The sequence below is a fragment of the Ensifer sp. YR511 genome (assembly GCF_900103045.1).
Taxonomy (GTDB): domain Bacteria; phylum Pseudomonadota; class Alphaproteobacteria; order Rhizobiales; family Rhizobiaceae; genus Ensifer; species Ensifer adhaerens.
The window spans coordinates 1-55895 of record NZ_FNGR01000023.1 but is presented as its reverse complement, the minus strand read 5'-3'; the positions used below and the strand labels follow the sequence as shown (position 1 = coordinate 55895).

At 62.9% G+C, this 55895-nt stretch carries 53 protein-coding genes and 1 tRNA gene (1 of these 54 running past the window's edge); 29 read left to right on the top strand and 25 right to left on the bottom strand.

Features of this window, described 5'->3' with window-relative positions:
• Positions 1-283 carry the 5' end (the start) of a cell division ATP-binding protein FtsE gene (gene ftsE / locus BLU15_RS28165; RefSeq protein WP_034806610.1) on the bottom strand. It extends 377 nt beyond the left edge of the window, so the window shows 283 of its 660 coding nt (coding positions 1-283); it begins with the start codon at positions 281-283; its stop codon lies beyond the left edge, outside the window.
• Positions 284-590: 307 nt separating this feature from the next.
• On the opposite strand from ftsE, the gene BLU15_RS28160 reads away from it, so the two are divergent.
• The 3 genes from BLU15_RS28160 to BLU15_RS28150 all read left to right on the top strand — a co-directional run bounded on the left by BLU15_RS28160 (position 591) and on the right by BLU15_RS28150 (position 2451).
• Positions 591-1259: a hypothetical protein gene (locus BLU15_RS28160; RefSeq protein WP_060518649.1), complete on the top strand. Its 669-nt coding sequence runs from the start codon at positions 591-593 to the stop codon at positions 1257-1259.
• 64 nt (positions 1260-1323) lie between these two features.
• On the top strand, positions 1324-1869 hold the full coding sequence (hpt, locus tag BLU15_RS28155) for a hypoxanthine phosphoribosyltransferase (protein ID WP_034806612.1): 546 nt from the start codon (positions 1324-1326) through the stop codon (positions 1867-1869).
• Positions 1870-2091: 222 nt separating this feature from the next.
• On the top strand, positions 2092-2451 hold the full coding sequence (locus BLU15_RS28150; protein ID WP_034806737.1) for a response regulator: 360 nt from the start codon (positions 2092-2094) through the stop codon (positions 2449-2451).
• Positions 2452-2569: 118 nt separating this feature from the next.
• Here the strand turns inward: BLU15_RS28150 and BLU15_RS28145 are convergent, their stop codons facing one another.
• The 4 genes from BLU15_RS28145 to argH all read right to left on the bottom strand — a co-directional run bounded on the left by BLU15_RS28145 (position 2570) and on the right by argH (position 8494).
• Positions 2570-5230, bottom strand: coding sequence for a TIGR02302 family protein (locus BLU15_RS28145; RefSeq protein ID WP_090299887.1), 2661 nt, complete (start codon positions 5228-5230; stop codon positions 2570-2572).
• 206 nt (positions 5231-5436) lie between these two features.
• Positions 5437-6705: a diaminopimelate decarboxylase gene (gene lysA, locus BLU15_RS28140; protein ID WP_090299921.1), complete on the bottom strand. Its 1269-nt coding sequence runs from the start codon at positions 6703-6705 to the stop codon at positions 5437-5439.
• 72 nt (positions 6706-6777) lie between these two features.
• Positions 6778-6972 carry an LPS translocon maturation chaperone LptM gene (locus tag BLU15_RS28135; protein WP_034806616.1) on the bottom strand — a complete coding sequence of 65 codons (195 nt, stop codon included), beginning with the start codon at positions 6970-6972 and terminating at the stop codon, positions 6778-6780.
• Between the two features lie 118 nt (positions 6973-7090).
• On the bottom strand, positions 7091-8494 hold the full coding sequence (argH, locus tag BLU15_RS28130) for an argininosuccinate lyase (protein WP_090299885.1): 1404 nt from the start codon (positions 8492-8494) through the stop codon (positions 7091-7093).
• A gap of 26 nt (positions 8495-8520) precedes the next feature.
• Here argH and BLU15_RS28125 point away from each other — a divergent pair, with 26 nt between their 5' ends.
• Positions 8521-9192: a thiol:disulfide interchange protein TlpA gene (locus BLU15_RS28125; RefSeq protein ID WP_090299883.1), complete on the top strand. Its 672-nt coding sequence runs from the start codon at positions 8521-8523 to the stop codon at positions 9190-9192.
• 69 nt (positions 9193-9261) lie between these two features.
• On the opposite strand, the gene BLU15_RS28120 is transcribed toward BLU15_RS28125, so the two are convergent.
• From BLU15_RS28120 to BLU15_RS28090, 7 genes are all read right to left on the bottom strand, one after another.
• Complete coding sequence (locus BLU15_RS28120) at positions 9262-10134, bottom strand: 3-hydroxybutyryl-CoA dehydrogenase (protein WP_034806743.1); 873 nt, start codon at positions 10132-10134, stop codon at positions 9262-9264.
• 151 nt (positions 10135-10285) lie between these two features.
• Positions 10286-11215, bottom strand: coding sequence for an electron transfer flavoprotein subunit alpha/FixB family protein (locus BLU15_RS28115; protein ID WP_090299881.1), 930 nt, complete (start codon positions 11213-11215; stop codon positions 10286-10288).
• A 23-nt stretch (positions 11216-11238) separates the two neighbouring features.
• Positions 11239-11988 carry an electron transfer flavoprotein subunit beta/FixA family protein gene (locus tag BLU15_RS28110; protein WP_060518495.1) on the bottom strand — a complete coding sequence of 250 codons (750 nt, stop codon included), beginning with the start codon at positions 11986-11988 and terminating at the stop codon, positions 11239-11241.
• Positions 11989-12273: 285 nt separating this feature from the next.
• A complete protein-coding gene (locus BLU15_RS28105) occupies positions 12274-13071 on the bottom strand; it encodes a rhomboid family intramembrane serine protease (protein ID WP_090299879.1) in 798 nt (265 codons plus the stop codon).
• Between the two features lie 77 nt (positions 13072-13148).
• Positions 13149-13727: a cob(I)yrinic acid a,c-diamide adenosyltransferase gene (locus BLU15_RS28100; RefSeq protein ID WP_034797864.1), complete on the bottom strand. Its 579-nt coding sequence runs from the start codon at positions 13725-13727 to the stop codon at positions 13149-13151.
• A 67-nt stretch (positions 13728-13794) separates the two neighbouring features.
• Positions 13795-13998: a twin transmembrane helix small protein gene (locus tag BLU15_RS28095; RefSeq protein WP_034797863.1), complete on the bottom strand. Its 204-nt coding sequence runs from the start codon at positions 13996-13998 to the stop codon at positions 13795-13797.
• A gap of 24 nt (positions 13999-14022) precedes the next feature.
• Complete coding sequence (locus BLU15_RS28090) at positions 14023-14856, bottom strand: SDR family oxidoreductase (RefSeq protein ID WP_060584426.1); 834 nt, start codon at positions 14854-14856, stop codon at positions 14023-14025.
• A gap of 181 nt (positions 14857-15037) precedes the next feature.
• On the opposite strand from BLU15_RS28090, the gene BLU15_RS28085 reads away from it, so the two are divergent.
• Positions 15038-15946 (top strand): YihY/virulence factor BrkB family protein, encoded by a 909-nt coding sequence (locus BLU15_RS28085; protein WP_034797861.1) that lies wholly within the window; start codon positions 15038-15040, stop codon positions 15944-15946.
• On the opposite strand, the gene gluQRS is transcribed toward BLU15_RS28085, so the two are convergent.
• Complete coding sequence (gluQRS, locus tag BLU15_RS28080) at positions 15935-16816, bottom strand: tRNA glutamyl-Q(34) synthetase GluQRS (RefSeq protein ID WP_060609800.1); 882 nt, start codon at positions 16814-16816, stop codon at positions 15935-15937. The two genes, BLU15_RS28085 and gluQRS, sit on opposite strands and share 12 nt — an antisense overlap.
• Positions 16817-16870: 54 nt before the next feature.
• On the opposite strand from gluQRS, the gene BLU15_RS28075 reads away from it, so the two are divergent.
• Positions 16871-17518 (top strand): DNA-3-methyladenine glycosylase family protein, encoded by a 648-nt coding sequence (locus tag BLU15_RS28075; RefSeq protein ID WP_034797859.1) that lies wholly within the window; start codon positions 16871-16873, stop codon positions 17516-17518.
• A 107-nt stretch (positions 17519-17625) separates the two neighbouring features.
• Entirely contained in the window at positions 17626-18183 is a 558-nt protein-coding gene (locus BLU15_RS28070; protein ID WP_034797858.1) for an HNH endonuclease, read from the top strand.
• Positions 18184-18291: 108 nt separating this feature from the next.
• On the opposite strand, the gene BLU15_RS28065 is transcribed toward BLU15_RS28070, so the two are convergent.
• Entirely contained in the window at positions 18292-18804 is a 513-nt protein-coding gene (locus BLU15_RS28065) for a disulfide bond formation protein B (protein WP_060584437.1), read from the bottom strand.
• A gap of 212 nt (positions 18805-19016) precedes the next feature.
• Here BLU15_RS28065 and BLU15_RS28060 point away from each other — a divergent pair.
• Together BLU15_RS28060 and BLU15_RS28055 are read left to right on the top strand one after the other, a co-directional pair.
• A tRNA-Leu gene (locus BLU15_RS28060) sits at positions 19017-19101 on the top strand.
• A gap of 118 nt (positions 19102-19219) precedes the next feature.
• Positions 19220-20881, top strand: coding sequence for an AMP-binding protein (locus tag BLU15_RS28055; protein WP_090299920.1), 1662 nt, complete (start codon positions 19220-19222; stop codon positions 20879-20881).
• 84 nt (positions 20882-20965) lie between these two features.
• Here BLU15_RS28055 and BLU15_RS28050 read toward each other — a convergent pair whose 3' ends face one another.
• Entirely contained in the window at positions 20966-22240 is a 1275-nt protein-coding gene (locus BLU15_RS28050) for a GNAT family N-acetyltransferase (RefSeq protein WP_034797746.1), read from the bottom strand.
• Positions 22237-23628, bottom strand: coding sequence for a lipopolysaccharide biosynthesis protein (locus BLU15_RS28045; protein ID WP_051659382.1), 1392 nt, complete (start codon positions 23626-23628; stop codon positions 22237-22239). The genes BLU15_RS28050 and BLU15_RS28045 overlap by 4 nt, the downstream gene beginning before the upstream one ends.
• A 186-nt stretch (positions 23629-23814) precedes the next feature.
• Between BLU15_RS28045 and BLU15_RS28040 the strand changes: the two genes are divergently transcribed.
• Positions 23815-24033 carry a hypothetical protein gene (locus BLU15_RS28040; protein ID WP_034797737.1) on the top strand — a complete coding sequence of 73 codons (219 nt, stop codon included), beginning with the start codon at positions 23815-23817 and terminating at the stop codon, positions 24031-24033.
• 41 nt (positions 24034-24074) lie between these two features.
• On the opposite strand, the gene secA is transcribed toward BLU15_RS28040, so the two are convergent.
• Complete coding sequence (gene secA, locus BLU15_RS28035) at positions 24075-26783, bottom strand: preprotein translocase subunit SecA (RefSeq protein WP_060518382.1); 2709 nt, start codon at positions 26781-26783, stop codon at positions 24075-24077.
• A gap of 243 nt (positions 26784-27026) precedes the next feature.
• Here secA and BLU15_RS28030 point away from each other — a divergent pair, with 243 nt between their 5' ends.
• The 6 genes from BLU15_RS28030 to BLU15_RS28005 all read left to right on the top strand — a co-directional run bounded on the left by BLU15_RS28030 (position 27027) and on the right by BLU15_RS28005 (position 31376).
• Complete coding sequence (locus BLU15_RS28030) at positions 27027-27893, top strand: peptidylprolyl isomerase (protein WP_034797733.1); 867 nt, start codon at positions 27027-27029, stop codon at positions 27891-27893.
• Positions 27894-28104: 211 nt separating this feature from the next.
• The gene (gene argJ, locus BLU15_RS28025) at positions 28105-29346 is read left to right on the top strand and encodes a bifunctional glutamate N-acetyltransferase/amino-acid acetyltransferase ArgJ (protein ID WP_060518380.1); all 1242 of its coding nucleotides are present in this window, start codon (positions 28105-28107) and stop codon (positions 29344-29346) included.
• Positions 29347-29402: 56 nt separating this feature from the next.
• On the top strand, positions 29403-30221 hold the full coding sequence (locus BLU15_RS28020; RefSeq protein ID WP_060518378.1) for a GNAT family N-acetyltransferase: 819 nt from the start codon (positions 29403-29405) through the stop codon (positions 30219-30221).
• Between the two features lie 4 nt (positions 30222-30225).
• Positions 30226-30639 (top strand): 8-oxo-dGTP diphosphatase MutT, encoded by a 414-nt coding sequence (mutT, locus tag BLU15_RS28015; protein WP_060518377.1) that lies wholly within the window; start codon positions 30226-30228, stop codon positions 30637-30639.
• Positions 30640-30818: 179 nt separating this feature from the next.
• On the top strand, positions 30819-31139 hold the full coding sequence (locus BLU15_RS28010; RefSeq protein WP_034797725.1) for a hypothetical protein: 321 nt from the start codon (positions 30819-30821) through the stop codon (positions 31137-31139).
• A 69-nt stretch (positions 31140-31208) separates the two neighbouring features.
• Positions 31209-31376, top strand: coding sequence for a Flp family type IVb pilin (locus tag BLU15_RS28005; RefSeq protein ID WP_082566310.1), 168 nt, complete (start codon positions 31209-31211; stop codon positions 31374-31376).
• A 32-nt stretch (positions 31377-31408) separates the two neighbouring features.
• Here BLU15_RS28005 and BLU15_RS28000 read toward each other — a convergent pair whose 3' ends face one another.
• Positions 31409-32287: a methyltransferase domain-containing protein gene (locus tag BLU15_RS28000; RefSeq protein ID WP_090299873.1), complete on the bottom strand. Its 879-nt coding sequence runs from the start codon at positions 32285-32287 to the stop codon at positions 31409-31411.
• Between the two features lie 101 nt (positions 32288-32388).
• On the opposite strand from BLU15_RS28000, the gene BLU15_RS27995 reads away from it, so the two are divergent.
• The 5 genes from BLU15_RS27995 to BLU15_RS27975 all read left to right on the top strand — a co-directional run bounded on the left by BLU15_RS27995 (position 32389) and on the right by BLU15_RS27975 (position 35444).
• Positions 32389-33120, top strand: coding sequence for a ComF family protein (locus BLU15_RS27995; RefSeq protein ID WP_234824480.1), 732 nt, complete (start codon positions 32389-32391; stop codon positions 33118-33120).
• Between the two features lie 47 nt (positions 33121-33167).
• Positions 33168-33425, top strand: a complete 258-nt coding sequence (gene grxC / locus BLU15_RS27990) for a glutaredoxin 3 (RefSeq protein ID WP_034797718.1) — start codon at positions 33168-33170, stop codon at positions 33423-33425.
• A gap of 66 nt (positions 33426-33491) precedes the next feature.
• Positions 33492-34349, top strand: a complete 858-nt coding sequence (locus BLU15_RS27985) for a carbon-nitrogen hydrolase family protein (RefSeq protein ID WP_090299866.1) — start codon at positions 33492-33494, stop codon at positions 34347-34349.
• On the top strand, positions 34346-34774 hold the full coding sequence (locus BLU15_RS27980; protein WP_034797716.1) for a DUF1178 family protein: 429 nt from the start codon (positions 34346-34348) through the stop codon (positions 34772-34774). The genes BLU15_RS27985 and BLU15_RS27980 overlap by 4 nt, the downstream gene beginning before the upstream one ends.
• Positions 34775-34877: 103 nt before the next feature.
• Positions 34878-35444, top strand: coding sequence for a GNAT family N-acetyltransferase (locus BLU15_RS27975; RefSeq protein ID WP_034797714.1), 567 nt, complete (start codon positions 34878-34880; stop codon positions 35442-35444).
• A 16-nt stretch (positions 35445-35460) separates the two neighbouring features.
• Here the strand turns inward: BLU15_RS27975 and ubiG are convergent, their stop codons facing one another.
• Positions 35461-36207: a bifunctional 2-polyprenyl-6-hydroxyphenol methylase/3-demethylubiquinol 3-O-methyltransferase UbiG gene (gene ubiG, locus BLU15_RS27970; protein WP_090299864.1), complete on the bottom strand. Its 747-nt coding sequence runs from the start codon at positions 36205-36207 to the stop codon at positions 35461-35463.
• Positions 36208-36418: 211 nt separating this feature from the next.
• Positions 36419-36967, bottom strand: a complete 549-nt coding sequence (locus BLU15_RS27965; protein ID WP_060518369.1) for a dihydrofolate reductase family protein — start codon at positions 36965-36967, stop codon at positions 36419-36421.
• 20 nt (positions 36968-36987) lie between these two features.
• Here BLU15_RS27965 and BLU15_RS27960 point away from each other — a divergent pair, with 20 nt between their 5' ends.
• Complete coding sequence (locus BLU15_RS27960; RefSeq protein WP_090299862.1) at positions 36988-37629, top strand: SAM-dependent methyltransferase; 642 nt, start codon at positions 36988-36990, stop codon at positions 37627-37629.
• A 63-nt stretch (positions 37630-37692) separates the two neighbouring features.
• Here the strand turns inward: BLU15_RS27960 and BLU15_RS27955 are convergent, their stop codons facing one another.
• The 3 genes from BLU15_RS27955 to BLU15_RS27945 all read right to left on the bottom strand — a co-directional run bounded on the left by BLU15_RS27955 (position 37693) and on the right by BLU15_RS27945 (position 41568).
• Positions 37693-39225: an ABC-F family ATP-binding cassette domain-containing protein gene (locus tag BLU15_RS27955; RefSeq protein WP_090299860.1), complete on the bottom strand. Its 1533-nt coding sequence runs from the start codon at positions 39223-39225 to the stop codon at positions 37693-37695.
• Positions 39226-39614: 389 nt separating this feature from the next.
• Complete coding sequence (locus BLU15_RS27950) at positions 39615-40631, bottom strand: linear amide C-N hydrolase (protein ID WP_371590114.1); 1017 nt, start codon at positions 40629-40631, stop codon at positions 39615-39617.
• Between the two features lie 136 nt (positions 40632-40767).
• A complete protein-coding gene (locus BLU15_RS27945) occupies positions 40768-41568 on the bottom strand; it encodes a hypothetical protein (RefSeq protein WP_060584467.1) in 801 nt (266 codons plus the stop codon).
• Positions 41569-41894: 326 nt separating this feature from the next.
• On the opposite strand from BLU15_RS27945, the gene BLU15_RS27940 reads away from it, so the two are divergent.
• From BLU15_RS27940 to BLU15_RS27915, 5 genes are all read left to right on the top strand, one after another.
• Positions 41895-43169 carry an aspartate kinase gene (locus BLU15_RS27940; protein ID WP_034797696.1) on the top strand — a complete coding sequence of 425 codons (1275 nt, stop codon included), beginning with the start codon at positions 41895-41897 and terminating at the stop codon, positions 43167-43169.
• Positions 43170-43256: 87 nt separating this feature from the next.
• On the top strand, positions 43257-45524 hold the full coding sequence (gene ptsP, locus BLU15_RS27935) for a phosphoenolpyruvate--protein phosphotransferase (protein ID WP_034797694.1): 2268 nt from the start codon (positions 43257-43259) through the stop codon (positions 45522-45524).
• A gap of 69 nt (positions 45525-45593) precedes the next feature.
• On the top strand, positions 45594-46676 hold the full coding sequence (gene prfA, locus BLU15_RS27930; RefSeq protein WP_060518361.1) for a peptide chain release factor 1: 1083 nt from the start codon (positions 45594-45596) through the stop codon (positions 46674-46676).
• 3 nt (positions 46677-46679) lie between these two features.
• Positions 46680-47549: a peptide chain release factor N(5)-glutamine methyltransferase gene (gene prmC / locus BLU15_RS27925; RefSeq protein WP_034797690.1), complete on the top strand. Its 870-nt coding sequence runs from the start codon at positions 46680-46682 to the stop codon at positions 47547-47549.
• Positions 47550-47876: 327 nt separating this feature from the next.
• A complete protein-coding gene (locus BLU15_RS27915) occupies positions 47877-48539 on the top strand; it encodes a DUF4167 domain-containing protein (protein WP_034797687.1) in 663 nt (220 codons plus the stop codon).
• A 105-nt stretch (positions 48540-48644) separates the two neighbouring features.
• Here BLU15_RS27915 and BLU15_RS27910 read toward each other — a convergent pair whose 3' ends face one another.
• A complete protein-coding gene (locus BLU15_RS27910; RefSeq protein ID WP_090299856.1) occupies positions 48645-49229 on the bottom strand; it encodes a TetR/AcrR family transcriptional regulator in 585 nt (194 codons plus the stop codon).
• 130 nt (positions 49230-49359) lie between these two features.
• Between BLU15_RS27910 and BLU15_RS27905 the strand changes: the two genes are divergently transcribed.
• Positions 49360-50379 (top strand): saccharopine dehydrogenase, encoded by a 1020-nt coding sequence (locus tag BLU15_RS27905; protein WP_090299854.1) that lies wholly within the window; start codon positions 49360-49362, stop codon positions 50377-50379.
• A gap of 240 nt (positions 50380-50619) precedes the next feature.
• Entirely contained in the window at positions 50620-53226 is a 2607-nt protein-coding gene (gene clpB / locus BLU15_RS27900) for an ATP-dependent chaperone ClpB (RefSeq protein ID WP_089044404.1), read from the top strand.
• 83 nt (positions 53227-53309) lie between these two features.
• On the opposite strand, the gene BLU15_RS27895 is transcribed toward clpB, so the two are convergent.
• Complete coding sequence (locus tag BLU15_RS27895) at positions 53310-55277, bottom strand: M23 family metallopeptidase (protein ID WP_034797679.1); 1968 nt, start codon at positions 55275-55277, stop codon at positions 53310-53312.
• Positions 55278-55895: the final 618 nt, after the last annotated feature.

The following is a 55895-nucleotide window of genomic DNA, read 5'->3' as shown; positions in this document are numbered from 1 at the left end:
TGAGATGATCGAGCAGGCGAAAGTCCTGGAAGACGATGCCGACGCGCCGGCGCAGCATCGGGAATTCTTCGCGCGGGATCGACGAAATGTTGCGGTCGAACATCCGGATCAGGCCGCGTGTCGGCTGCAGCGAGAGGAAAAGAAGCCGCAGCAACGTGGTCTTGCCGGCGCCCGACGGACCCGTCAGGAACTGGAATGAACGGCGTGGAATGTCGAAGGTCAGGTCCCGGAGGATTTCCGGTCCCATGCCATAGCGCAGTCCGACGTTCTCAAAGTGAATCAAGCGGCAGCCCAGTCTCTCTCACGGCCCTGCAACCGACGGCCGGTTCCGGTCCTCCGCGCATAGGACGACCAGCCAAGAAAGGCAAAACCGCCAGCGGAATCATGGTTAAGTGACGGTTAATTTTTCATGAAAAGGCGCCGCTTTCGCGACGTCTTTCCGAAACATTAACCATTCCGGTTTACGTGTCGGAGAGATTTGATGCAATGCCTAGTTCTTGCACCGCATGAGGCTTGGCATTGCCCGAGGGTTTCGCAGACAAACTGGCCGCCTGCGGCCGTGTTCTCTTGCGGGACAGGAGGAAATGATCATGCAGGCATTCCGGACCAAATCCGCCAGCAACAACGCCGATACAGATTTCCTGCCGCCCGAGCGCGGCGGACGCGACGGGGCTTCAGCGCCGAGGCGCGCCGACTATGTGGATGCGGAATTCGAGGTGATATCCGCTTCGTCGCGCCGCACGCCCTATCCTGTTTTCAACGACAATGCACAAACGGGCAGCCGCAGGCGGCCGACGCTGACGGTCGTGGAGCAGGAGCCGTCGCTCGGCGCTCGATTGTTGCGTCTTGCCGAGACGCGGCTGCGCGACATGCCGGCACGCCGCTTTGCCGGGATGGTCGCGGGCGTTGCGCTTGCTTCCTTCCTGGCGATCGTCGGCTTTGCCGGCGATGGACAGGCCGACGTCCAGCCGCTGACGATATCGGGGATCAAGAGTGGGCTCGACTACTCCGGCGGCATGCGTGTGCTGTCCGTCTATGGTTCGATCGACAATCGCTCCGATATCGAGCAGCGATTGCCGCTCGTCGTGGTGGAGATTGCCGCCAACGGGCGCAAGGTCACGACGACACGGGTGATGCCCGAGGGTGCTGCCGTCGCGCCCGGTGAGAGCCGTCATTTCATGACGAGACTGCCCTATGCGGGTGGAAAAATGCCGGATGTGACGGTTTCCTTCGCCGAAAACGGTGTTTCGGCCCGCTGATTGTGCTAAGCGGCGCCAAAGGGAAGGCTTAAGGTCTTCCGGATGAAACGCTGGAGAAGCCTTGATGCCCGTTGTTCGCGGTAAGAATATCGAACCTCTCTATACGGCCGAAACCATCGCTGCCCGCAACAGCGAGCTCGCCGGAATGATCGTCAACGGCCCGCACAAGGATCTGCTGGTGATCGCGGTGCTCAAGGGATCGTTCATCTTCGCGGCCGATCTGATCCGCTCGATGCATACGGCCGGTCTGGCACCGGAAGTCGAGTTCATCACGCTGTCGAGCTACGGCACCGGCACCGTTTCGCAGGGCGTCAAGATCACCAAGGATATCGACAGCGACGTGCATGGGCGCGACGTTCTGCTGATCGACGACATTCTCGAATCCGGCCGCACGCTGCGTTTCGCCAAGGAACTGATGTACGAGCGCGGCGCCCGCAACGTCACGATCGCCGTGCTGCTCGACAAGCGGGTCAAGCGCAAGGTCGAACTCGAGGCGGATTATGTCGGCTTCGAATGCCCCGATCACTTCGTCGTCGGCTACGGCATGGACGTCGCCTATGCCTTCCGCGAGCTGCCTTTTGTCGGTGTTGTCACCGGCGACGCCGAGTAAATGTCTCGATTTGGGGCATGCGCCCTGAAATCCAGTCGTTCAGCGTTTACGGAACACAAACGAAAAACTGGTTGTTTTGGTGCGTGCCGCAGTGATTCTCGACGGGGATCGGCGGCGCTGCAGCGCCAGTGTGTCTCCCGATGATCCACGCCCGCTGTACTTTTGGATCAGGTGCGGGTGCCGGCGTGAACGCCGGACTCGGAAGCGAACGCGGAGGCCATGATGGCGAAGATCCTGATTACCGAGGACGAGGATGCATTGCGTTCCTTCGTTGCGCGGGCCCTGAGGCTCGACGGCCACGAGACGGTCGAAGCGGGCGATGGGGCCGATGGCCTTGCCTGCCTGGAGGCCGAGGCGTTCGACCTTCTCCTCTCCGATATCCGTATGCCCGTGATGGACGGCATCGAGCTGACGCACCAGGCGTCGGCGGCCTTTCCGGCCATGAAGATCCTGCTGATGACCGGCTATGCCGAGCAGCGCGAGCGGGCTGACGATCTCACCGACAAGATCGTCGACGTCATCTCCAAGCCCTTCTCCCTTCCCGATATCCGCAAGGCAGTCGCGCTGGCGCTGGCCGCCTGACGGCCAGACCTGCCGGCCCACAGCAACAGGACTGCGACCCGGCGCATCGATTGGATGCGACGGGAGCCGTTGTCATGTTCTGCCGTGATGAGGCAAAGGGCTCAGCCGGGCGCTCGGCTCAGCGCATGTCGAGCAGGCGTTCGAGGTACTGGCGCTCCTGCTCCGGCGACAGGCTGTCGCCCAGCCTGCGGCGAATCTCGTCAAGGATTTGTCGGGCGCGCTGAGAATCGATCTCGTCTGGAACCTTGACCTGGTCGCCGAAATTCGGGCCGAGATTCTGTTGCCGCCTTCCCAAAGGATCGCGGCCGTTTTGACCGTATTGCGGAACACCCATGCCAGGGCCGCCCTGACCTTGGCCCTGCATCTGGTTCATCATATCCTGGGCGCCTTGGCGCAGGGCCTGTAGCGCGCGGCCCTGATTGCCGACGGCTTGTTCGCCCTGGCCCTTGCCGAGCGCGCCGGAAGCGCCGTCCATTTCGCGCTTGGCTTCGCCGAAGCCCTTGCCGGGCTTGATGCCCATGCTTTCCAGGCCCTTGTTCAGCTCACCGAGCTGTTTTCCGAGCGCGTCCTGCTGCTCTTTCAGCTGTTTCAGTGCATCCTTGAGCTGTTCGGCGGTCATGTTGTCGAGCGGGTTGGGCTGACCATTCGGATCGCCCTGCTGACCTGGGTCCTGCGGCATTTCCTGACCGAAGAGCTCGTTGTCTTCGCCCTGCAGCGGGTCGCCCCGCTGCATCCGGTCACGCAGGGCCTGGTCGAACTTGAAGGTCTCGTCCATCAACTGCTGCTGTTGCTGCATCAGCTTGCCGAGCTTGTCCATCTGCTGGCGCATGGCGTCGTTCTGTTCGCCCATCTGCTGCTGGCTGCGGCCAGCCTGCAGGTTGTTCATCATGCGCTGCAGTTCCGAGAGCATCTGCTGTGCCTGATCGCGCGCGCCCGAGCGCGCCAGATTCTCGATCTGGTTCATCATCTTCTCGAGGTCCTGCTGGCGCAGGATGTTGTTCGGGTCGAGCTTGCCGGTCATGCGTGGATTTTTCATCGCCTGCTCGGCGAGCGCCTGCATGTATTCCTGCATCGCCTGGCGCAGTTCCTGCATCAGCTTGGCGATTTCCTGGTCCGAAGCGTTGCGCTCCAAGGCGTCCGACAGCGCCTGCTGGGCTTCGCGCAGGCGGCGCTCGGCAAGCGACAGGTCGCCGTCCTCGATGCCGAGCGCGATCTCCCAGAGGTATCCGGCGGCATCGCGCAACATGTCGTCGTTATAGGCGAGCGCCATCCGGGTGCGCGCCGATTTCAACAGCAGGAAATGAGTGAGGTTCGGGATCCAGTCCTCGGCAAGCGAGGTGACGGCGTCGTTGAGGTCGATGGCGCGCGGCAGGTCGTTGGCATTGAGCGCGAAAACCTGACGCTGTTCGGCGACGGCGCCGGCGAGCGGCTGCGAGAACTGGCGGGCAGGCAGGATCATGTCGTGCGGCGGGCTGCGGCCTTCCTGTCCGGCAGCATCCCGGGCGACGAGCGTCACCGCTACCCGCTTGCCGGCGAGCGGATGCTCGCTGAGGTTTCGGCTGGTCGTGCCCTTTGCCTCGCGCGCGTTACGGCGCGGCAGATCGAGCCGGTATTCCGGTAGCGGATAGAGCGCGCGGGCCCCTTCTGCCGGTTCGTCGAGCGGCTTGATCTCCGCCCAGGCCTGGGCGATGCCGTAATCGTCGTTGGCCGTAAACGTGATTTCGAGCGCCGCGTTGATGGTCGGATGGGGGATTCCGTCAAAGGCGATCTGAGGCACGCCGTCCGGGGTGATCTTGAACGCCCAGCGCTGGCTGCCGACGATAAGTTCGCCATCCTTGACGACCTTGTAGACGTGGTTGCGCACGGCATTCGGACTGCGTGCCGGCTCCGTTGCAACCATTTCGGCGACCTTCGGGCCGGCATCGTCCACTTTCGGCTTGCTCTGCTTTTCCTCGGCCTTTTCGCCGGCCACCGGAATGGCGATCGGTTTGCTCCCGCCGGTTTCCGCGTAGCGCACTGGCGCGTCCGCACCGGCGCCGGTGATCCGTACGGTGATGTCGCTGAACTGCGGGATGGTGATCGCCGCGGCGTCTTCATTCACGGCAGCGGCGGCTTCCGGCTTGCCCGTCAGAAAGATTGGCGCCCGCCCGGTATAGGGCGGCGGCGTTACCCAGGCATCGACGCGGATATTGGCAGCTTCGATCGACGTCTGCGGCAGCCGGAACGCATCGCTCAGCAATCCGGCGCGGTTGGAATAGGAATAGGCAAAGGCGACGCAAGCGAGCAGCACAGGCACGGCCCTGAGCGCGAAGGGATCGTGCCTGGCGATATCGGGCCGCGGCAGGCCAGTCTCGAGGGTGCCGATCATGCGTGCCATGCGCGCCTGGTGTTCGCGCCAGAGCGCCTCGCCCAGAGGGGTGTCGGTCGCGGGGCGATCGTCCTGGACGCGGATGGCCTGATGCGGCAGCGCATTGCGCTCTTCGAGCATGCGATCGGCATCGGCATTACCGGGAAGCCGCAACCGGCTGAGCGGTACGAGAGAGGCGAGGAAGGTTAGCGCAAAGGCAAAGAGCGCCACCGCATGCAGCCAGAAAGGTGCAGCGCGAAAGAAGCCGAGCCAGGCGAAGGCAAGAAACAGAAGGGCGATCGCACCGGGCAGAAGGATACGCGGCAGGACCTGCTCGGCGACCAGCACCGCGCGCGCCAGCCATCTCTTCAGCGCCAGAGTTCTCGAAAACGGCTTCGGTTGTGGCGTTTCATCCTGCCGGAATTGCGTCATCCGCCCAAGTTTCCTTTCGGTCGCCCATCAACGCTTGTGGCTGACCCAATGTAGTGAGGCGACGGCCGAGCTCAAAAATGCACGCAACTTCGCCTATCCCGCTTGCGTTCAGGATACCATCGTTTGTGGCGAAGACGAGGGCGCAAACACAATCGTGATCGGCCGGGCGGCCGATCCACAGATTGTCGTTGTCATGCCCGGACGGGTCAGTCGAGCCAGTCCGGCACCGAATCGAGACCGATCAACGCGTCATAGTCCTGACGCGGGCGAACGACGTGGAAACGGTCGCCCTTGACCAGAACTTCCGGGATCAGGAGGCGTGAATTGTAGGTGCTGGCCTGCACGGCGCCGTAGGCGCCGGCCGAGCTGATGGCAAAGAGATCGCCAGGCTTCGGCATCGCCATCTCGCGGTCGAGCGCCAGATAGTCGCCGGTTTCGCAGACCGGGCCCACGACGTCGGCGCGGATGCGCGGCGCGTTGGCGGCGGAGATGCGGACCGGGCGGATCTCGTGATAGGCCTCATAGAGGGTCGGGCGGATGAGATCGTTCATCGCACCGTCGACGATGACGAAGGTCTTGTCGCCACCGTCCTTCACGTAGATGACTTCGGTCACCAGAATGCCGGCATTGCCGACGATCAGCCGGCCCGGTTCGGTGACGATCTTGCAGCCGAGCGACTGCAGCTGGTTCTTGACGATTTCCGCATAGGCGTCCGGCAGCGGGGGCGGATTGTTGTCGTCCTTGTAGGGAATGCCGAGGCCGCCGCCGATGTCGACATGATCGATCGAGTGGCCGTCGGAGCGCAGCGTATCGACCAGTTCGCGCAGCAGCTTGAAGGCGTCGTCGAAGGGCTGAAGTTCGGTGATCTGGCTGCCGATATGCATGTCGATGCCGGTCACCTCAATGCCGGGCAGCGTTGCGGCATGGGCGTAGACCGCGCGGGCGCGCTCCCAGGAAATGCCGAACTTGTTTTCCTTCTTGCCCGTGGAAATCTTGGAATGGGTCTTCGCGTCAACATCAGGGTTGATGCGGAAGGACACATGGGCGCGCTTGCCGGCGCGAACGGCGCGCTGGTTCAGGACCTCAAGTTCCGGCTCGGACTCGACGTTGAAGCAGTAGATGCCGGCTTCCAGTGCGAGATCCATTTCCAGCGGCGTCTTGCCGACGCCGGAGAACATGATGCGGTTTGCCGGGATGCCGGCCGCCAGCGCCCGGCGCAGCTCACCGCCGGAGACCACGTCGACGCCGGCGCCAAGGCGGCCGAGCGTCTTCAGTACCGCCTGGTTCGAGTTGGCCTTCATCGCATAGCAAACCATCGCATCCACATCGGCGAAAGCCTTGGAGAACACCGTATAGTGGCGCTCGAGTGTGGCGGTCGAGTAGCAGTAGAAGGGTGTGCCGACGGCGCGGGCGATATCGGTCACCGGCACATCTTCGGCGTAGAGAATTCCGTCGCGGTATTGAAAATGGTTCACGTCACGCAGCTCGACTTTGAGCAATTCCAGGAAAGTGCGAAGCGGCTTCCGTTCGGAATTGCGTAATTTCTACTAGAGGAGGGGATCGAGCAGGAACGAACGCTCGTCTGCTTTTTCCTTCTGCTCGACAGTTCCTGCCGGCGCCTTGGTGTTGATCGGCGCGGTCGAGCCGGGGCGATCGAGGTCGCCCTTGCGTCCACAACCGACAAGAACCAGCCCGGGGATCGCCAGCAGAAGTGCAAGCCGGGCCGCCTTCGTGAATGTCATCGTGATTTTCCTTCGCGGGAACTGATGCAGGTGCGATGTCTTACCGATTTTTCAGGCACTTGTGCACCCTGTTTCTGCGGGCGAAGAGCCGCCCGCAGCGGGCTTACCTGCGGATGCCTTAGTTGCGGGCGCGCCACCAGGCGATCTGCTTGCGAACCTCGTTGGGCGCCGTGCCGCCGAAGGAGGTACGGCTGGCCACGGAGGCTTCGACTGTCAGGACATCGAAGATCTTCTCGGTGATGTCGGCGTGGATCGACTGCAGGTCGGCAAGCGAAAGATCGGCGAGGTCGCAGCCCTTCTGTTCGGCAAGCGCCACGGCGCGGCCGGTCACATGGTGGGCGTCGCGGAAGGGCAGGCCCGCCTCACGCACCAACCAGTCGGCAAGATCGGTCGCGGTCGAATAGCCCGAGCCGGCGGCGGCCTTCATGCGATCGCTACGGATGGTCATGTCACGAACCATGCCGGTCATGGCGGCGATCGCCAGCTCGAGGCTTTCGGCTGAGTCGAAGACCTGTTCCTTGTCTTCCTGCATGTCCTTGGAATAGGCGAGCGGCAGACCCTTCATGACCGTGAGCAGCGCGATCAACGAACCGTTGATGCGGCCGGTCTTGGCGCGCACCAGTTCAGCGGCGTCGGGATTCTTCTTCTGCGGCATGATCGAGGAGCCGGTCGAAAATGCATCCGACAGGCGGATGAAGCCGAACTGCGGCGTCGACCAGATGACGATCTCTTCGGCCAGCCGCGACAGGTGCGTGGCAGTGATCGAGGCCATCGACAGGAATTCGAGCGCGAAGTCGCGGTCCGATACCGTGTCGATCGAGTTGCGGGTCGGGCCGGCAAAGCCGAGCGCCTTGGCGGTCATGTGACGGTCGATCGGGAAGCCGGTACCGGCAAGGGCGGCGGCGCCTATCGGGCTCTCGTCCATGTGCTCGATGGCGTGACGCACGCGCGAGCGGTCGCGGCCGAACATCTCGACATAGGCCATGCAGTGATGGCCGAAGGTGACGGGCTGCGCGGTCTGCAGATGGGTGAAGCCGGGCATGACGGTATCTGCATGTTCCTCGGCGCGGTCGAGGAAGGCGGCGATCAGCGCCGTCAGCGCTTTCTCGGTGCGCTGCAGCTCTTCCTTGACCCAGAGGCGGAAGTCGAGCGCCACCTGATCGTTGCGCGAGCGGGCGGTGTGGAGGCGGCCGGCAGCCGGACCGATCAGGGTCGCGAGCCGGGCCTCGATGTTCATGTGGATGTCTTCGAGGCGGCGCGAGAACTCGAACGCACCACTTTCGATCTCTGACAGGATCGTGTTCAGGCCGTGAACGATCTTGTCTTTGTCGTCGGCCGAAATGATGCCTTGATGCGCCAGCATCGTCGCATGCGCTATTGAGCCGCGGATGTCCTGGGCATAGAGCTTCTTGTCGAAGCCGATCGAGGCATTTATTTCCTCCATGATCGCGTCCGGACCCGAGGCAAAGCGACCGCCCCACATCTGGTTGGAGGATTTCGTCTCGGAATTGCCGTCAGCCATGAAGAATGCCCGCCTTGGAGAATGAAATGCCCGACCAGAAGAAATCCCCCCCGGCCGTGAAACTGTTCGCGCTCGCCGCCCTGTTCGGCGTGATCGTCGGTGCGGCAGCGGTATACGTGAAGGAGACCGGGTCTGGCAATGGTGAGGCAACCGAAACGGCCTCCGCCAGTTGCCCGCTGACCTCGGCCAAGGTCGCTGCGCTGACACCCTTCATGAAGGGGCAGGTTGCCGCGATGTCGCCGGCGGCGTCGCCGCGGCCGATCGCGCTCGACTTCAACGGTCCGGACGGCAAGTCGACCAATGTCTCGGCCTTTGCCGGCAAAACGCTGCTCGTCAATCTCTGGGCGACGTGGTGCGTTCCCTGCCGCGAGGAAATGCCGGCCTTGAACGCCCTGCAGAAGTCGCTCGGCAGCGACAAGTTCGAAGTGGTGGCGATCAACATCGACGTCGGCGACGACGAGAAGCCGAAGGCTTTCCTCGACGAGACGGCCGTGCACGAGCTTGGCTATTATCGCGACGCCTCGATGGGCGTGTTCAACAACATGAAGAAGGAAGGCCTGGCCTTCGGCCTGCCGGCAACCCTGCTGCTCGACGACAAGGGCTGCCTGATCGGCTCGATGAACGGCCCGGCCGCCTGGGACAGCGACGACGCCAAGGCGCTGATCAGCGCGGCGCTTGCTCCTGCTGCGGGAAGCTGAAGGAGACTAGATCTGGACAAAGAAAAACCCGGCGGATCGCCGGGTTTTTCTTGTCAAATGCTGACGGAATTAGCGGGTGGGAACCGGCACTTCGCCGCGATAATCGTAGAAGCCGCGTCCGGACTTGCGGCCGAGCCAGCCGGCTTCGACATATTTCACCAGCAGCGGGCAGGGGCGATACTTCGAGTCCGCAAGGCCGTCATAGAGCACCTGCATGATCGACAGGCAGGTGTCGAGGCCGATGAAGTCGGCAAGCTGCAGCGGGCCCATGGGATGGTTGGCGCCGAGCTTCATGGCGGTATCGATCGCCTCGACACTGCCGACGCCTTCATAAAGCGTATAGATCGCCTCGTTGATCATCGGCAGCAGAATGCGGTTGACGATGAAGGCCGGAAAATCTTCGGCGACCGTCACGGTCTTGTCGAGCGTCGCGACGAATTCCTTGGCGGTCTTGAAGGTCTGTTCGTCCGTGGCGATGCCGCGCACGAGCTCGACCAGCTTCATCACCGGAACCGGGTTCATGAAGTGGATGCCCATGAAGTGCTCAGGGCGATCGGTGGCGGAGGCCAGGCGCGTGATCGACAGGGACGAGGTATTCGTCGCGAGAATCGCTTCCGGCTTCAGGATCGGACAAACCTGACCGTAGATCTTGCGCTTGATCGTTTCGTCTTCGGTGACGGCTTCAATCACAAGATCGGCCTGGGACAGGTCGTTGATATCGGAAGAGCCCTTGATCAGGGCAAGGGCTGCCTTGCGGGCCTCGTCGGTCATCTTGCCGGAGGAGACCTGACGGGCAAGGTTGCCGTTGACGGTTGCAAGGCCCGCTTCGATCCGTTCGGCGGCCAGATCATAGATCTGCACCTTGTATCCGGCGATTGCCGAAACATGTGCGATGCCACAGCCCATTTGCCCGGCACCAATAATTCCGACCGTCTTGATCATCGCGGCGAACATCCATCTTCAAGGGTTGGCGGCAAGGCCGCCATCAGACACGCAAACCGGGCCGGTTTGGCCGGCCCGGTAGATTGTTAATGCCAAGTCCCCGCTTTTGCCAGCCCTTTTCATGGGTGCGGAGGGTGGCATCGATTTGGGCTTACAGCGCCTTCTGCAACTCCGGCAGAGCGTCGAAGAGATCGGCAACCAGGCCGTAGTCGGCGACCTGGAAGATCGGCGCCTCTTCGTCCTTGTTGATGGCGACGATGACCTTCGAGTCCTTCATGCCGGCGAGGTGCTGGATGGCACCGGAAATGCCGCAGGCGATGTAGAGATCGGGGGCAACGACCTTGCCGGTCTGGCCGACCTGCCAGTCGTTCGGCGCGTAACCGGCATCAACCGCAGCGCGCGAAGCGCCGACGGCAGCGCCGAGCTTGTCGGCCACCGGCAGGATCACTTCCTGGAACTTTTCCGACGAGCCGAGCGCACGACCGCCCGAGATGATGATCTTGGCAGACGTCAGCTCCGGGCGGTCGGACGACGACAGGGCGTCGGCGACGAAGGAGGAAACGCCGGGGTTGGCGGCAGCCGAAACGCTCTCGATCGCAGCCGAACCGCCTTCAGGGGCGGACGCGAAGGAAGCGGTGCGCACGGTGATGACGCGCTTGGCTTCGGTCGTCTGTACGGTCTGGATGGCGTTGCCGGCATAGATCGGACGCAGATAAGTATCGGACGAGACGACTTCGATGATTTCCGAGACCTGGGAAACGTCGAGCAGGGCTGCAACGCGCGGCATGACGTTCTTGCCGACCGAGGTGGCGGCTGCAACGATGGTGTCGTAGTTGCCGGCGAGCGAGACGATCAGAGCAGCGAGCGGCTCTGCAAGATTGTTGGCAAGCGAGGTGTCGTCGGCGACGAGCACCTTGGCAACGCCGGCGAGCTTGGCGGCCTGTTCGGCTGCCACCTTGGCGCCGGCGCCGGCAACGAGGATGTGAATGTCGCCGCCGATCTTGGAGGCAGCACTCAGCGCCTTGGCGGTCTGGTCGGAAAGGTGGTTGCTGTCGTGGTCAGCCAGAAGAAGAATGGCCATGATGATATCTCCCTTTGCTGAACTTAGAGCACGCCGGCTTCGGTTTTGAGCTTTTCGACCAGCTCGGCGACCGACTTGACCTTGATGCCGGCCTTGCGGCCCGACGGCTCCTCGGTCTTCAGCACCTTGAGGCGGGCAGCGGTGTCGACGCCGAAGTCGGCCGGCGACTTCTTGTCGAGCGGCTTCTTCTTTGCCTTCATGATGTTCGGCAGCGAGGCGTAGCGCGGCTCGTTCAGGCGCAGGTCGGTGGTGACGACGGCCGGCAGCTTGATGTCGATGGTCTGCAGGCCACCGTCGACTTCGCGGGTGACGGTTGCCTTGCCATCGCCGATTTCGACCTTGGAGGCAAAGGTGCCTTGCGCCCAGCCGAGCAGGGCGGACAGCATCTGGCCGGTCTGGTTCGAATCGTCGTCGATTGCCTGCTTGCCGACGATGATCAGGCCCGGCTGTTCAGCCTCGGCCACACCCTTGACGATCTTGGCGACGGCGAGCGGCTCGACCTGGTCTTCGGTCTCAACCAGGATGGCGCGGTCGGCCCCCATGGCGAGCGCGGTGCGCAGCGTCTCTTCGGCCTTGGCCGGACCGACGGATACGACGACGACTTCCTCGGCCTTGCCGGCTTCCTTCAGCCTGAGCGCTTCTTCGACCGAGATTTCGTCGAAGGGGTTCATCGACATCTTCACGTTCGCAAGTTCGACGCCCGAACCGTCTGCCTTCACCCGGATCTTGACGTTGTAGTCAACCACCCGCTTCACCGTCACAAGTATTTTCATGGATTCTTCCCTCCAAGAGCTTTCGCAGGAAAATGCGCCTTAACGGAGCCGCCTGATTGTCGGTTGGCGACATCGATACGCGTTTTTTCTCCAATTACAATCGCTGTGCATGGCGCTAAATCGATATAATCCCGAGAATTGGAATTACGTTTACGTACACGTAAGAATGATCGATGGCAAGTGGCTTGGGGCCTGATGCAGCACTGTCCCGGCAGGGCCGGGCGCGCTTCAGGCAAGCCATTGAAATAACGGATCATCCTCGTTGAAGGTTGGCGATTGCCGGTGTCAGGATCCGGGCTGGCGTCCCCAGGGAACGGGCGGTCTTGTCGCATCTGACGACGGCAGTTGGCTTGCGGTGACCGGTTCGGCCTTGTGCCGGACGGCGCGCGGCGTGACGATCGTGCGGTCGAAAAGCGGCACATCGCGGCGTCGCAAAATGACAACCAGAACCAGGCCCGCGACGATGCCGCCGACATGGGCGCTCCAGGACACGCCGCTGCCGGGATCGACGACCAGCATGAAGAACTGCTGGCCGATCCAGAAGGCAAGCGGGATGGCCGCGGGCAAGGGCAGCGGGATGCGGAAGAAGACAAGCACCCAGACGCGCACCTTCGGGTGCAGCAGGAAATAGGCGGCAACGACGCCGGAGATCGCGCCCGATGCGCCGATCAACGGCGCCTCGGAGGCCGGGTCGAGAAGCCCATGCGCCAGTGCGCCTGCAGCCGCGCAGAGAAGATAGAAGGCGAGATAGCGGAAGTGCCCGAGCGCATCCTCGACATTGTCGCCGAACACCCAGAGGAACAGCATGTTCATGGCGAGGTGCATGAAGTCGCCATGCAGGAAGGAATAGGTGACGAAGGTGAAGCCGTCGGGGACGACGACGAGCGAGGGATCAAGCTGCGCGTAGTCGAAAATGAGCGCCGGGATATAGCCGAAGCCCAGCAGCGCGGCGTTGGTGAATTGCTCGGAGGCAATCGGTCCGGTGATCAGCCAGACGGCAATGTTGATGACGATCAGGCTGATCGTGACGTACTGGACCTTGATGTGCTTCAGGGTGTTCGTATCGTGAAGCGGTATGAACATGCGGTCTCCCGAAGCACAGGTTATTGCCCGTTTCTCCCGCCGAATCTCGATCGGGCGCGACGATGCGCGAGCCGACGTTATCTGTTTTTTCCGGGAATCCAAAGGACGTCGGCTTGACCTTTGTCATTTGCAAAGCGCGCCGCGACGAACAGGAAATCCGACAGGCGATTGATATAGGCGATGGCTTCCGTGCTGACGACTTCACCCTCGATCTGGGCAAGGGCCACCACCTGGCGTTCCGCACGGCGTGCGACCGTGCGGGCGACGTGGAGGGCTGCGGAGGCGGGGCTTCCGGCCGGAAGCACGAAGGAGCGCAAGGGATCAAGTTCGGTATTCAGCCGGTCGATTTCGGTTTCGAGCCAGGTCACCTGCGCTGCGACGATGCGCAGCGGTTCGTATTGCGGCGGCTCGCCGGTGTCGGGTGTTGCGAGATCCGCGCCGAGATCGAAGAGATCGTTCTGGATCCGCATCAGTGCGGCGTCGAGATCGACGTTGCCGGCCGTATGCTGCCGAGCCAGGCCGACGAAGGCATTGGTTTCGTCCACTGCGCCATAAGCATCGACGCGCAGATCGCTCTTCAGCCGGCGCGGGCCGGAGACGAGCCCGGTGGTGCCGTTGTCACCCGTCCGGGTATAGATCTTGTTGAGCTTCACCATGGGCGGACGCAGTCCTCTAGCGCAATTTCAGGAACGGTGTGGAACGGTTGTCCGTTCGGAATTTGCGTCAGGTCGGACGGCCGCCGCCGGTGATCCAAAGGGTCACCATGATGAGCACGATCGCGATTGCCTGCAACAGCACACGCGCCTGCATCAACTTGTTGGACGTGTTGCCGCTGCCACCCTTTGCCATGTTCACGAGGCCGCGGATCAAAACGATCACGACCAGGCCCATGACGAACAGGGTCAAGCCGGTAAAGAAGCTGGACATCGAACTCTTCCTTGCAATTCTGCTTCAGCCAAGTCGGCCGATGATGCGATAAAACAGTGCCGCCGGCAGGAGCTTCTTCAGAAGCGCGCCCTGTCTGGCTGGCCTTGTTACAATATAGTGCGGTTTCGGTTTCTTTGCTGTCAGTGCGTGCTTCAAAACCGCATAAACCGCCTCCGGGCCGAGCTTTCCGGCCGCGGGTTTGCTTTCGCCTTTCAGGCGTCGCATCTGCCGCTCGTATTCGACGCGGTGCACCGAATTCTTGAGGTCGATGAAGCGCTCGATATAGGTGACGGCATTGGCGGTGAATTTCGATGTGATCGGCCCTGGCTCGATCAGGCTCACCTCGATACCGCTGCCGGCCAGCTCCATCTTGAGGGTGAGGGACAGGCCCTCGATCGCAAACTTGGAGGCGTTGTAGGCGCCGCGCCAGCGATAGGGCACGATGCCGAGGATGGAAGAGCACTGCACGATGCGGCCGCTGCCGCGCGCCCGCATCGCGGGGATCACCCGCCGCGTCAGGTCGTGCCAGCCAATCACGTTGGTCTCGAGCTGGAGCCTCAGCGCCTCGGTCGGCAGATCCTCGACCGCACCCGCCTGGCCATAGGCGCCGTTGTTGAACAGCGCGTCGATGCGCCCGCCGGAGAGCGCCAGCACCGTATCGGCCAGGGCAGCGATGCTCTCCGGCTTGGTGTAGTCCATCAGAAAGGTCTCGATGCCCTCGCTTTCAAGCGATTGCCGGTCCTCTTCCCGGCGCACGGTCGCAAACACCCGCCAGCCGTCGGCATGAAGCGCGCGTGCGCAATGGGCGCCGATTCCGGAGGAGCATCCGGTGACAATGATTGTGGGGCGATCCGTCATCCGGTCGAATCCTGTAGAAATCCTGCCTCGGTTTCCCATATTCATCGGCGGGATACAATTGAATTGCGCAAGCCGGAACCCGCCAGCGTTGTCGCCGTTGGGGTCATGCGAAGCCAAGGAAACGGCGCCGAGACGGACGTACTGATCGGGTAGTCCCGGCGCCTCGTAGGATTGGAATGGAATGCCAGCGTTTATACGCATCACCTGGAAAGTCGTGTTCGATGCGCTCTGGCACTTCAGCCTCGACGACGGTTGGGCGATGGCGAGCCATGTGGCGCTGTCGTCGCTGCTCGCCGTCTTTCCCTTCCTGATTTTCGGCACGGCGCTCGGCAGCTTTCTCGGGGCCGACCAGTTTGCCGAAACGGCGGTGCATCTGATTTTCGATGCCTGGCCGGAATCGATCGCCAAGCCCATCGCCGACGAAATCGTGCGGGTGCTGACGATCCCGCGCGGTGGGCTCTTGACCGTTTCGGTGCTGGCCGCCGCCTATTTCGCCTCCAACGGCGTCGAGGCGCTGCGCGTCTCGCTCAATCGCGCCTATCGAGTGACCGAGAGCCGCTACTGGTACGTCACTCGGCTTGCGAGCCTCGGCTTCGTGCTTGCCGGCGTCCTGATCCTGGCCGCACTCAGCATTCTGCTCGTCGCCGTGCCCCTGGCGGTGCGTTATGCCGGACAGTGGCTCCCCTGGCTTGGTGGCGTGCTTGCGACCGTCGACAACTGGAGCCTGCCGCTCGCTCTCGTCGTGCTGACCAGCGGATTGCTCGTGTCCCATCTCTGGCTGCCGGATGGGCACCGTAAAGTGATCGACGTTTTGCCGGGCATCGCGCTGACGCTCGTTTGCTGGACGATCGGCGCTTATGCCTTTGCTTCGTACCTCGCGACCTTCGCCACCTATGTGTCTACCTATGCTGGCCTGGCGTCGATCATGATCGTGCTGGTGTTTCTCTACATGATCGCTGCAATCTTCATCATCGGCGCCGAGATCAATGCGGCGATCCTCAAATACAGGGTCAAGAGCATGGTGCGGCGCAGCTTCCAGCTGCGCAATGGCAACGACGCGGCCCGCGAGGAGCAGGACCTAGCCGATTAGCGCGCGGATTTCCTCCGCTGTGCGACCGGCGGCGCGGAAAGCGGCGATGCCGGTATCCTGGTTGCTCTTCGACAGCTTGCGCCCATCCGGGCCGAGGATCAGCCGGTGATGGTGATAGAGCGGTTCCGGCAGATCGAGAAGCCGCTGCAGCAGCCGGTGCACGGATGTCGCATGATAGAGGTCGCGGCCGCGCACCACATGGGTGATGCCCTGCAACGCGTCGTCGACGACGACGGATAGATGGTAGCTTGACGGCGCATCGGAGCGCGACAGGATCACGTCGCCCCAGGCGGCGGGGTCGGCGATGATGGTGCCGGTTTCGTCCTCAGGACCATGGCCGCTCTCGGCCCAGCTCAGGTGGTCTTTTCCCAAAAGCGCGATGGCCTTCTCCATGTCGAGCCGCCAGGCATAGGCCTTGCCGCCCGCGCTGAGAGCCGCGCGCTCGGTTTGGGGCAATTCCCGCTCACGGCCGGGATAGAGCGGGCTGCCGTCCGGATCGCGCGGCCAGGTCTGGCCGCCGGCTTCCGCATCGGCAACGGCGGCCTTGATTTCGCCGCGGGTCATGACCGAGGGGTAGATGACACCCAGCATGTCCAGCCGTTGAAGCGCCGACGCGTAGGCGTCGAGATGTTCCGATTGCCGGCGCACCGGGCGCTCCCAGTCGAGGCCGAGCCAGGCAAGGTCTTCGAAGATCGCCGCCTCGAATTCCGGGCGGCAGCGGGTCTGGTCGATATCCTCGATGCGCAGCAGGAAACGCCCGTTCGCGGCCTTCGCCATGTCATGGTTCAGCACCGCGGAAAGCGCGTGGCCGAGATGGAGCAGCCCGTTGGGGCTCGGGGCAAAACGGAAAACGGGTGGCGTGTCAGGCATGCTTTCCCTTTGCCATGGAAGGGGTATAAAAATCATCCGCTTTGTGGAGGCGTCATGCGGATCATCCGGACACATGAGGATATCGAGGCCGGGCTGTCAGGCCTGGTGATGCTCGATGCGCGCCTCGGGCACGTCGTTGCGAGAGCCGGCCCGGTGCCGCTCCGGCGCACCGATCCCGGCTATCGCGGCCTTGCGAGCATCATCGTCTCGCAAATGGTCTCGAAGGCAAGTGCGGCTGCGATCTGGCGGCGCATGGAAGAAAAGCTCGGCGAGGTCACGGCGGCAGGCGTCAATTCGCTGAGCGACGAGGATTGCCGGGCGATCGGGCTGTCGCGGGCGAAGGCCGAGGCGCTGAGGCGCGTGGCCGAGGTGGTCGTCAGCGGTCAGATCGATCTCGACGCGATCTGCAACATCGAAGGATCGGAGGCGATCCGGGAGCTGACGGCGATCAAGGGGGTGGGGCGCTGGACGGCGGAAGTCTATCTGCTCTTCTGCGCCGGTCATCCGGATGTCTTTCCCTCCGGCGACGTCGCGCTGCAAAACGCGATCGGTCACGGACTGGGCCTCGAACTGCGCCCGAGCGCACGTGAAATTGATTCGCTCGCCGCTTCGTGGTCGCCCTGGCGCAGCGTCGCCGCACGCCTCTTCTGGGCCTATTATTCACAGGAAATGCGTCGTGATGCTGTTCCTGTGACACCTTGAAGGAAAAAGCGAATCCAGCGCACGCATTTTTGTTTCCGGCTTCACAATCCTGTTGCAACGGGCCTAATATAGAAGGTGCAGATGCCGAATCGATCAGGAGAATACGCTTGACGATTGCAGTCTCACCACAGGCCTTGCCGGCGCTCGTCTTGAACGCTGACTATAGGCCGCTGAGTTACTACCCCTTGTCGCTTTGGTCCTGGCAGGACGCGATCAAGGCCGTCTTCCTTGACCGTGTAAATATCCTTGCCGAGTACGAACATTCGGTGTCGTCTCCGAGCTTCTCGATGCGACTTCCGAGCGTTGTTTGCCTCAAGAGCTACGTGCAGCCCTCACGCCACCCGGCCTTCACCCGGTTCAACGTGTTCCTGCGCGATAAATTCGAATGCCAGTATTGCGGTTCGCCCGACGATCTCACCTTCGATCACGTGGTGCCCCGCGCTCACGGCGGCCAGACGACCTGGGACAATGTCGTCGCAGCCTGCTCGCCCTGCAATCTACGCAAGGGCAGCAAGCTGCCGAAGCAAGCCGGCATGTTCCCGCACCAGAGGCCTTTCCAGCCGACGGTGCAGGACCTGCACAACAACGGCCGGCTCTTCCCGCCGAACCATCTGCATGAAAGCTGGATGGACTATCTCTACTGGGACGTCGAACTGCAGCCCTGACGCTGTTCGTGCCTTCTTGCCGGATCTAAGCCCAAAGCGGGGTCAGGAGAGGTGCGTGCGCTCGCGAACCCCTTGTTGGGGCGTTGCCTGCCCGAGAGCGATCTGGGATCAGCGCGCCTTTGCCGCACCGCGCAAGGCGATTGCTGCGAGGATGAGGCTGGCGATCACATTCCATCCGGCAAAGGAGAGCCCGAGCACCCGCAAGGAGGCTTCGGTGCACGACGGGCCATGCTTGGAATCGAGATCGCCCAGCAGATCACCGACATTCGACGAAATCCCTTGCGCGGTCGTGGCGCAGGTGGACGGTCCTTCCCAGAAGCCCCATTCGGCGCCCGAGTGATAGACGCCCATGCCGGCGCCGACCAGCATCAGGATGCCGACGATGAGAAGCAGCGTGCGTGTCGTCCACGCCGGCAGTTTGAACGCGCTCGTGGCGATTGCCAAAACACCGACCGGGATGCCCCAGTAGTAGGGATCGCGCTGCAACAGGCAGAGCGCGCAGGGAATATAGCCACCGACATGCTCGAAGCCGAGCGCGCCGCCCACGGTCGCCGCCATGCCGAGTGTTACGATAACGGCGATCAGCAAATGCTGGCGGGATTGGGTGGCGGCGTCGATCATCTATACCTCGCGGGCGGCAACTCGAAACCGAGGGATGCCGCAGTGCAAACTGGATGGCGCCTTCTTAGGCAGGATCGTGCGCGCTGTAAATCGCAGCGGCTGTGAGCGGCCCGCACGCTTTCGTGATTGTTGGTCGTGCATCCTGAAAATGATGGTTGACCACGGCGAAATCCTTCGTGTAAATCCGAGCCGCTGATATCGCACTTCCCTGAGCCCCATTGGCGGAATTGGTAGACGCGCTCGACTCAAAATCGAGTTCCGAAAGGAGTGCTGGTTCGACCCCGGCATGGGGCACCACCACGTACACTTTCTTCACATCCATCGTCCGACATGCCTGAACGCCGCCGCAGTCATTGAACTGTCGCTTGCGAAGGTGTTAGGTGCGCTGCAGCAAGAAAACTGTCATGGCAGCGTCATGTTACCGAGAATAGAGACCTACGACGAACTCTACCGCGCCTTCCGCTGGCCGATTCCGGAAAAGTTCAATATCGGCGTTGCCGTCTGCGACGCCTGGGCTGAGCGGGCGCCGGAGCGTGTCTGTCTCCAGCATTTCGATCCTGGCGGTGCGCATCAATCGCTGACCTATCGTCAATTCGCCCGGCAATCCTCGGCCTTTGCCAAGGGGCTGACGGGGGAGGGTATCATGCCCGGCGAACGGGTGGCGATCCTGTTGCCGCAGGGGTTCGAGACGGCGATTGCCCATGCAGCGATCTACAAGCACGGTGCCATCGCGCTGCCGCTGGCGCTGCTCTTCGGCGTCGAGGCGCTCGAATACCGGCTGCGCGACGCCGGCGTGGCGGCTGTCATCACCAACGGCTTTGGCTATGAACGCATCGCGGCGATCCGTGAGCGGCTGCCTGACTTGCGGCTGGTGGTGCTGGCGGATGATCAGCCGCGTCCGGGCACGATTGTCTTCTCTGACTTGGCGTCGGGTGATCCCTCTGGCTTTGTTGCGGCCGATACCGGCCCCGACGATCCGGCCTTGATGATCTACACGTCAGGCACGACGGGGCCGCCGAAGGGGGCACTGCACGGGCACCGGGTGCTGCTCGGGCATCTGCCGGGCTTCGAGTTTCACCATCACTTCCTGCCGCAGCCGGGTGACCGCATGTGGACGCCGGCCGACTGGGCCTGGGCGGGCGGGCTGCTCAACGCGCTGTTACCGTCGCTGCTGCACGGCGTACCCGTCGTGTCGTCGCCGGCGCAGAAGTTCGACCCGCATACTGCCTTTCGCATCCTGGAAGAAATGGACGTGCGCAACGCCTTCATTCCGCCGACGGCGCTCAGGCTGATGAAGGCGGTCGAGAATCCGCGCGAGCGCTATCGGCTTAATCTCCGAACCATCGGCTCGGCTGGCGAGTCCCTCGGCCGCGAGACCTATGAATGGGCAAAGGCGGCGCTCGGTCTCGAGGTCAGCGAGTTCTACGGCCAGACCGAGTGCAACATCGTCATCTCGTCAGCCGCCGATCTCGGCGTCGTCAAGCCGGGGTCGATGGGGAAGGCCGCACCCGGCCACCGGGTGGCGATCATCGACGGCGAAGGCCGCGAACTGCCGGCCGGCAGCGTCGGGCAGGTGGCGGTGAAGCGGCCGGACCCGGTGATGTTCCTCGGCTACTGGGGCAACGCGGCGGCGGCGGAGAAGAAGTTCATCGGCGACTGGATGACGACAGGCGATCAGGGCGTGATGGACGAGGAGGGCTATTTCACCTTCTTCGGGCGTGACGACGACGTCATCACCTCGTCGGGCTATCGCATCGGCCCGGGCGAGATCGAGGATTGCCTCGCCGGCCATCCGGACGTGCAATTGGCCGCCGCTGTCGGCAAGCCCGATCCGGTGCGCACCGAGATCGTCAAGGCCTATGTCGTGCTACGGCCGGGCGTTGTTGGCGACGCGCGTGTGGCAACCTCCATCCGCGAGTGGGTGAAGACCCGGCTCTCGATGCACGAGTATCCGCGCGAGATCGCCTTCGTCGACAGCCTGCCGCTGACGACCTCGGGCAAGGTGATCAGACGGTTCCTGCGCGAGCAGGCGGCGGCGGAAGCGCGCGGGGCGATTCAGGTTTCCGAAGCGTCGTAGTCCCTTGACCGCCGCGCGATTGATTTGAATTGGCTGGAGCGGGATGCGGGCGGAAAACGGCGCACGCTTTTTCCTCATCCCGCTCTAGCGTCCGGCAAGCGCCTTGATCTTGTCGCGCAGGATCCGCGCCATGTTGCGGGTGTTGCGATAGAGGTGGAGCTGGGCTGCCACCTGGCGCACTTCGCGGTCTCGGGTCTGCTGCAGGCCGATCACCATCGTGCCCATGTCTTCGCGCTCCTGCCAGAAACGGCTCATGATCGGGTGGTCCGGCACCGCGCAGGAATCGGAGCGGGCGATGTTGGCGTCGTCGAGATGCCATTCCGTCAGTTCGGCGAGAAGCAGTTTGCCCGGCGAGAACCTGGCATAGCGCTCGTCATAGGCGGTCTTCCAGGTATAGGCCTCGCCCGACATCAGGAAGACGACCATCGAGGCGATCGCCTTGCCGTCGAGATCGAGCGTGTGGATGCGCACGCTGTCGCCGTCGGCCAGATTGGTGATCGCCTCGCGGGCAAAGGCGGCCCGAAAGCGGTCGAGCACCATGGCGCTGCGCGCCTTGCCCTTCCAGCCGGATGCTTCCAGCGCCAGGAATTCCTCCATGCGCAGGCGGACGTCGGCGGGCTGACGGGCGACCGAATAGACGAGCTCGCCCTCTTTTTCGAGATTGTTCCACTGCCGCCGCAGCTCGCGGAAATGCGCCGGGCTAATGGCCTTGCGCAGATAGGTCGGGCCGTCGAGCAGGCTTTCGAGCATCGGCCGGCTGAAGGTGTCGGTCACCGTCAGAGGCAGGTTGCGGCCGATGGCGACGGCGCGGGTGAGGCGGGCGACCTTGCCGTTGAGCCGCATGTCGGGCAGCACCAGGATCGAGGGCAGCCCGGTTGCCGGCGCGGCAAAGGCTTCGAACAGGTTGTCGATGGTCTCGGCCGCATCCTCGGCGTCGAGCAGTGGCACGCCCAGTGGCCCGAACGGGTTCGACCAGGCGCGAATGATCGGCGCGCCGATCGAGAAGCCGGGCTTTTCGATCGAGAACGGCATCAGGAAACGCAGCCGGCTGCGGCGCTCGTCGTTGTCGCGCATGATCGCGAGCCGGATGACTCGCTCTTCCAGGCGTGGCATGGCCGGCGCCAGGAAGCGTCCGGTGAAGAAGACGTTCGGCTCCAGCGCCCGGTTCGACAGAAAGTCGAGTTCGCGCTGCAACTCGTAGCCGGCCCTTGCCGGATAGATGGCAAGATGCCGTCCGGGACGTCCGACCTCGATCAGATGCTCTGCGGTCGGTCCGCTTTCGCCGTCCTGCGCCAGACCGCCGAGAACCCGTGCGGCCCGGCTGTTTGCATCGCTCGGAAGATTGGTATTGCCGATCATGGATGGACAGCCCCGTTGTTTTCATTGCCGGCCCGCGCTCTTGCGAAGGCAAAGAGCGCAAAGCCGAAGGTACGCCGGACGGCGAGGTGCAGCAGCATCGCCTCGACGAACATAGCACCAGCGGTTGCAAAAGCAGCACCGTTCAGTCCGAAAAGAGGGATGAGGCTGAGGTTGAGTGCGATGTTGACCACCAGCGCGCCGGCGTAGAGGATCACGCACAGCGTCTGCTGGCCGGCCATCGTCAGCAGCGTTTCGGCCGGGCCGATGAAAGCCTTGGCGAGGATACCCGCGAAAAGCACCATCATCAGCGGCAGCCCGGTGACGAAGGCCGGGCCGAAGAGCGAAAGCAGGAACGGCCCTGCCAGTAGCACCAGCGCGCCGACCAGAAGCGACGGCCAGAAGGCCCAGCGGGCGCTTTCGACCGCGATGCCGGGGATCTGGCCGGGATCGCGGGCCATCGCGTTGGAGACGCGCGGGCCCGCGGCTGCCTTGACCGCGAACATGACGAAATGCACAAGCGCCATGGTCTTGGCGGCAGCGAAATAGATCGCGACGTCGTCCGGCTCCAGGTAGAGGCCGACGATCACCACATCGGAATTGGTCAGCAGGAAGCCGAAGCCATCGACCAGGAAGACGGGGATCGAGACCTTGAGCCAACGGCGAAGCTCGATGCGTCGCGGTCCCGGAACATAGCGCGAGCGAAGACGGTAGGTGAGCGCGAGAAACTGCGAGACACTGGTGACATAGGCCGCGGCCATGGCTGCCATCATGGCGGTTTGCGCGGTGTGGGGCGCGCCGGCGGTGACGGCGAGCACCATGAAAACGAGCACGAGCAGCGGCCGGATGATGAAGGTGGGGCTCATCGCGGCAATCGGCCAGCCATGGGCACGCGCCGTTCCGTCCATGACGTCGCCCAGCGAGATCATCGGCAGGGTGAAGAGGCCGAGATAGAGGGGCACAAGGTAATAGGCCTCGATGTGCCCGGAAAAGAACCAGAGGCCGGCAAGGCCGAGGACGGCGACCGTGGTGGCGGAGGAAAGCGCGAAGATGCGCACCGTCGTCGTCACGCCGCGGATTTCGTCCATGGCGGCCGACGCCTGGTATTCCGGCAGGAAGCGGATGACGACGGAGTGAAAGCCGACGCAGGAGAGGCTGCCGAACAGGATGACCAGCACCCAGACGAAGACGAAGATGCCGTATTCGAACTCGCCCATCAGCCGCGCGAGGATGATCTGCGACAGGAAGGCGATGGCGGCGCTGACGATGCGAACCGTGAAGGCGACGAGCGCCATGCGGCGCGCAGCGTTCGTGGCGTCGGAACTTGTCAGGATGGGGAGAAGCCGGGCGATAATTGCGGACAGGCGGTGTCTCAGTGCCGACGGCAGCATTCGTCCGGCCGTTTGACATACCGCCATGAACACGAGAACACCCTGAGATTACGCAATACAGGGGTTCAGTACTGCCAGAACAGCGTTAACAAAGGGTGCAGCGCGGTTGTAAGGAATGGGGGCAACCATGCCGATTGTGGACAGCGAGCGGCAGCGGATTATGCAGGCGAAATCGATTGGCCGCACATGGTCGGCGATCTCCAGAAGATCGGCATCGAGCGGCTGGAGGACCTGACGGTCGCCAACGCGGAAGACCTCGCACTCCGTATCAACGCCACGCTCGGCCGCCGCCATATCAACAGCACCGGCATTCGCGCGCTCGAAAACCTGATCGCCCAGGGCGTGCCATCGCTAGCAAACTGGCTCCAGGAAACGAAAATGCCGCCCGGGGGGCGGCATTTCTGAAGGGCAGGGGGCGCAGACAGTACCTGCATTCCGCGGCTGGCTTATGCCTCGTAGATGCCGTGGCAGTGTTTGTACTTCTTGCCCGAACCGCAGGGGCAGAGCTCGTTACGCGAGACCTTGCCCCAGGACAATGGGTTGGTTGCGTCTCGCTGCACTGGCGGGGCGGCCAGCAGCGTGCCGTCGCCGAAATCGTCCTCGCCGGTGAGCGGATCGATATGGTGGCCATGCATGACAGGCGGAGCCGGCTGCGGCGCTTCGGCTGCTTCGCGCACCAGCTCGACGCGCATGAGCTGTGCGGTCACGGCCTGGCGCAGGTTGCCGAGCAGGGCCTGGAACAGCTCGAAGGCTTCGGACTTGTATTCCTGCAGCGGATCGCGCTGGGCGTAGCCGCGGAAGCCGATGACCGAGCGCAGGTGATCGAGGTTGACGATGTGCTCGCGCCACAGATGGTCGAGTGTCTGCAGCACGACCGAGCGTTCGACATACTGCATGATCTCCGGACCGAAGCGTTCGGCACGGTCGGCGGCTTCCTTTTCGGCAGCGGTCATGACGCGCTCGAGAATATCGGCTTCGTCGATGCCTTCCTCGGCAGCCCATTCGGTGATCGGCAGGTCGAGATTGAGGTATTGCTGCACGTCGGCCTTGAGACCGGCGACGTCCCACTGCTCGGCATAGGCCTTCTCGGGAATGCGCTTGCTGACCATGTCTTCGACGACTTCGGTGCGCATGTCGGTCACGGTTTCGGTGACGCTTTCGGCATCCATCAGCTCGATGCGCTGCTCGAAGATCACCTTGCGCTGATCGTTGAGAACGTCGTCGTACTTCAGAAGGTTCTTGCGGATGTCGAAGTTGCGGGCTTCAACCTTCTTCTGGGCGCGTTCGAGAGCCTTGTTGATCCACGGATGGATGATCGACTCACCTTCCTTGAGGCCCAGCTTCTGCAGCATACCGTCCATGCGGTCGGAGCCGAAGATGCGCATCAGGTCGTCCTGGAGCGACAGGTAGAACTTCGATCGACCCGGGTCGCCCTGACGGCCGGAACGGCCGCGAAGCTGGTTGTCGATGCGGCGGCTTTCGTGGCGCTCGGTAGCGAGAACGTAAAGCCCGCCGGCGGCCAGCGCTTTTTCCTTCAGCTGCTGCACTTCGGCGCGGATCGCCTGTTCGCGCTGTTCGCGCTCGGGGCCGGGCTCGACTTCCGAGAGCTCCTGCTGGATGCGCATGTCGACGTTGCCGCCGAGCTGGATGTCGGTGCCGCGACCGGCCATGTTGGTGGCGATCGTGACGGCGCCGGGCACGCCGGCCTGGGCGACGATGAAGGCTTCCTGCTCGTGGTAGCGGGCGTTGAGAACCTGGAAGTTGGCAAAGCCGGACTTCTTTAGAAGGTCGGCCAACTGCTCGGACTTTTCGATCGACGTCGTGCCGACCAGCATCGGCTGGCCGCGCTCGTGTGCCGACTTGATCTCGTCGATGATGGCGTTCAGCTTTTCGCCCTGCGTACGGTAGACCTCGTCATCCTCGTCGATACGCTTGATCGGCAGATTGGTCGGAACTTCAACGACTTCCAGGCCGTAGATGTTGCCGAATTCTTCCGCTTCGGTGGAGGCCGTACCGGTCATGCCGCCGAGCTTGGAGTACATGCGGAAGTAGTTCTGGAAGGTGATCGATGCGAGCGTCTGGTTCTCTGGCTGGATCTGCACCTTTTCCTTGGCTTCGAGCGCCTGGTGCTGGCCTTCCGAATAACGGCGGCCCGGCATCATGCGGCCGGTGAATTCGTCGATGATGACGATCTCGCCGTTGCGAACGATGTAGTCCTTGTCGCGCTGGAACAGCTTGTGGGCCTTGAGCGCATTGTTGACGTGGTGGACGATCGCGACGTTTTCGATGTCGTAGAGCGATTCACCCTTGAGCAGGCCCGCCTCGCGCAGCAGGTTTTCGAGCTTCTCGGTGCCTTCTTCGGAGAAGTTGGCCGAGCGCTGCTTCTCGTCGATCTCGTAGTCCTCAGCCGAAAGCAGCGGAATGAATTCGTTGATTGTGTTGTAGAGATCCGAGCGGTCGTCGAGCGGGCCGGAGATGATCAGCGGCGTGCGCGCTTCGTCGACGAGGATCGAGTCCACTTCGTCGACGATGGCGAAGAAGTGGCCGCGCTGGACCATCTGTCCGCGCTCGTACTTCATGTTGTCGCGCAGATAGTCGAAGCCGAGCTCGTTGTTGGTGGCATAAGTGATGTCGCAGGCATAGGCGGCTTTGCGCTGCTCGTCGGTCAGGCCGTGGACGATGACGCCCGTGGTCATGCCGAGGAAGCTATAGATGCGGTCCATGGTGCCGGCGTCGCGCTGGGCGAGGTAGTCGTTGACGGTAACGACGTGCACGCCCTTGCTCGCAAGCGCGTTGAGGTAGACCGGAAGCGTCGCGACGAGGGTCTTGCCTTCACCGGTCTTCATTTCGGCGATGGCGCGTTCGTGCAGGATCATGCCGCCGATGAGCTGGACGTCGAACGGGCGCAGGCCGAGCACGCGGCGGGCGGCCTCGCGGGCGACCGCAAAGGCCGGAACCAGAAGGTCGTCGAGCGTCTTGCCTTCTTCCAGCTGCTTGCGGAATTCCACCGTCTTGCCGGCGAGCGCCTCATCCGACAAAGCCTTCATGTCGGCTTCAAGTGCGTTGATGGCGTCCACCCGTGCCTTGTAGCCACGCACGCGGCGATCGTTGGAGGAGCCAAACAACTTGCGGGCTAGGCCGCCGAGACTGACCATACGAATGGTCCTTTCATTTTTGTTGCCTTGGGTCTCATGGCCGCGCCGCGAAAACCGCGCAATGCCGTGAAACGCCCGGAAACTGTTCTGGACGCGAGGTTGCGTGACAGATAAGAGGGGGGTCGAATTATGTCAACGCAATTGCACTGCCGGACGGCTACAGAACCGCCACATTCTGGTGTTGTGCAGCCGCTACAAGCTGCAGGCAATTGCGCCGAAGGCCAATGTGAAAGGTTAGTGAGCATGACCAAGTTGAAAACCCTGGCCGCCGTGGCACTGGTTGCGGCGATGGCCGTACATGGTGGCGCGCGGGCGGAAGACGCCGATCCGGTGGTCGCCAAGGTTGGCGGCGAGGACGTGCGTCAGTCCGAACTCAATCTTGCTCTGGGTGGTCTCGACCCGCAGCTGCAGCAGATGCCGGAAGAACAGAAGCGCGCCGCAGCACTGTCGGCGATCATCGACGTTAAGCTTCTTTCCGCCACGGCCGAGAAGGAAGGCCTGCAGGACGACGCCACTTTCAAGCAGCGCGTCGCGTACCTCACCGAGCGCGAACTTCACAACGCCTACTTCAAGAAGCATGTCGTCGACGCCATCACCAAGGAAGAGGTGAAGGCACGCTACGACAAGGAAGTCGCGGCCATTCCGGTTCAGGATGAAGTGAAGGCCCGCCATATCCTGGTCAAGACGGAAGACGAAGCCAAGGAAATCATCAAGGAACTCGACGCTGGCAAGAGCTTCGTCGAGCTTGCCAAGGCGAAGTCCACCGATCCGAACAAGAACGACGGCGGCGACCTCGGTTACTTCACCAAGGGCCGCATGGTGCCGGAATTCGAAACGGCTGCCTTCGCTCTCGAGAAGGGCGCCTACACCAAGACCCCGGTCAAGACGCAGTTCGGCTTCCACGTAATCCTGGTCGAAGACAAGCGCCCGCAGGCCCCGCCGCCGCTCGAGCAGGTCGAGCAGCAGGTTCGTCAGCTTGTCATGCGTGACAAGTATGTCGAGCTGCTTGCCGCCGCCAAGAAGGATGCAGGCGTCGAAATTTCCGACCCGGCGCTGAAGCAGGCCTATGACGAGGCCAACAAGGCGCAGGAAGCGCAACAAGCCAAGTAATTCGATCGGCGGGCCCTGCCACTGGCGGGGCCTGTCGTCACCGCTTTTTGTCGATGCCCGGCGGTGAAAACCGTTCGGGCATTTGTCGCAAGATGGATCTGGAGCCGTTTCGGTTGTAGACCGCTCCGGATCCTTGTTCTTAGGCATTTCCTGAAGGCCGCCAGGCTCTTTTGGAAGTGCTTTGGCTCCAACACGTCACAGCAGGTTTCCCATGTCCGGCTCCGTTTCTCCGCTCGCTCCGAAAACCTTTGCCGAAATGCCCTCCGTGCGCGGCGTCCGCATGGCGACCGCAGCCGCCGGCATCAAGTACAAGAACCGCACCGACGTGCTGATGATGGTGTTCGACCGGCCGGCCGTCGTGGCCGGTGTCTTCACCCGTTCCAAGTGCCCTTCGGCCCCTGTCGATTTCTGCCGCAAGAACCTTGCCGGCGGTGTTGCGCGCGCTGTCGTCGTCAACTCCGGCAACGCCAATGCCTTCACCGGCAAGAAGGGCCGCGAGGCGACGGAACTGACGGCAAAGTCGGCGGCAAAGGCTGTCGGCTGCGCGGAGAGCGAAGTCTTCCTGGCGTCGACCGGCGTCATCGGCGAGCCTTTGGACGCGACCAAGTTTGCCGGCGTGCTCGACGATCTGGCTGTTGCCGGCAAGGAGGACTTCTGGTTCGAAGCCGCCAAGGCGATCATGACGACGGATACCTATCCGAAGGTAGCGACACGCAGCGCCGAAATCGACGGCGTCAAGGTGACGATCAACGGCATCTCCAAGGGCGCCGGCATGATCGCGCCCGACATGGCGACGATGCTCTCCTTCGTGGTCACAGATGCCGACATTGCGCCTTCGGCGCTGCAGGCCCTGCTTTCGGCCGGCGTCGGCCCGACCTTCAACTCGGTCACGGTCGACAGCGACACTTCGACGTCCGATACGCTGATGCTGTTCGCTACGGGCGCGGCATCGGCCGACGGCCAGCCGGCAATCTCCGATGCGACCGACCCGCGTCTTAATGCCTTCCGCGCCGCACTGAACGACCTTTTGCGCGATCTCGCGCTCCAGGTCGTGCGCGACGGCGAAGGCGCTCGCAAGATGGTCGAGGTGACTGTCGAAGGCGCCGAGAATGATGCGGCCGCCAAGCGCATCGCGCTTTCGATCGCCAATTCGCCGCTCGTCAAGACGGCGGTCGCCGGTGAAGACGCCAACTGGGGCCGCGTGGTCATGGCCGTCGGCAAGTCCGGAGAAATGGCCGAGCGCGACCGGCTGGCGATCTGGTTCGGCGACGTGCGCGTCGCCGTCGAGGGGGAGCGCGATCCCACCTATTCTGAAGCTGCGGCCACGGCCGTGATGAAGGAAGAGGACATCACGATCCGCGTCGAAATCGGCCTCGGTTCCGGTCGGGCCACTGTCTATACCTGCGACCTGACGAAGGAATATGTCGAGATCAACGGCGATTACCGGAGCTGAGGCGCCGGTTATGTGATGGTGAGCGGCCTAGCGCGCCAGGCCGTAGAGGTAGCAAGATGACATCGAATGATATTCGGCCCGTGGCGGGCAAGGCACAGGCCGAAGCTGGGGAAGTGGCAATGGTGGATCTTCCAAACGTGCGCCGTCTCGAGGCCGTGGGTTTCCGCGCCTGGCCGGCAGCGTCCGTGCAATATGATGGCAGCTGGCTGATCCGGCTCAATGCAGGCCATGATTCCAAGCGGCTGAATTCCGTCAATCCGCTTGATCCGTCCGACTATCGCGACATCCCGGTCCGTCTCGAAAAGGCTGCCCGGCGCTTTGCCGACTACGGCCGGCCGCTGACTGTGCGCCAGACGCCGCTGACGCCGCCGCAGCTTGTCGCCCATATGGATGCCGAGGGCTGGAATGCGTTCAGCCGCAGCCTGGTCATGAGCGTCGACCTGGTCGAGCGCGAGTTCGGTGACGGCATCGATCATCTGCCGATCAAGGATGTCGGCCGGTTCGTCGATGCGTGCATCGGGATTGCGAAGAGCGATCCGAAGCGCAAGGCGGCGCTGGCCGAAATCATCAACGCGATCAAGCCGGAGAGTGGCCTCTTCCTGTTCGAGGATGCCGAGATGGGGCCGACGGCCGTGGCGCTCGTCGTCCAGGACAACGATCTTGCCGGCATCATGCAGTTTGCCGTGGACGAGCGGGTCCGTGGCCGGGGCGTCGGCAAGGCGATGCTCGACGTCTGCCTGCGCTGGGCGCGTCTGCGCGGAGCCAAGAAGGCCTGGCTGCAGGTGGAAGCGGATAACAGCGCGGCTATGGCGCTTTATCGCGGCGCCGGTTTCTCCGAGGTTTACAGCTACATCTATCGAACGCCGGGAGCTTGAGGCCATGGATGCCAACGGAAAGAAGATCGTGCTTGTCGCGGCCTGCGCGCTTGTCGATTCCGATGGTCGCATCCTGCTCGCGCAGCGGCCGGAAGGAAAATCGCTTGCCGGCCTATGGGAGTTTCCGGGCGGCAAGGTTGAAGCCGGCGAGACGCCGGAGGAAACCCTGATCCGCGAGCTTGAGGAAGAACTCGGCATCCGCACCAAGGTCGCATGCCTGGCGCCGCTCACCTTCGCCAGCCACACCTATGACGACTTCCATCTGCTGATGCCGCTCTATGTCTGCCGCCGCTATGAAGGGGTTGCGATCGGGCGGGAAGGCCAGGCGATCAAGTGGGTCCGGCCAAAGGCCCTGCGCGATTTTCCGATGCCGCCGGCAGACGAACCGCTTATCCCGTTTCTTATGGATTTGCTCTGAACCTACCCGAAATCTGATTGATTATTAATCGATCGTTTATCTCCCTGGCGCAAAGATAGCTCCAATTCAGTTTTGGTACGTATCGTTGGCAACGGCGTATCGATTTCAGGCAGTGCGGTGGAACCAAGCTTGGGAAGGGCGCTTGCGTTCGCCGTATTTTGCGCGTTTGTGAGGCTGGGATGGTGGACGACGATTTCTGGAACACGGTTCAGGAAAAGGATCTGATGAATAATCAGTCCCGCCGGACAGGTGTGCTCAATCTGTCGCTGTTGTTCGGAACGGCGGTGATCGCGCTGACGCTGATCCTGACGCCCATGCTGTCATCCAAGACCGACAAGCGCATCATGGCGAACACGCCCGTCGATTACGACAACATTTCCACCGGCTCCATCCCTTCGAAGGGGACCACCAAGCGCTACACGGTTCGGCGCAGCGTCCTTCAGGAAATGCCCGGAGCGGTTTGCATTATCGATGCCGACGGCCGCAAGAGCGGCTGCTGAGGCGAACGCCATCGGCCCGTTTGGCGCTGGCGTCCGATTCGGATTGAACACAAATCTGGCTGGGGACGCATGGAAACGCTTAGACGCTTGTTTGGTGGCACGGACGGCGGCATCGCCATCGAGTATGCGCTGATCGCCGCCCTCGTCTCCCTCAGCTTAATCTTCGGGGCCAACCAGATCGGCAACGCCCTGACCTACGTCTACGACTCGCTCGCCGCAGCGTTCCCGAGCGCATAAGCACTAAAACCGGATCTGGGGTGGATGCCGCCTTAGAGCGGCTGCTCCTTCGTGCCAAGCGCTACCGAAAGCCGTTGCTTTGCTGAACCCGGCTTCAGCGGCTTCTGCTGGCTTTCGTGCGGCGCCCAGCCGGACAGATAGATGATGGAGAAGGTAGCGCGAACGCGGCCGTCCGGATCGGAGAAGCGCTCCGCGTAAATTTCCGCAGCCCTGAGGAAGAACCGCCTGGAAACGGGCGTGCGGCTGCGCGCCGAAAGCGGGCTGGTCATACCCATGGCGCGCAGGTCGCGGATCAGCGCGAACAGCGAATCGTAGCGCACCGTGTAGGTTTCAGTGTCGGTGACCGGCAGTGCGAAGCCGGCGCGTTGGAGCAGAGCGCCGACGTCACGGACATCGGCGAAGGGAATGACGCGCGGGCTGGCGCCGCCGGTCAGCTCGGCCTCTGCAGCCAGAAGCGCTTCGCGCAGCTCCTGCAGCGTGCCGCTGCCCGGGATGGCGGCGAGGAACAACCCATCGGGCTTTAGCGCCCGCCGCACCTGGATGAAGGCGCCCGGTGTATCGTTGGTCAGATGCAGGGACAGCGGCGAGACGATCAGGTTGACGCTTTCCGGTTCGACCGGAACTTCCTCGAGCGAGGCGATCGTCACCGGCGCCTCGGTCGAGCTGAAGCGGGCGTCGGTCTCGACGCGCTCGATGGCGTCGATCTTGCCGGTCGCCATCAGTTGGCGGGCCGTTTCTCCGGTATAGCCGTGCAGTTCGAGTGCGCGATCAAAATGACGCTCGACCACGCCGACACGCTCGGCGAGCTCTTCGGCAACGATGTCGAGAAGGAAACCGGCCTTCGGATCGGCGTTTCTGAGCGCCCTTGCCCGGTGCGCCTCGACGAGGCTCTGGTCAAAGATTTTTTCCACGATAGTCTCTCCGCGATGGGCAGCAAAGAGACCTTCGGAGGCACAAAGTCAACCGCATGGCATGGGAGAGGTTGCGTATTCCGCAGGCGTGGCGCGCGGGCATGCTGAAACGATTCGGACTGGGGCTCGTCGATCTCGTCTTTCCGCCTGTCTGTTGCGGTTGCGGCCGGCTGGTCGGCGATCATCGCGCGGTCTGCGCCTCCTGCTGGGCGACACTGCCGCTGATCGAACGGCCCTATTGCGATATTCTCGGCATGCCGTTTTCGGTCGATCACGGCGCCGGAGCGGTGTCACCGGAGGCGATCGCCAACCCGCCTGCATTCGATCGGTTAAGGTCGGTGGCGATCCATGAAGGTGTTGCCCGCGATCTGGTCCACGGGCTGAAATATCGCGACCGCACGGATCTCGCGCCGATGATGGCGACATGGATGATCCGGGCGAGCGACGGTGCCGTCGCTTCCGCCGACGCGATCATCCCCGTGCCGCTGCACGCCTTCCGGCTGTGGAAGCGGCGGTTCAACCAGTCGGCGGAGTTGGCGCGAGCCATTGCGCAGCTCTCCGGTCGTCCGTATCAGCCCGACATCTTGAAGCGCGTCCGGCGCACGAGCCCGCAGGTTCGCCTGGGGTTGCGCGCCCGCGAGGAGAACGTCCGCGGCGCCTTCGCCGTCTCGGAAAGCGGCAGGGCGGGTCTCAGTGGGAAAAGCGTGGTTCTCGTCGACGATGTATATACGACCGGCGCAACCGTTGCCGCAGCGACCCGTGCGCTGAAGCGGGCGGGGGCCGGGTCGGTCACGGTTTTGACCTTTGCAAGAGCCGTATCCGGTCTTATATGACAATCAGATGTCCGGCACGGTCGCCGGCAAAGGAGCGGTTCAGGATCATGGCTTCGGTGGTCATTTATACGCGTCAGTTCTGCGGCTATTGCTCGGCCGCAAAGAAACTCCTGGAAACCAAGGGCGTTTCCTTCCTCGAGCACGATGCCACCTATGATCCGAACGTTCGGCAGGTGATGATCGACAAGTCGCACGGCGGGACGACGTTCCCGCAGATCTTCATCAATGACATTCATGTCGGTGGCTGCGACGACCTGCACGCGCTGGAACGCGCCGGCAAACTCGACGCGATGCTGGCTGCCTGAGGCACCGTACCCTTGCATGAGGCGACGTCCCGTTTATCAGCGGTGAGCGCTTAGGAGTTGGACGTAATGACTTTCAAGGCCGCAGCCATTCAGATGTGTTCCGGCGTCGATCCGCGCAAGAATGCGGAGACGATGGTGCGGCTCGCGCGCGAAGCGGCAGCCCACGGCGCGACCTATATCCAGACTCCGGAAATGACCGGGGCGCTGCAGCGGGACCGGGCGGCTCTGCGCGCGATCCTGAAGGACGAGGCCAACGATCTTATTGCCGCGTCGGCAGCTCAGCTTGCCGGCGAACTTGGCGTCTACCTCCATGTCGGCTCGACGCCGATCGCGCTTGCCGACGGTAAGATCGCCAATCGCGGCCTGCTGTTTGGCCCGAATGGCCAAAAGATCTGTGACTATGACAAGATCCATATGTTCGACGTCGATCTCGAGAACGGCGAGAGCTGGCGGGAAAGTGCCGCCTATCAGCCGGGCAGCATTGCGCGCCTGGCCGAACTCGACTTCGGCAAACTTGGCTTTTCCATTTGCTACGACGTGCGCTTCCCGGAGCTTTTCCGGCAACAGGCCGTTGCCGGCGCCGAGGTCATGTCGGTGCCCGCCGCCTTCACGCGGCAGACGGGCGAGGCGCACTGGGAAATCCTGCTTCGCGCCCGCGCGATCGAGAACGGCCTCTTCGTCATTGCCGCCGCGCAAGGGGGCACGCATGAGGATGGGCGTGAGACGTTCGGCCATTCTATGATCGTCGATCCCTGGGGGCGCGTGCTCGCTTCGGCTGGCCCTACGGGCGAGGCGGTTGTGCTTGCCGACATCGATGTCGCGGCCGTGCACGCGGCGCGCGCCAAGATACCGAACTTGAAGAATGCCCGTAGCTTCGTGCTCGATGAAGTGGCGCCGACCGGGAAGGGAGGCGTTGCCGCTTGATCCGCTACACCCTTTCCTGCGACAACGGCCACGATTTCGAGGGCTGGTTCTCGTCGAGTGACGATTTCGACCGCCAGGTCGAGCGCAAACTGGTCTCCTGTCCGAGCTGCAACTCGACCTCCGTTGCCAAGCAACTGATGGCGCCCTCGGTTGCGACCGCGCGCAAGAAGGAGGCGACGCGGGCGGTGATCATGGACCAGGCGCAGAAGGAAACGGTCGCCAAGATCCGCGAGCTGGTGAAGTCCGTACGCGAGAACGCCGAGGATGTCGGCGAGCGCTTTCCCGAGGAAGCCCGCAAGATCCACTACGGCGAGGCGGAAGAGCGCGGGCTGATCGGCAAGGCGACGGCGGAAGAGGCCGTGGCGTTGCTCGAAGAAGGGATCGCGGTCGCGCCGCTGCCGATCTTGCCCGACGAGGTCAACTGACGCGGGGCACTTTCGCATCTGCCGTCTAAACTTTGGTTCCCGCCCTTTAAATACAATGCCTTGGCTCCCATCTCGCAGCTTTGCAATGGGAGTTTTCCAGCCAATGGCATTGTCCGATGTTCACATTTCCACTGATCGCCTCGTTATCCGGCCCTTCGCGCCTGGCGATTTTCCGGCATTCTTTGCCTATCACCGCCTGCCGGAGGTCTACCATTATCTCTATCAGGACCCGCTCGACGAAACGGCAGCGCGGACAAAATTCGCCAAGGCTTCGGCGCCAAAGCTCGTTGACGATGGGGACGTCGCGGTGTTTGCCGTCGAGCGCCGCGAGGATGGTGTACTGATCGGCGAAGTCCTGCTGAAGCTCGCAAGCAGTGCGGCGGAACAGGCGGAGACCGGCTACATCTTCAATCCCGACTTTGCCGGCAAGGGCTACGCTACGGAAGCGATGCGGGCGTTGCTTGATCTCGGCTTTTCGACGCTGAAGTTTCACCGGATCTTTGCCCGGCTTGATGCCCTCAACAAGGGGTCCGTCGGCGTCGTCGAGCGTCTCGGCATGCGCCGCGAAGCGCATCTGATCGAGAACGACCGTTTCAACGATGTCTGGGGCGACGAATACGTCTATGCGCTGCTGAAGCGCGAGTGGCAGGAGCGTCGGCAGGCTGGCTGAGGCCGCCGACAGCTGCTCATAGCGGCCGCTTGGCGACGATCATGTAGTTGACGTCCATGTCCTTGGACAGGTTCCACTGATTGGAAAGCGGATTGAAGAAGACGCCGGTCCGCTCGGTCACTTCGAGGCCGTTGGCCACGAGCGGCTTTTCCAGTTCCTCCGGGCGCACCAGTTTTTCATACTGGTGCGTACCGCGCGGCAGCCAGCGCAAGACGTTCTCGGCTGCGAAGATGGCAAGCGCCGCTGCCTTCATGGTGCGGTTGATGGTGGCGACGAACATCAGACCGCCGGGGCGAACCATATGGGCGCAGGTGGTCATGAAGAAATCGACATCGGCGACATGCTCGACCACTTCCATGTTGAGCACGATGTCGAAGCTCTCGCCGGCTTCGGCAAGGGCTTCGGCGGTCACGGCGCGATAGTCGACCGCCACACCGCTTCCGGCCGCGTGCGTCTTGGCGATGCCGATGTTCTTTTCGGAGGCGTCGGCGCCGAGAACATCGGCGCCCATGCGTGCCATCGGCTCCGACAGGAGGCCGCCGCCGCAACCGATATCGAGCAGCCGCAGACCTTTGAGCGGCTGCGGGCTCCTTGGATCACGGCCGAAATGCTCGGCCACCTTGTCGCGGATATAGGCGAGGCGAACGGGATTGAACTTGTGCAGTGGCCGGAACTTGCCGGTCGGATCCCACCACTCCGCGGCCATGGCGGAAAAGCGGTCAACCTCGCTCTGGTCAATCGTCGTGCGTGCGGTCTCGCTCATGTCGCCGTCTCCTTGCATCGTCCCGACAGCGCCGCGCGTCTTTCAAGGCGCGCTAAGGACGCTGTAGCACTTTAAAGTGCTGCACAATTCTATCCTTAAATCGATCCCGATTTAGGGACTTGTGCAGCAGTGAAGTCGGACGATCGGACAAGGAAGTCAAGAGGCGGCGCTGGGCCAGATCGGCGCACACGCGTGCGTGGCGCCCGTCCTGCTACGCGTCCGCTTCTGGCTGGTAGTGCAGGATAACCACGCCGGATGTCAGAGGGCGTGTGTGGGTCAGTTTGAGTTTCGTCCGCTTCAGCCCTGGTTTGAACAGCGGCACACCCTCGCCGAGAAGCACCGGATTGATGCCGAGGCGGTATTCGTCGACGAGGCCCTTCTCGATCAGTTCGCTCGCGAAGTCGGCGCTGCCGAAAACGAAGATCGTGCCGCCATCCAGCGCCTTCAGTCGTTCGACTTCGCTTGCAGCATCGCCGGTCACGAGCGTCGTGCCGGCCCAATCGGCGGAGGTCAGCGTGCGCGAGAAGACGAATTTCTCGACGCCGTTCATGAAGGTCGCGATGTCGCCTTCGGCAGATGGCCAGTAGCCCGCCATCATTTCATAGGTCACGCGACCGAAAAGCAGGGTGTCGGCCTCGAGCTGCGTTTCGCCGATATAGGCGGCGAGTTCGTCCTCGAAGACGAACCACTCGATGTCGTGCCCCGGTGCTTCGAAGAATCCGTCGACGCTAACCATGTCCCACATGATGACCTTGCGCATTGTATCTCTCCCGTTGCGGCATGCCTGTCACGGAAAGGGTGGCAAATCTGATATTGTTTTGCAAGTGGTTTTATTTTTGCATCGGATTGGTTGGCGCTATGGCTCTTCCGCGTGCTAGTTTCTGCGCCGGCGAGGGGGGAATCCACATGGGCTTGAACAGGATCGACTGGGCGGTCGGCGTCATCGCGCCGCAGCCGTCCGATCATCTGCTCGAAGTCGGATGCGGCCATGGCATTGCCGTGACGAAGGTTTGCGATCGGCTCGACGAAGGGGAGATTGTCGCCATCGATCGCTCGGCTGTGATGATCGCGGCGGCAGCACGCAGAAATGCTGAACATGTTGCTGCAGGCCGGGCGACCTTGCGGGTTGCGGAGCTTCGCTCGTTCGATCTCGGTGGCCGTCGCTTCGACAAGGCGTTCGCCATGCGCGTCGGCGTGTTCACGCGGGGCGATCCCGCTCGAGAGTTTGCGGCGCTGGCGCAGCTGTTGAAGCCTGAGGGACGTCTTTTTCTTTTTCATGACGAGCCGTCCACGGGGGCGGACGACGTTGGCGCGCGGCTCGCGGCGGCGGCCCTTCGCCACCGCTTGCTGGTCGAGGCACTGTCGGCGCAGATATTTGACAGCGGCGAAGTCGCATGCCTGATTGCGCGGCCGCCCGCCTGATGATGTTGGCATTTGTGACGCCGCTTGTTGCGGGCGTCACAAATGCGATGATTGCGCTTTATGTCAGCCGACGTCGCCTGCCGCCGCCGAGGCGAAGAAGTCCTCCGGGTCCTCGACTTCGACGAGGCGGCGCTTCTCGATCAGCCAGAAGCGGTCGCCGACATTGCGCACGAAGCTGCGGTCGTGGGAGACGAGCAGGCAGCTCGTCTCGTTTCTCAACAACTCCGTTTCGAGCGCTTCCTGGCCCTCGATGTCCAGGTGGTTGGTCGGTTCGTCGAGCAGGTAGAAATTGGGCTCCTTCAAGCGCAGCACCAGCATGGCAAGACGCGCCTTCTGGCCGCCCGACAGCCGGCCGATCGCCTTTTCCTGCATGTCGATGCCGACGCCGACACCGACGAGCAGGCTACGGGCGCGCTGGTCGCCGAGCGAGAAGCGGCGGGACAGCGCGGCAAGCGGCGTCTCCTCGTCCGACAGGCCGGCAAGCGCCTGGTCGCTGTAGCCGAGCACCAGCGAGGGTGTTGCCCTCAGCGTCTCCGGCGCGCGGGAGGACTCCTCGATCGCCGTGCGGATCAGGTTGACGAGCCGGGTCTTGCCGGCGCCGTTTTCGCCAAGCAGCACGATGCGGTCGCCCTGGCAGATCCAGCGCTTGCCGGTGCGGAAAAGCGGGGTGCCGTCGGGCGTTTCGACCTGGACGTCGTCGAGCGTCACCAGGATCTTGGCATGGGTGCCTCGATTGGCGAGCCGGATCGCGCCGGCGGAACGTTCCTGATGCGCGGGCTTTGCCGCATCCTCCAGCCGTTCCGCGCGCTGCTTCAGTTGCTTCGTTTTTATCGTGAGCAGGTCGCTTCCGGAGTTGATGCCGATATTGTTGAGCTTGGCGGCCTGCCGACGCAGTTGCTGCGCCACCTTCATGTCGCGCTGGTAACGCCGCTCCTCCGATGCGTCCACCTCATCGAGAGCGGCGCGCGCCCGCGAATAGGGGAGCGCGAAGATCGGCGATTGCTCTGGCCTCAGGAACAGCGTGCGGTTGGTGGTTGCGTCCAGGAAGGCGCGGTCGTGGCTGGCAACCAGCACCGGCACGTCGCGTGGCAGCGCATTCAGCCAGGCCTCCAGCCGGCCGATCTTGGCGAGATCGAGATGGTTGGTCGGCTCGTCCAGCAGCAGCGCGTCTGGCTCGCTGACCCAGACGCGGGCAAGCAGCATCAGCCGCTGCCAGCCGCCGCTCAACTCCGACACGGCGCGAGCCCGCAGAACCTCCGGCACATCGAGGGCATCGAGCACGATATCGACGCGCCAGCTTTCGTTTTCCGCCTGGTCGGCCGGGAGGGCCGAAAGAACGGCGTCGTGGAAGGAGAGAGGTAAAAGCGACGCAGGCACGTTCTGCTCGACGTGACCGACCGTCAGCCCGCGCGAGCGGGTAATTTCACCGGCGGTCGGATCAAAGTTGCCGGCGATTGATCTCAGCAGGGTCGACTTGCCGCGGCCGTTGGCAGCGACGATGCCGATACGATCACCGGATGCGACGGACAGGCTAAGACTGGAGAAAAGCGGTGCGCTCAGGCTGACGCCGAGGTTGCGGATATTGATCAAGGCCATGGTCGTTCTCTGGACTGCACGAGCGACGGCGGATCATCCGGGGCGGCACTTCAGGCCGGGGTTTCGGATGGTCGAGCCCGCAACACAGACATGCTGTGCTCGGGCCGCATCGGCTCGGTATTGGAAGACGATGCAGTCGTTCAAACCGAAACGGTTCCGCACTGCATCACTCTGGGCAGACCAGGAATAGGCTCGCGATCTTCGCGAAAGGATGTCTGGTCAGCCCTGCAAACGCATCTGCAGGGCTTGGACGGGGCCACGCTGGCGGTGGTGCCGGAAAAATGTCATCACGTGCAGCCCCCCTTTCTCGAATTTGAACTTGCGGCAGCGTCAATAACACCGTCGCGCGCAATTTTCAATGGCTTCGCGCCGGCCCCGAGCCGGTGTGCTCATATCTGCAACCCGAGGAACTTGAACGGTTCGGCCTGCTTGAAGTCGCCGGTCGCGTCGCCCGAATAGGTGTGATCCTGGTTTTCGCCGAGATCGAGCTTCATCACCTTGCCGGTCTCCTTGGTAAAATCGATCTTCTTCAGGTCGACCCAGAAGGTGTTCGGGGTCAGCGCCGACTCGAAGAAATAGAGCTTGCGCTTGTGATCGACCACGGTGCGCCAGCGGGTCGAGGAAATGTTCGGTTCCTCCGGCGTGTTGAGCCCATAGGGAACCGAGACATTGCGAATGACGCTGAAGACGCTGGCCAGCGCACGGTCGGGGTTCTCGTCCTTCGGAATGGCGTTGACGTAGAACGAGGCGCGCGCGAAACGATCGGCCGCGCGGTTCGTGCCCGGCAGCATCACGGTGCCGCCGATCTGCTTCCAGTAGGCGTTCAGGGCCAGTTGCTGGTCGAAGACAGGCGAATTGGTCATCACCTGATACGGGCGACCGTGATGGATCACCTGCTTGCCGGCGATATACTCGACGATTGCGCTGTCGCCGGTCTTGTCCGAGATCGAAAGGTGCAGCGTCGTCAGCCGGTTCTCACCCGGTACGTTGTCGGTGACGATCGTGAACGGTTCTTTCTCAAGCGCCTTCACCGCGTCCTCGACAGTGGCGAAGCTGTCGAGCACATATTGCGCCCAGGCGGCGATCGTCAGGCCCGGTTTCGATTTGTCATTGAAGTCAGGGTACTCGGATTCGACCAGCCACAGGAGATTGGCATTGAGGCCGGCCTCGTTGACGCCGTCGGTGGTCGAGACATCATAGCCGGTGGCCACGACGCTTCCATACTTCGCCGTCCATTTGAATGAGTTCGGCCCTGCCTGACCGTTGCGCTCGATGCCGCGCGGCAGGACCCAGAGGTTGGTCGCGACGTCGCTCTTCCAGTCCATCGATCGGGCAGTGATGATATTGTCATCGGGGCCGAGATAGACGAGGCGGGTGCAGGCTTCCGCCGTCGTCTGACCGAGCATGAGAAGGGCGGCAAGTGCGGATGTGACCGATCGGACGGCCGGCTTTACGATGAACGTCATACCATTCTCCTTCGCGGGCAAAGCGTATGCTGGGTATCCGCCAGACGGTCCTTGAGCGTTGAAGCAGGCCCAGGTTCTAAAACAACATGGAAAAGCCGATCACCGGGCCGTGCTGGTTCACGTCCCAGCGGAACTTGTTCGCGCCCGTGAAGTCGTCGCTTTCGTAATCCTGATAGAGCAACCGGTACCCGGCGCGCAAAATTGTCGGCTGGCCAAGCATTTCGGTCCGGTATCCGAGATAGGCCTGGGCGTTGACGCTGAGCTTTGAGCCGACATCGAAGCCGCCGACATCGGCCTCGGCGACGAGGTTCCAGCGCTCGCTGAGATCGGCGTTGAGCCGCAGGCCGACGAAGGGGTCGGTCCAGTCGGCGCTCTTGCTCGTGTTGAAACCGGCCACGGACACGTCCGCCTCGAGCTTCGTCCAGCGCAGACCGATCGTCGGCTCGATCGACAGCGTCCGGGGCTTGCCGAAGACGGTGTTGCCGCCGAGTTCCTGCTCATAGACCTGATAGAACGCGCCGAAGGCCAGCGTCGTCATCTTGATGTCGAGGCCGATCTCATGGCTGAGCAGCTCCTCATCCTGGCTGGTACGGACGTATTGGCCGTCGAAATAGACACCCCATTGGCCGTTGGTCAGCTCGATGTTGCCCATCAGCGCCAAGTCGAGATGGTCGAGCGTGTCTTTGAAGGGCACGTCGACGTCGGTGTCGAAGCCGGCAAGCGATGCGTCCCCCTTGAGGCTCGCCGCCCAGACATAGGGGCTGACGATCACCGTCCAGTCGCCTTGCGGCGCCATGCGCGCCTGGTCGAAATCGGCGGCGTTCGACAGTGTCGAACACAAGAGCGTCACGGAAAGCGCGACGGCACAGCGGGCCATCATTCGTGCGGTTGCGGGTATGCGATGTGCTTGCATGTCTGCCCCCTCAAGCGTCCGTTGGCAGCCTAGCCGGCGCTGCCGCAATTTCAAGTGGCGCAAACCGCGACCGCGCACGTTTCCCCACCGTGCGTATGGAGCCTTATTCCTGCCGCCCTGCCATTGCGCGCAGGCCCCTGATCCGCTAAGAGACGCCGCGACTTTCCGCTCCCCGAAGCGGTGACTGCCGATGTGCGAGAAGTCTCCCAAGCTTTTTGACCGTCGGGCGCCGGCGGGGGCTTTCCTGTCACGCGCGCAAGCGCGCGCAATTTGGGTACCGGTAGAGGCACATGGCACGCATCGTGATGAAATTCGGCGGGACGTCCGTCGCTGATTTGGAACGCATCCACAATGTTGCCCGCCATGTGAAACGCGAGGTCGATGCCGGCCACGAAGTTGCCGTCGTCGTTTCCGCGATGTCCGGCAAGACCAATGAGCTGGTCGGCTGGGTGCAGAACATGCCGAAGGCAACCGGCGCCAACTCGCCCTTCTACGATGCGCGCGAATACGACGCGATCGTCGCGTCCGGCGAACAGGTGACCTCCGGTCTTCTCGCCATCGCGCTGCAGTCGATGGGCATCAACGCCCGCTCGTGGCAGGGCTGGCAGGTCCCGATCCGTACCGACAACGCCCACGGCGCTGCCCGCATTCTCGACATCGACGGTGCCGAGCTCATCCGCCGCATGGGCGAGGGCCAGGTCGCCGTCATCGCCGGCTTCCAGGGACTTGGGCCTGACAACCGCGTCGCCACCCTCGGCCGCGGCGGCTCCGACACCTCGGCCGTTGCGATTGCCGCCGGCGTCAAGGCTGATCGCTGCGACATCTACACCGACGTCGATGGCGTCTACACCACCGACCCGCGCATCGAGCCGAAGGCGCGGCGTCTGAAGAAGATCGCGTTCGAGGAAATGCTGGAAATGGCATCGCTCGGCGCCAAGGTGCTGCAGGTGCGCTCGGTGGAGCTTGCCATGGTGCACAAGGTCCGCACCTTCGTGCGTTCGTCTTTCGAAGATCCCGATGCGCCGGGCATGGGTGACCTTCTCAATCCGCCCGGTACGCTGATTTGTGATGAGGATGAGATCGTGGAACAGGAAGTCGTAACCGGCATTGCCTATGCCAAGGATGAAGCCCAGATTTCGCTGCGCCGTCTCGCCGACCGGCCGGGCGTCTCCGCCGCGATTTTCGGCCCGCTGGCTGAAGCCCATATCAACGTCGATATGATTGTCCAGAACATCTCCGAGGACGGTTCGAAAACCGACATGACCTTCACGGTTCCCTCCGGCGATGTCGACAAGGCACTGAAGGTGCTCGGCGACAACAAGGACAAGATCGGTTACGACGTTGTCCAGTCCGAAGCCGGCCTCGTCAAGGTATCGGTCATCGGTATCGGCATGCGCAGCCACGCCGGTGTTGCAGCGTCGGCCTTCCGTGCGCTTGCCGACAAGGGCATCAACATCAAGGCGATCACCACTTCCGAGATCAAGATTTCGATCCTGATCGATGGACCCTATGCGGAATTGGCGGTTCGCACTTTGCATTCCGCTTACGGTCTCGATAAGAGTTAATCGACAGACGACCGATTTGGGATTCGCGGCGACTTGGCCGCGCATCCCCTTTGCTGCCGTCCCCTCTATTTCGGGAGACCCCACGCGATGAGAGACCTTTCCGCAGGTCCGCGCGTTCTCCTCAAGCGGTTGCGCGAGTTGATGGCGGAACCGCTGGAGCCGCAGGAGCGCCTTGACCGTATCGTGCGCCAGATCGCGCAGAATATGGTCGCGGAAGTGTGTTCGGTCTACGTGCTGCGCTCCGACGGCGTGCTCGAACTCTATGCGACCGAAGGTCTGAACAAGGCCGCCGTTCACCTGGCGCAGTTGAAGATGGGGCAGGGCCTCGTCGGTACCATCGCCGCTTCGGCCCGGCCGCTCAATCTGTCCGACGCCCAGTCTCACCCGGCCTTTACCTACCTGCCGGAGACCGGCGAAGAGATCTATCATTCCTTCCTCGGCGTGCCGATCCTGCGCACAGGGCGCGCGCTCGGCGTTCTCGTCGTCCAGAACAAGGCGATGCGCAACTATCGCGAGGACGAGGTCGAGGCGCTCGAGACGACCGCCATGGTTCTCGCCGAGATGGTGGCAACCGGCGAGCTCAAGAAGATCACCAAGCCAGGGCTCGAACTCGATCTCTCGCGTCCCGTCTCGATCGACGGCAACAGCTACGGCGAAGGCATCGGCCTTGGCTATGTCGTCCTGCACGAACCAAGGATCGTCGTCACCAATCTTCTCAACGAGGATACCGACCAGGAGTTGCAGCGGCTTGCAGAGGCGCTCGGGTCGCTGCGGATCTCGATCGACGACATGTTGTCGCGCCGCGAGGTGTCGATGGAGGGCGAGCATCGGGCAGTGCTCGAGACCTACCGCATGTTCGCGCATGACCGCGGCTGGGTGCGCAAGCTCGAAGAAGCGATCCGCAACGGCCTGACGGCGGAAGCCGCCGTCGAGCGTGTGCAGAGCGAAACCAAAGCGCGCATGATCCGCCTGACGGACCCTTATCTGCGCGAGCGCATGCATGATTTTGACGATCTCGCCAACCGCTTGCTGCGCCAGCTCTCGGGCTACGGCGCCAAGCTTTCGGCGAGCGACTTCCCGAACGATGCGGTGATCGTCGCGCGCGCCATGGGCGCTGCCGAGCTGCTCGACTATCCGCGCGAAAATGTGCGCGGCCTGGTGCTCGAAGAGGGTGCCGTCACCAGCCACGTGGTGATCGTTGCCCGCGCCATGGGCATTCCTGTGATCGGCCAGGCGACCGGTGCCGTGGCGCTTGCGGAAAACCGCGACGCGATCATCATCGATGGCGATGACGCCAAGGTGCATCTGCGGCCGCTCGCCGACCTGCAGCGTGCCTATGAGGAAAAGGTTCGCTTCCGGGCGCGGCGTCAGGCACAGTTCCGCGCGCTGAAGGACGTCGAACCGCTGACCCGGGACGGCACGCGTATCACGTTGCAGATGAATGCCGGCCTATTGGTCGACCTTCCGCATCTGAACGAGGCGGGTGCCGAAGGTATCGGCCTCTTCCGCACCGAACTCCAGTTCATGATCGCCTCGACCATGCCGAAGGCGGAGGAACAGGAAGCCTTCTACCGCAGCGTGCTGAAGCAGACGGGCGGCAAGCCCGTAACCTTCCGCACACTCGATATTGGCGGCGACAAGGTGGTTCCCTATTTCCGCGCTGCGGAAGAGGAAAACCCGGCGCTCGGCTGGCGCGCCATCCGGCTTTCGCTCGACCGGCCGGGTCTGCTGCGCACCCAGCTCCGCGCGATGCTGCGGGCGGCGGCCGGTGCCGAGCTGAAGCTGATGCTGCCGATGGTCACCGAGGTTTCCGAACTCAGGATCGCGCGCGACCTCCTGCAGAAGGAAATCGAGCGGCAGTCGAAGCTCGGCGAACAGTTGCCGCGCAAGCTGCAATTCGGCGCCATGCTGGAAGTGCCGGCGCTGCTCTGGCAGCTCGACGAGCTGATGACCGAGGTGGACTTCGTCTCGGTCGGCTCCAACGACCTCTTCCAGTTCGCGATGGCCGTCGACCGCGGCAATGCCCGCGTGTCCGATCGTTTCGACGTGCTCGGGCGCCCGTTCCTCAGGATCCTGCGTGATATCGTGCGCGCCGGCGACCGGCACGATACGCCGGTGACGCTCTGCGGCGAGATGGCGAGCAAGCCGCTCTCGGCCATGGCGCTGCTGGGTCTTGGCTTCCGTTCGGTGTCGATGTCGCCGACGGCCGTCGGACCGATCAAGGCGATGCTTCTGGCGCTTGACGCGTCCAAGCTCGGCGCACTGCTCAACGCTGCACTGGACGACACGCGAGATCAGACGCCCGTTCGCCAGATGCTGGTGGATTTCGCCGCGGAAAACGGCATTCCGGTTTAGATTGAAGTGACGCGTCGCAACCCTCGTCCGGAGCTGATCCGGCCGGGGCGAGACGCATTGGAGTGAGACTTGGCAAAGCTTCCCGTTGAAAAGATGCGCGAACTGGAACGGCGGTTCGGTGAAATCGAGGCGCGCATGTCCGCCGGCCCGGCCGCGGACGTCTACGTCAAGCTCGCCTCGGAGTATTCCGAACTGCAGCCGGTGGTGACGAAGATCCGCGCCTACGAAAAGGCGACGGCGGAGCTTGCCGACATCACCGCCATGCTCGCCGACAAATCGACCGACCGCGAGATGCGTGATCTCGCCGAAATGGAAAAGCCCGAGGTCGTCGACGCGATCGAACAGCTGGAACAGGAGATCCAGATCCTGCTCCTGCCGAAGGATGCGGCCGACGAAAAGAGCGCGATCCTTGAAATCCGCGCCGGAACCGGTGGTTCCGAGGCGGCGCTGTTTGCCGGCGACCTGTTCCGGATGTACGAGCGTTATGCGGCGGGCAAGGGGTGGAAGGTCGAAGTGCTGTCGTCGAGCGAAGGCGAAGCCGGCGGTTTCAAGGAAATCATCGCTACAGTTTCCGGGCGCGGCGTGTTCGCGCGGCTGAAGTTCGAATCTGGTGTGCACCGCGTACAGCGCGTGCCGGAGACGGAGGCGAGCGGTCGCATTCACACCTCGGCGGCAACCGTCGCAGTGCTGCCCGAGGCCGAAGACATCGATATCGAGATCCGGCCCGAGGATATCCGCATCGACACGATGCGCTCGTCGGGCGCCGGCGGACAGCACGTCAACACGACGGACTCGGCCGTGCGCATCACCCACCTGCCGACCGGGCTCGTCGTCACCAGCTCGGAAAAGTCGCAGCACCAGAATCGTGCGAAAGCGATGCAGGTGCTGCGCTCGCGCCTCTACGACATGGAGCGCCAGCGCGCCGACAGCGAACGCTCGGCCGACCGCAAGAGCCAGGTGGGATCGGGCGACCGCTCCGAACGCATCCGCACCTACAATTTCCCGCAGGGACGCCTTACCGACCACCGCATCAACCTGACGCTCTACAAGCTCGACCGGATGATGATGGGCGAGATCGACGAAGTCGTCGATGCGCTGCTTGCCGACTACCAGGCGAGCCAGCTGGCGCAGCTCGGCGAGCAGCGGGGCTAAGAGATGGCCGAGACGCTCGCGAGCCTGGTTGCCGAAAGTCGCGATCGCCTGCAGGCGGGCGGCATCGAGCATGCGGCGCTCGACGTCCGGCACCTGATCTCGGGCCTGCTCGACCTGTCGCTGAGCGCGGTCGTGTCGCGGGGCAGGGACCCGGTTTCGGATGAGGATGCCCAGCGGATCCGGGCGGCGGTTGCGCGCCGGCTGGCGCGCGAGCCGGTCTATCGCATCCTCGGTGAACGCGAGTTTTTCGGTCTGCCGCTGAGGCTGTCGAAGGAAACCCTGGAGCCGCGCCCGGACACCGAGACCTTGGTCGACCGCATGATCCCCTATCTGCGCGCGGTGGTCGCGCGAAAGGGAGGTTGCGAGATCATGGATCTCGGGACCGGCACGGGCGCGATTTGTCTCGCGCTTCTGTCTGAGGTTCTTGAAGCCAGAGGCACGGCTACCGATATATCCGGAGACGCGCTGGCAACGGCGACGGCAAATGCCGTCGCTCTCGGACTTGCGGATCGCTTTCGGCCGTTGCTCAGCAACTGGTACGAAAAGGTGGACGGTCGTTACGACGTTATCGTCTCAAATCCGCCGTATATCCGGTCCAGTGTGGTCGAAGAGCTTGAGCCGGAGGTGAGACTTCACGACCCGGCCGCAGCGCTTGATGGCGGAGAAGATGGGCTAGATGCCTATCGCGCCATCGCTTCTCAAGCGGGTCATCATCTTGAGACAAACGGCGTGATAGGCTTGGAAATCGGTTTCGACCAGAAAGAGGCGGTAACGGCGTTGTTTTACGCCGAAAAATTCCGTCTGCGTGAAGAGGCGAAGGATCTCGGCGGCAATGACCGCGTCCTGATCTTCGAACGCGACACAAACCGTTGAAAAAATGCTGCACTGGCGCATCTTCTTTCTTGCAGAGGCAAAGAAAGGGCTTGGAATCCCAGAGGAAGCGGGCTAGTTTGCCCGCGCACTGGGCAGAAGGTCATGGACCTAAGATTCGTTCCGGTATGACCTGGCCACGGGGATTGCTCTCAAGAAAGAGTTGCTAGGGTTCAACACGTGCCTTGTGCGGGTACCTGTTAATTTGACGTCAGTCGGCGCCGAAGCCGCCATTGTGCGAGCGCAACGGTGCGTGCTCTGTCGGGCGGATCCGGCCGGAAGACGAAACCACATGATCATCATTATCAAGAGAATTCGGGTGAATGTACTATGAGGCCAGGACAGCAAAACAAGCGCGGCCGCGGGCGAAATAACAACAACAATAACAACAACAATGGAAGCAACAACAATCACAACCGCAAGGGCTCGAATCCGCTGACGCGGACCTACGACAGCTCCGGCCCGGATGTGAAGATTCGCGGTACGGCCCAGCACATCGCCGAGAAGTACTCTGCACTTGCTCGCGACGCCCAGAGCTCCGGCGACCGGGTCATGGCGGAAAATTACCTGCAGCACGCCGAACACTACAACCGCATCATTGCTGCCGCGCAGGCGCAGATGCAGGATCGTTTCCAGCGTGACGACCGTCAGGACTTCCGCGGCCACGACGCAGCCGACCAGGACCAGGACGATCTGGATCAGGGCTACGCCGACGACATGCCGGCTTCGGGTGCCGCAGCCGTAACGCCTGTTGCCGAGCCGCAGCCCGTTGTCATCGATGGTACCGGCCCGCAGCCGGTGATCGAAGGCACGCCGGCCGAAGTTGCGATGGAAGAAGAAGCTCCTGCCGCTTCCGGCCGTGCCGCAACGCGCCGCCGCAACGCGCCGCGTCCGCGCCGTCCGCGCCGCAGCGCCCAGGAAGGTGCTGCCGACGAAGCTCAGCCGTCGGGTGATGACGCTCCGGAAGCGCCGGCTCTGGCTGCTTCCGAGTAAGCGAAGTCGCAATAGTCAGCCTGCCCGGTGCAGGCATCAAAAACCCGGCCCATCGCGGCCGGGTTTTTCTTTGTACGGCAAACGCTGATCAGCCAGTTTCACTGGTTAGCTTTTGGCACTGTCGATGATGAGCGCAGTTAGGTTGCTGCTCGCAGAGGCCTCGTTTGTGCGCCCGCGGATCAGTTCGCGGCCGATCGCCTCGGCCGCGCCGGCGATACCCGTGCATCGAAGCCTCAGATCGTCCTCGGGGACTTCCGAGAAGGGGGAGAGGGCTGCCTTGATCATGGCGACGTAATCGTCAGCCTGCTGTTGTTGCGTGGCGATCATGTCCGCATTGCCGCGCAGCGCGCCGGAGATCGCCTGCCATTCCTCGCCGCTTTCGACAGCACAGTTGATGTAGACGGAACTGATGATATCGGCGACCGCTTCGAGCCGATTTAATGCACCCTTCAGCGCGACCTTCAGTTTTTCCGTGTGCCGGTCTTCGATTTCCTGGGAGAGCGCGATCAAGAGCCCCTCGCGCGTGCCGAAATGTTCATAGGCGATCGGCTTGCTGACGCCAGCGCTTTCGGCGAGATGGCCAAGCGTCAGGGCGTCGGCGCCCCGTTCGCGCAGGATCTCCCTGGCGGTCTCGAGCAGCTGGGCGCGCCGCTCGGGCTTCGCAAGCTTTCGGCCTTTCGTCCGGCTCATCGATCACAATCCTCTTTTCGCGTCGGCTCATGCCTCTTGAAAGTGGTATTCGGCATCCTACTTACCAATAGTAAGTTACTAATGGTAAGTTCGGTAGGTGCCGCTTACCTCTCGTTTAGGAGATAGGAAGATGTCGAGCAAGTTTCAGCCCGTTTTGATTGTCGGTGGTTCCGGTGTCGTCGGGTCGCAGGCCGCAAGGATCATTCGTCGTCTGCACCCGACGCTGCCGATCGCGATCGGTGGCCGCGATCTTGGCAGGGCCGAGGCGGTCGCACGTGAGGTTGGCGGCGCGGTCGGGGTCAGCGTCGACCTCAGTCGCCCGGATCTCGGCCTTGGCGATGCGCCCCGCTTCAGCGCCGTCGTCATCTTCCTGAAAGACGAAAAGCTGAGTTCGATGCGTTACGCCCAGCGCCACGGCATTCCCTATATCAGCCTATCGAGCGGCACCTTCGAGGTCGGTCCGGAGATGGCGCAGTATATCCACGCGCCGGACAGTGCGCCGATCCTGCTCGCCAGCCACTGGCTCGCCGGCGCCGCGATCTTCCCAATCCTCGACTTTGCCAAAGCCTATGAAGCGATCGACACGATCCGCATCGGCGTCTTGCTCGACGAAGAGGACATGGGTGGGCCGGCAGCACTTGCGGACTACAACCGCATCACCGGCCTTGCGCCCGCCGCTTTGACCGTCGCGGATGGCAAGTTCCACTGGGCCGGCGGCGAGGATTCCAAGGCGCGCTTCAGAAGCGTTGACGGCGTCGAACTCGAAGCGACCGCCTATTCGCCCTTCGACGTCATGGCGCTTTCGGCCCGTACCAACGCCAGCAATATCCGCCTGGATCTTGCCTATAGCGTGTCCGCGAGCAGGCGGCGCGGCGAACCGTTCTCGACGGAGATCGCCATCGATATCAAGGGCCGCGACAAACACGGCGAACTGGTCGACCGTCGCTATGAGATCGTGCACCCTCAGGGCCAGGCCCCACTGACGGCGCTTGGCGTCGCCCTTGCGGTCGAGCGCATGCTCGGCCTTGAAGGAGGGGCCGCCCCGGCGCCGGGCCTCTATCTGCCGGAGGTCCTGATCGAGCCGGCCTACTATGTGCGGCGGATGAAGGAATTCGGCGCGTCCTTCGCCGAGCGGACCCCCGCGGCATAGACGATCCCGCGGCCGCGTTACCCTTTCGGTGCGCGGCCGCCTCGCGGTTGCAGATTTCCGTCTCAGGAGCGTCGGGAGGCTCTTTAATTTCCAAAATCGCTGCCCCATATTCGCTTCGGACGCGTTGATCCGACGCAAAGCGGGGATCGCGTCACACTGACAGGCTTGCCGAATGCGGGAGCCTGATCCTGAAACACCGACGGGTGCCATGATGGGCCTGCCGGGCTATGGAGGTAGAGTATGAACATCGAAAAATATTCCGAGCGCGTGCGCGGTTTTCTACAGTCGGCGCAGACCTATGCGCTGGCGCAAGGACACCAGCAGTTCACGCCGGAGCATGTGCTGAAGGTACTGCTCGATGACGACCAGGGCATGGCCGCCTCGCTGATCGAGCGGGCCGGTGGTGATGCCCGCGAAGCGCGCGCCGGCAATGACGCAGCGCTTGCAAAGCTTCCGAAGGTTTCCGGCGGCAACGGTTCCGTCTATCTGTCGCAGCCGCTTGCGCGGGTGTTTTCGAGCGCCGAAGACGCAGCCAAGAAGGCCGGCGACAGCTTCGTCACCGTCGAGCGCCTGTTGCTGGCGCTGGCGATCGAAAGCTCGGCTGCCACCGCAGATGTGCTGAAGAAGGCCGGCGTCACGCCGACCAAGCTCAACCAGGTGATCAACGACATCCGCAAGGGCCGCACCGCCGACAGCGCCACTGCCGAACAGGGCTTCGACAGCCTGAAGAAATACGCGCGCGACCTGACGGCCGACGCGCGAGAAGGCAAGCTCGACCCGGTCATCGGCCGCGACGACGAGATCCGCCGCACCATCCAGGTGCTGTCGCGCCGCACCAAGAACAATCCGGTTCTGATCGGTGAGCCCGGCGTCGGCAAGACCGCGATCGCCGAGGGCCTGGCACTGCGCATCGTCAATGGCGACGTGCCGGAAAGCCTCAAGGACAAGCGGCTGATGGCGCTCGACCTGGGCGCGCTGATTGCCGGTGCGAAGTTCCGCGGCGAGTTCGAGGAGCGGCTGAAGGCCGTGCTCAACGAGGTGCAGGCCGAAAACGGCGAGATCATCCTGTTCATCGACGAGATGCACACGCTGGTCGGGGCCGGCAAGGCCGATGGCGCCATGGACGCCTCCAACCTGTTGAAGCCGGCGCTTGCGCGCGGCGAACTGCATTGCGTTGGCGCGACCACGCTCGACGAGTACCGCAAGCATGTCGAAAAGGACGCGGCCCTTGCCCGTCGCTTCCAGCCGGTCATGGTCGAGGAGCCGACGGTCGAAGACACGATCTCGATCCTGCGCGGTCTGAAGGAAAAGTACGAGCAGCACCACAAGGTCCGGATTTCGGATTCGGCGCTGGTTGCCGCCGCGACCCTTTCGAACCGCTACATCACCGACCGGTTCCTGCCGGACAAGGCGATCGACCTGATGGACGAAGCCGCGTCGCGGCTGCGCATGCAGGTGGATTCCAAGCCCGAGGAGCTCGACGAGCTCGATCGTCGCATCATCCAGCTGAAGATCGAGCGCGAGGCCCTGAAGAAGGAAACCGATGTCTCGTCGAAGGATCGGCTCGAGAAGCTCGAACTTGATCTTGCTTCGCTCGAAGAGCAGGCATCCGCGCTGACGGCTCGCTGGCAGGCGGAAAAGCAGAAGCTCGGGCGTGCCGCCGATCTCAAGAAGCAGCTCGACGAAGCCCGCAACGAACTGGCGATCGTCCAGCGCAAGGGCGAGTTCCAGCGAGCCGGCGAACTGACCTACGGTGTCATTCCGAAGCTCGAAAAGGAGCTCTCGGACGCCGAAAGCCAGGAGAACGCCAATGCCAACCCGATGGTGCAGGAGGTCGTGACCCCCGACAACATCGCGCATGTGGTGTCTCGCTGGACGGGCATTCCGGTCGACAAGATGCTGGAAGGCGAACGCGACAAGCTGCTTCGCATGGAAGACGAATTGGCGAAGTGGGTCGTCGGCCAGGGTGACGCCGTGCAGGCAGTTTCCCGTGCCGTCCGGCGTGCCCGTGCGGGTCTCCAGGATCCGAACCGGCCGATCGGCTCGTTCATCTTCCTGGGCCCGACCGGCGTCGGCAAGACGGAGCTGACCAAGGCGCTTGCCCGGTTCCTCTTCGACGACGAGACCGCGTTGCTGCGTGTCGACATGTCGGAATACATGGAGAAGCACTCCGTCGCCCGGCTGATCGGTGCGCCTCCGGGCTATGTCGGCTACGAGGAAGGCGGTGCGTTGACCGAAGCTGTTCGGCGCCGGCCCTATCAGGTCGTGCTGTTCGACGAGATCGAGAAGGCGCATCCGGATGTCTTCAACGTGCTGCTGCAGGTGCTCGACGACGGCCGCCTGACCGATGGTCAGGGTCGCACCGTCGACTTCCGCAACACGATGATCATCATGACCTCGAACCTCGGCGCGGAGTATCTGGTCGGGCTTGGCGAAAATGAGGACAGTGATGCGGTTCGCGACCAGGTGATGGAGGTGGTGAAGTCCGCCTTCCGGCCGGAGTTCCTGAACCGCGTCGACGAGATCATCCTGTTCCACCGGCTGCGTCGGTCGGAGATGGGGGCGATCGTCGATATCCAGCTCGAAAGGCTGCGCAAGCTGCTTGCCGAGCGCAAGATCACGCTGGAACTCGACGACGATGCCCGCGCGTTCCTGGCCGACAAGGGCTACGACCCGGCCTATGGTGCCCGTCCGCTGAAGCGGGCGATCCAGAAGTTCGTGCAGGATCCGCTCGCCGAGAAGATCCTGCAGGGCGAGTTCCCTGATGGTTCGACCGTCAAGGTGCTGTCGGGCTCGGACCGCCTCAACTTCAAGCGCGGGGCGGGGCCGGACAAGGAAGCCGCGTAAGTCCAGCAGCGCACAAATCAAGAGGCCGCCCTTCGGGGCGGCCTTTCTGTTTGTGCTGATTTTCGAGCAGGGGAGGGGAGCGGTTAGTTGCTCGCGACCTCTGCGCCCGTGCCGTCCTTGTTCAGCAATTCGTCGATGCGGTCGCGTTCCTTCTCGAACTTCGCCAGCGCGTCGCCCGAAAGCGACTTGCCGCCGGGCAGTCGGATGCGCAAGGGGTCGACCTTGTTGCCGTTGACGATCAGCTCGTAGTGCAGGTGCGGTCCGGTCGAAAGGCCGGTCGTTCCGACCCAGCCGATCACCTGGCCCTGGACGACCTTGTTGCCCACCTTGACGTTTTTGGCGATCGCGCTCTGGTGGTTGTAGGAGGACACGTAGCCGTTGGCATGGCGGATCAGCGTCTGATTGCCATAGCCGCCGGAATCCCAGCCGGCCTTTTCGACGACACCGCCGCCGGCGGCGATGATCGGTGTGCCGCGCGGGGCTGCCCAGTCGACGCCGGTGTGCATGCGCGAGAAACCGAGGATCGGGTGCCGGCGCATGCCGAAGCCCGAACGGAAATGGCCATTCGGCACGGGATTGCGCAGCAGGAACTGGCGGATGCTTTTGCCGTCCTGGTCGAAATAGTCGATCGTGTTGTCGCTCGGATCCTGGAACCGGTAGAAGGCGGTAACGGCATCGCCGAATTTGGCGCGAACATAGAGGAGCTCGGATTCCTCCGTCGCCATGCCGCGTTCGTCGGTCACGGAGAAGAAGGCTTCAAGCGAATCCGTCGGCTTCAGCTGCGCCTGGAAATCGACATTGCTGGCGAGCAGCTTGACGACGAGGCCGACCATGTCGGCGTTCATGCCGTAGGAAAGTGCCGCCCGGTAGATGCCGTCATAGACCCGCGGCAGGTCGTGGCTGCTGGTCATGACCGGCGCGCCGTTGTCGTCGAAGGCGGTGGCGACCGCGTCGAGCCTCGGTGGCTCGGCGCCGGGGACGAAGCGGCCCTTGTCATCGACCGCCATCGTCAGCACATGCCGGTTGCGCGAATAGATCGTGGCCCGCACGATGCGTGCGTCCTGGCCCTTCTGCGTCTCGCCGTTCTGGATGATGCCGATGCGCAGGACATCGCCTTCGGAAAGCTCGCTGGCGCCGAGCGCCTGGCCGAGATAGCTGGCGGCGTCCTCGGCCTGCGCCTTGGTGTAGCCGGCACTGCTCATGACTGTCGCGATGTCGGTCTGGCGCCGCACCGGAATGATGTCATCGGCGTATTCGGTGGTTTCTTCGTCGATCGTCTCGTAGGCGGCGTCACTCTTGTTCTGCTCGACGATGCGCGCGGTCAGGCCCTGGAGAAGATCGAGCCCGTCACTCTCCGAGGCGAAGCGCTGCGGATCGACATAGTAGAGCGAGGCGACCTGGGTGCTGCCCTCGGTCAGGACAGAGCCGTTGGTGCGGACATTTTCCTCGACCTCTTCCAGCGACATCGAACTGTCGAAGGTGGGGCCGCCGCGCAGCGGGAAGTCGACGGTTTTCAGCGCCACTTCGGAATCGACGTTAGAGCCGTAAAGCGTCCCGGTTCGCGAAACGGGGGATTCCTCGTCTGCCTCTTCCGTCGAGAAGATCGCCAGAGGATCGAAGTCCGGATAGCTTTCCGAGGCCTGATGATTGGCGGCGAGCGCCATCTTCACGTGAACGAAGGGCTGTTTGCGCACCACTTCCTTCTCGCCGTCATGGGTCATCGTCGAGACTTCCATGATCGTCTTGTCGGCCGGCTTGGCAACGAGCTTCGGCGACAGGATGCGGCCGCCGCGAACGGCGATCGCTTGCTCGTCGCCATTCGAACCGGCATCGAGTGCGGCATAGGCTTCGGCCGGGATTGCCAGCTGCTGGCGTCCGTCAAGCGCTGCAAAGAGCGCGACACCCATCAGGAGGCTCGAGGTGATCCCCGTCAGGAAGGTGCCCGACAGCCAGCGCAGCGAAATCTCGCGCCTGTCGGGCGCGCGCCGGCCATGCGCCAGGATCGGTGGCTGGTCGCCAAGCGACCTGACCATGTTCTTGTCGGTGATCATGCCGAACTGAGGGTCCCCGATTTCTCTAAACCGTATTCTTGCCTGCGATACGTTGCGCGAAGGTGTGCATCTTTCACGCGGCGGAGTCAAATCACGCGCGGCGCTGCAAGGGCGATATCCTATATATCCCAAGCCTGTCCGCGCGCCCGTATCCGCGACGCATCTTCATTTTCGCTTAGATAGGCCGATTGTGAAAAAGGTAGGGCCAAATTGTGTCTCCACAGGCCCGGGGGAGGGGGCAAAACTTTTTTGGGGGCGCAAAGCCCTGCGTTTGTGGGCTTTGTCAGAAATCTGTCATTTTTTCCGAAAATCCCTGTTGACGTCTGCGAGGATGGGGGTCTATAAGCCCGATCACTGACGAGGGCGGCGGCGCTGCTGGCGACGACGACCTTCGCTCTAGAGTTTCCTGATTGGCTTGGTGCTGATTGAGGGGTTCGGGACGAGAGTTCTGGGCTTTGTGGGAACGGTTTGACGGACGGTGCGTTCGTCGGTTTTTTGACAATTGAATATAGAGAAAGAGAAACGTGGGCGGCGGAGCTCGTGAGGAACCTTTAGGGGTTCTTTCGGAAAGAGACTTTGGCGGTCACGTTTTAACAAGAGACTACACCTGTTTTCTCG

Bases quoted from the DNA above. Each gene is read 5' to 3' on its own strand.
- BLU15_RS28160 (WP_060518649.1), top strand. From the start codon at position 591: ATGCAGGCATTCCGGACCAAATCCGCCAGCAACAACGCCGATACAGAT.
- hpt (WP_034806612.1), top strand. From the start codon at position 1,324: ATGCCCGTTGTTCGCGGTAAGAATATCGAACCTCTCTATACGGCCGAA.
- BLU15_RS28150 (WP_034806737.1), top strand. From the start codon at position 2,092: ATGGCGAAGATCCTGATTACCGAGGACGAGGATGCATTGCGTTCCTTC.
- BLU15_RS28145 (WP_090299887.1), bottom strand. From the start codon at position 5,230: ATGACGCAATTCCGGCAGGATGAAACGCCACAACCGAAGCCGTTTTCG.
- BLU15_RS28135 (WP_034806616.1), bottom strand. From the start codon at position 6,972: ATGACATTCACGAAGGCGGCCCGGCTTGCACTTCTGCTGGCGATCCCC.
- argH (WP_090299885.1), bottom strand. From the start codon at position 8,494: ATGGCTGACGGCAATTCCGAGACGAAATCCTCCAACCAGATGTGGGGC.
- BLU15_RS28125 (WP_090299883.1), top strand. From the start codon at position 8,521: ATGCCCGACCAGAAGAAATCCCCCCCGGCCGTGAAACTGTTCGCGCTC.
- BLU15_RS28120 (WP_034806743.1), bottom strand. From the start codon at position 10,134: ATGATCAAGACGGTCGGAATTATTGGTGCCGGGCAAATGGGCTGTGGC.
- BLU15_RS28115 (WP_090299881.1), bottom strand. From the start codon at position 11,215: ATGGCCATTCTTCTTCTGGCTGACCACGACAGCAACCACCTTTCCGAC.
- BLU15_RS28110 (WP_060518495.1), bottom strand. From the start codon at position 11,988: ATGAAAATACTTGTGACGGTGAAGCGGGTGGTTGACTACAACGTCAAG.
- BLU15_RS28105 (WP_090299879.1), bottom strand. From the start codon at position 13,071: ATGTTCATACCGCTTCACGATACGAACACCCTGAAGCACATCAAGGTC.
- BLU15_RS28100 (WP_034797864.1), bottom strand. From the start codon at position 13,727: ATGGTGAAGCTCAACAAGATCTATACCCGGACGGGTGACAACGGCACC.
- BLU15_RS28095 (WP_034797863.1), bottom strand. From the start codon at position 13,998: ATGTCCAGCTTCTTTACCGGCTTGACCCTGTTCGTCATGGGCCTGGTC.
- BLU15_RS28090 (WP_060584426.1), bottom strand. From the start codon at position 14,856: ATGACGGATCGCCCCACAATCATTGTCACCGGATGCTCCTCCGGAATC.
- BLU15_RS28085 (WP_034797861.1), top strand. From the start codon at position 15,038: ATGCCAGCGTTTATACGCATCACCTGGAAAGTCGTGTTCGATGCGCTC.
- gluQRS (WP_060609800.1), bottom strand. From the start codon at position 16,816: ATGCCTGACACGCCACCCGTTTTCCGTTTTGCCCCGAGCCCCAACGGG.
- BLU15_RS28075 (WP_034797859.1), top strand. From the start codon at position 16,871: ATGCGGATCATCCGGACACATGAGGATATCGAGGCCGGGCTGTCAGGC.
- BLU15_RS28065 (WP_060584437.1), bottom strand. From the start codon at position 18,804: ATGATCGACGCCGCCACCCAATCCCGCCAGCATTTGCTGATCGCCGTT.
- BLU15_RS28055 (WP_090299920.1), top strand. From the start codon at position 19,220: ATGTTACCGAGAATAGAGACCTACGACGAACTCTACCGCGCCTTCCGC.
- BLU15_RS28050 (WP_034797746.1), bottom strand. From the start codon at position 22,240: ATGATCGGCAATACCAATCTTCCGAGCGATGCAAACAGCCGGGCCGCA.
- BLU15_RS28045 (WP_051659382.1), bottom strand. From the start codon at position 23,628: ATGCTGCCGTCGGCACTGAGACACCGCCTGTCCGCAATTATCGCCCGG.
- BLU15_RS28040 (WP_034797737.1), top strand. From the start codon at position 23,815: ATGGTCGGCGATCTCCAGAAGATCGGCATCGAGCGGCTGGAGGACCTG.
- secA (WP_060518382.1), bottom strand. From the start codon at position 26,783: ATGGTCAGTCTCGGCGGCCTAGCCCGCAAGTTGTTTGGCTCCTCCAAC.
- BLU15_RS28030 (WP_034797733.1), top strand. From the start codon at position 27,027: ATGACCAAGTTGAAAACCCTGGCCGCCGTGGCACTGGTTGCGGCGATG.
- argJ (WP_060518380.1), top strand. From the start codon at position 28,105: ATGTCCGGCTCCGTTTCTCCGCTCGCTCCGAAAACCTTTGCCGAAATG.
- BLU15_RS28020 (WP_060518378.1), top strand. From the start codon at position 29,403: ATGACATCGAATGATATTCGGCCCGTGGCGGGCAAGGCACAGGCCGAA.
- mutT (WP_060518377.1), top strand. From the start codon at position 30,226: ATGGATGCCAACGGAAAGAAGATCGTGCTTGTCGCGGCCTGCGCGCTT.
- BLU15_RS28010 (WP_034797725.1), top strand. From the start codon at position 30,819: ATGGTGGACGACGATTTCTGGAACACGGTTCAGGAAAAGGATCTGATG.
- BLU15_RS28005 (WP_082566310.1), top strand. From the start codon at position 31,209: ATGGAAACGCTTAGACGCTTGTTTGGTGGCACGGACGGCGGCATCGCC.
- BLU15_RS27995 (WP_234824480.1), top strand. From the start codon at position 32,389: ATGCTGAAACGATTCGGACTGGGGCTCGTCGATCTCGTCTTTCCGCCT.
- grxC (WP_034797718.1), top strand. From the start codon at position 33,168: ATGGCTTCGGTGGTCATTTATACGCGTCAGTTCTGCGGCTATTGCTCG.
- BLU15_RS27985 (WP_090299866.1), top strand. From the start codon at position 33,492: ATGACTTTCAAGGCCGCAGCCATTCAGATGTGTTCCGGCGTCGATCCG.
- BLU15_RS27975 (WP_034797714.1), top strand. From the start codon at position 34,878: ATGGCATTGTCCGATGTTCACATTTCCACTGATCGCCTCGTTATCCGG.
- ubiG (WP_090299864.1), bottom strand. From the start codon at position 36,207: ATGAGCGAGACCGCACGCACGACGATTGACCAGAGCGAGGTTGACCGC.
- BLU15_RS27965 (WP_060518369.1), bottom strand. From the start codon at position 36,967: ATGCGCAAGGTCATCATGTGGGACATGGTTAGCGTCGACGGATTCTTC.
- BLU15_RS27960 (WP_090299862.1), top strand. From the start codon at position 36,988: ATGCCTGTCACGGAAAGGGTGGCAAATCTGATATTGTTTTGCAAGTGG.
- BLU15_RS27955 (WP_090299860.1), bottom strand. From the start codon at position 39,225: ATGGCCTTGATCAATATCCGCAACCTCGGCGTCAGCCTGAGCGCACCG.
- BLU15_RS27950 (WP_371590114.1), bottom strand. From the start codon at position 40,631: ATGCTCGGTCAGACGACGGCGGAAGCCTGCACCCGCCTCGTCTATCTC.
- BLU15_RS27945 (WP_060584467.1), bottom strand. From the start codon at position 41,568: ATGGCCCGCTGTGCCGTCGCGCTTTCCGTGACGCTCTTGTGTTCGACA.
- BLU15_RS27940 (WP_034797696.1), top strand. From the start codon at position 41,895: ATGGCACGCATCGTGATGAAATTCGGCGGGACGTCCGTCGCTGATTTG.
- ptsP (WP_034797694.1), top strand. From the start codon at position 43,257: ATGAGAGACCTTTCCGCAGGTCCGCGCGTTCTCCTCAAGCGGTTGCGC.
- prmC (WP_034797690.1), top strand. From the start codon at position 46,680: ATGGCCGAGACGCTCGCGAGCCTGGTTGCCGAAAGTCGCGATCGCCTG.
- BLU15_RS27915 (WP_034797687.1), top strand. From the start codon at position 47,877: ATGAGGCCAGGACAGCAAAACAAGCGCGGCCGCGGGCGAAATAACAAC.
- BLU15_RS27910 (WP_090299856.1), bottom strand. From the start codon at position 49,229: ATGAGCCGGACGAAAGGCCGAAAGCTTGCGAAGCCCGAGCGGCGCGCC.
- BLU15_RS27905 (WP_090299854.1), top strand. From the start codon at position 49,360: ATGTCGAGCAAGTTTCAGCCCGTTTTGATTGTCGGTGGTTCCGGTGTC.
- clpB (WP_089044404.1), top strand. From the start codon at position 50,620: ATGAACATCGAAAAATATTCCGAGCGCGTGCGCGGTTTTCTACAGTCG.
- BLU15_RS27895 (WP_034797679.1), bottom strand. From the start codon at position 55,277: ATGATCACCGACAAGAACATGGTCAGGTCGCTTGGCGACCAGCCACCG.